55 protein-coding genes, 1 tRNA gene and 1 riboswitch (1 of these 57 running past the window's edge) are annotated in these 57,671 nt (G+C 43.4%); of the genes, 27 read left to right on the forward strand and 29 right to left on the reverse strand.

Annotation, left to right across the window (positions count from 1 at the left end; genetic code table 11):
* Nucleotides 1–595: 595 nt before the first annotated feature.
* From HGG78_RS00795 to HGG78_RS00820, 6 genes are all read right to left on the reverse strand, one after another.
* Nucleotides 596–1,849 (reverse strand): DUF3391 domain-containing protein, encoded by a 1,254-nt coding sequence (locus tag HGG78_RS00795; protein ID WP_172531825.1) that lies wholly within the window; start codon nt 1,847–1,849, stop codon nt 596–598.
* Nucleotides 1,850–2,118: 269 nt separating this feature from the next.
* Entirely contained in the window at nt 2,119–2,568 is a 450-nt protein-coding gene (locus tag HGG78_RS00800) for a PTS sugar transporter subunit IIA (protein ID WP_172531826.1), read from the reverse strand.
* Nucleotides 2,565–3,821: a PTS ascorbate transporter subunit IIC gene (locus HGG78_RS00805; protein ID WP_172531827.1), complete on the reverse strand. Its 1,257-nt coding sequence runs from the start codon at nt 3,819–3,821 to the stop codon at nt 2,565–2,567. The genes HGG78_RS00800 and HGG78_RS00805 overlap by 4 nt, the downstream gene beginning before the upstream one ends.
* Nucleotides 3,822–3,832: 11 nt before the next feature.
* The gene (locus HGG78_RS00810) at nt 3,833–4,102 is read right to left on the reverse strand and encodes a PTS sugar transporter subunit IIB (RefSeq protein ID WP_053309439.1); all 270 of its coding nucleotides are present in this window, start codon (nt 4,100–4,102) and stop codon (nt 3,833–3,835) included.
* Nucleotides 4,103–4,388: 286 nt separating this feature from the next.
* Complete coding sequence (locus HGG78_RS00815) at nt 4,389–4,868, reverse strand: hypothetical protein (RefSeq protein ID WP_241772850.1); 480 nt, start codon at nt 4,866–4,868, stop codon at nt 4,389–4,391.
* A gap of 252 nt (nt 4,869–5,120) precedes the next feature.
* Nucleotides 5,121–5,205, reverse strand: a tRNA-Leu gene (locus HGG78_RS00820).
* A 198-nt stretch (nt 5,206–5,403) separates the two neighbouring features.
* Here HGG78_RS00820 and HGG78_RS00825 point away from each other — a divergent pair.
* Entirely contained in the window at nt 5,404–5,880 is a 477-nt protein-coding gene (locus HGG78_RS00825) for an RDD family protein (RefSeq protein ID WP_053309794.1), read from the forward strand.
* Nucleotides 5,881–5,938: 58 nt separating this feature from the next.
* Here HGG78_RS00825 and lptG read toward each other — a convergent pair whose 3' ends face one another.
* Nucleotides 5,939–7,009, reverse strand: coding sequence for an LPS export ABC transporter permease LptG (gene lptG / locus HGG78_RS00830; RefSeq protein ID WP_168520946.1), 1,071 nt, complete (start codon nt 7,007–7,009; stop codon nt 5,939–5,941).
* A gap of 3 nt (nt 7,010–7,012) precedes the next feature.
* A complete protein-coding gene (gene lptF / locus HGG78_RS00835; RefSeq protein ID WP_168520944.1) occupies nt 7,013–8,113 on the reverse strand; it encodes an LPS export ABC transporter permease LptF in 1,101 nt (366 codons plus the stop codon).
* Nucleotides 8,114–8,303: 190 nt separating this feature from the next.
* Here lptF and pepA point away from each other — a divergent pair, with 190 nt between their 5' ends.
* From pepA to HGG78_RS00850, 3 genes are all read left to right on the forward strand, one after another.
* Complete coding sequence (gene pepA / locus HGG78_RS00840; RefSeq protein ID WP_053309443.1) at nt 8,304–9,812, forward strand: leucyl aminopeptidase; 1,509 nt, start codon at nt 8,304–8,306, stop codon at nt 9,810–9,812.
* Nucleotides 9,813–9,880: 68 nt separating this feature from the next.
* Nucleotides 9,881–10,330, forward strand: a complete 450-nt coding sequence (locus HGG78_RS00845) for a DNA polymerase III subunit chi (RefSeq protein WP_172531828.1) — start codon at nt 9,881–9,883, stop codon at nt 10,328–10,330.
* A 94-nt stretch (nt 10,331–10,424) separates the two neighbouring features.
* Nucleotides 10,425–13,286: a valine--tRNA ligase gene (locus HGG78_RS00850; protein ID WP_172531829.1), complete on the forward strand. Its 2,862-nt coding sequence runs from the start codon at nt 10,425–10,427 to the stop codon at nt 13,284–13,286.
* A gap of 76 nt (nt 13,287–13,362) precedes the next feature.
* On the opposite strand, the gene HGG78_RS00855 is transcribed toward HGG78_RS00850, so the two are convergent.
* Nucleotides 13,363–14,325 (reverse strand): D-2-hydroxyacid dehydrogenase, encoded by a 963-nt coding sequence (locus HGG78_RS00855; protein ID WP_172531830.1) that lies wholly within the window; start codon nt 14,323–14,325, stop codon nt 13,363–13,365.
* A 29-nt stretch (nt 14,326–14,354) separates the two neighbouring features.
* Nucleotides 14,355–15,092, reverse strand: coding sequence for a bifunctional tRNA pseudouridine(32) synthase/23S rRNA pseudouridine(746) synthase RluA (gene rluA, locus HGG78_RS00860; RefSeq protein WP_172531831.1), 738 nt, complete (start codon nt 15,090–15,092; stop codon nt 14,355–14,357).
* Between the two features lie 243 nt (nt 15,093–15,335).
* Here rluA and HGG78_RS00865 point away from each other — a divergent pair, with 243 nt between their 5' ends.
* On the forward strand, nt 15,336–16,607 hold the full coding sequence (locus HGG78_RS00865) for an NRAMP family divalent metal transporter (RefSeq protein ID WP_053309448.1): 1,272 nt from the start codon (nt 15,336–15,338) through the stop codon (nt 16,605–16,607).
* A gap of 239 nt (nt 16,608–16,846) precedes the next feature.
* Here HGG78_RS00865 and rapA read toward each other — a convergent pair whose 3' ends face one another.
* A complete protein-coding gene (gene rapA, locus HGG78_RS00870) occupies nt 16,847–19,756 on the reverse strand; it encodes an RNA polymerase-associated protein RapA (protein WP_172531832.1) in 2,910 nt (969 codons plus the stop codon).
* A gap of 432 nt (nt 19,757–20,188) precedes the next feature.
* On the opposite strand from rapA, the gene HGG78_RS00875 reads away from it, so the two are divergent.
* The 5 genes from HGG78_RS00875 to HGG78_RS00895 all read left to right on the forward strand — a co-directional run bounded on the left by HGG78_RS00875 (nt 20,189) and on the right by HGG78_RS00895 (nt 24,944).
* Nucleotides 20,189–21,565 carry a PhoH family protein gene (locus HGG78_RS00875; RefSeq protein WP_172531833.1) on the forward strand — a complete coding sequence of 459 codons (1,377 nt, stop codon included), beginning with the start codon at nt 20,189–20,191 and terminating at the stop codon, nt 21,563–21,565.
* Nucleotides 21,566–21,681: 116 nt separating this feature from the next.
* Complete coding sequence (argF, locus tag HGG78_RS00880) at nt 21,682–22,686, forward strand: ornithine carbamoyltransferase (protein ID WP_172531834.1); 1,005 nt, start codon at nt 21,682–21,684, stop codon at nt 22,684–22,686.
* A 336-nt stretch (nt 22,687–23,022) separates the two neighbouring features.
* Nucleotides 23,023–23,952 carry an aspartate carbamoyltransferase gene (pyrB, locus tag HGG78_RS00885; RefSeq protein WP_172531835.1) on the forward strand — a complete coding sequence of 310 codons (930 nt, stop codon included), beginning with the start codon at nt 23,023–23,025 and terminating at the stop codon, nt 23,950–23,952.
* A 15-nt stretch (nt 23,953–23,967) separates the two neighbouring features.
* A complete protein-coding gene (gene pyrI, locus HGG78_RS00890) occupies nt 23,968–24,432 on the forward strand; it encodes an aspartate carbamoyltransferase regulatory subunit (RefSeq protein ID WP_053309453.1) in 465 nt (154 codons plus the stop codon).
* A 122-nt stretch (nt 24,433–24,554) separates the two neighbouring features.
* Nucleotides 24,555–24,944: a RidA family protein gene (locus HGG78_RS00895; protein ID WP_172531836.1), complete on the forward strand. Its 390-nt coding sequence runs from the start codon at nt 24,555–24,557 to the stop codon at nt 24,942–24,944.
* A gap of 91 nt (nt 24,945–25,035) precedes the next feature.
* On the opposite strand, the gene HGG78_RS00900 is transcribed toward HGG78_RS00895, so the two are convergent.
* From HGG78_RS00900 to mlaF, 8 genes are all read right to left on the reverse strand, one after another.
* Nucleotides 25,036–25,776 (reverse strand): 1-acylglycerol-3-phosphate O-acyltransferase, encoded by a 741-nt coding sequence (locus HGG78_RS00900; protein ID WP_172531837.1) that lies wholly within the window; start codon nt 25,774–25,776, stop codon nt 25,036–25,038.
* Nucleotides 25,777–25,839: 63 nt separating this feature from the next.
* Nucleotides 25,840–27,105, reverse strand: a complete 1,266-nt coding sequence (gene murA / locus HGG78_RS00905; protein ID WP_172531838.1) for a UDP-N-acetylglucosamine 1-carboxyvinyltransferase — start codon at nt 27,103–27,105, stop codon at nt 25,840–25,842.
* 9 nt (nt 27,106–27,114) lie between these two features.
* Entirely contained in the window at nt 27,115–27,369 is a 255-nt protein-coding gene (ibaG, locus tag HGG78_RS00910) for a BolA family iron metabolism protein IbaG (protein ID WP_053309457.1), read from the reverse strand.
* A 13-nt stretch (nt 27,370–27,382) separates the two neighbouring features.
* The gene (locus tag HGG78_RS00915; RefSeq protein WP_168520925.1) at nt 27,383–27,691 is read right to left on the reverse strand and encodes an STAS domain-containing protein; all 309 of its coding nucleotides are present in this window, start codon (nt 27,689–27,691) and stop codon (nt 27,383–27,385) included.
* Nucleotides 27,688–28,326: an MlaC/ttg2D family ABC transporter substrate-binding protein gene (locus HGG78_RS00920; protein WP_172531839.1), complete on the reverse strand. Its 639-nt coding sequence runs from the start codon at nt 28,324–28,326 to the stop codon at nt 27,688–27,690. The genes HGG78_RS00915 and HGG78_RS00920 overlap by 4 nt, the downstream gene beginning before the upstream one ends.
* A gap of 5 nt (nt 28,327–28,331) precedes the next feature.
* The gene (gene mlaD / locus HGG78_RS00925) at nt 28,332–28,823 is read right to left on the reverse strand and encodes an outer membrane lipid asymmetry maintenance protein MlaD (protein WP_053309460.1); all 492 of its coding nucleotides are present in this window, start codon (nt 28,821–28,823) and stop codon (nt 28,332–28,334) included.
* A 2-nt stretch (nt 28,824–28,825) separates the two neighbouring features.
* Complete coding sequence (mlaE, locus tag HGG78_RS00930; protein WP_053309461.1) at nt 28,826–29,617, reverse strand: lipid asymmetry maintenance ABC transporter permease subunit MlaE; 792 nt, start codon at nt 29,615–29,617, stop codon at nt 28,826–28,828.
* Nucleotides 29,617–30,411 (reverse strand): phospholipid ABC transporter ATP-binding protein MlaF, encoded by a 795-nt coding sequence (gene mlaF, locus HGG78_RS00935; protein WP_053309462.1) that lies wholly within the window; start codon nt 30,409–30,411, stop codon nt 29,617–29,619. The genes mlaE and mlaF overlap by 1 nt, the downstream gene beginning before the upstream one ends.
* A gap of 272 nt (nt 30,412–30,683) precedes the next feature.
* Here mlaF and HGG78_RS00940 point away from each other — a divergent pair, with 272 nt between their 5' ends.
* From HGG78_RS00940 to mgtE, 12 genes are all read left to right on the forward strand, one after another.
* Nucleotides 30,684–31,649 carry a calcium/sodium antiporter gene (locus tag HGG78_RS00940; protein WP_168520921.1) on the forward strand — a complete coding sequence of 322 codons (966 nt, stop codon included), beginning with the start codon at nt 30,684–30,686 and terminating at the stop codon, nt 31,647–31,649.
* An 18-nt stretch (nt 31,650–31,667) separates the two neighbouring features.
* On the forward strand, nt 31,668–32,642 hold the full coding sequence (gene kdsD / locus HGG78_RS00945; RefSeq protein WP_171981025.1) for an arabinose-5-phosphate isomerase KdsD: 975 nt from the start codon (nt 31,668–31,670) through the stop codon (nt 32,640–32,642).
* Nucleotides 32,642–33,199, forward strand: coding sequence for a 3-deoxy-manno-octulosonate-8-phosphatase KdsC (kdsC, locus tag HGG78_RS00950; RefSeq protein ID WP_053309465.1), 558 nt, complete (start codon nt 32,642–32,644; stop codon nt 33,197–33,199). The genes kdsD and kdsC overlap by 1 nt, the downstream gene beginning before the upstream one ends.
* Entirely contained in the window at nt 33,196–33,759 is a 564-nt protein-coding gene (gene lptC / locus HGG78_RS00955; protein WP_053309466.1) for an LPS export ABC transporter periplasmic protein LptC, read from the forward strand. Before kdsC ends, lptC begins: the two co-directional genes overlap by 4 nt.
* The gene (gene lptA / locus HGG78_RS00960) at nt 33,740–34,240 is read left to right on the forward strand and encodes a lipopolysaccharide transport periplasmic protein LptA (protein WP_053309467.1); all 501 of its coding nucleotides are present in this window, start codon (nt 33,740–33,742) and stop codon (nt 34,238–34,240) included. The genes lptC and lptA overlap by 20 nt, the downstream gene beginning before the upstream one ends.
* A gap of 2 nt (nt 34,241–34,242) precedes the next feature.
* The gene (gene lptB / locus HGG78_RS00965) at nt 34,243–34,968 is read left to right on the forward strand and encodes an LPS export ABC transporter ATP-binding protein (RefSeq protein WP_172531840.1); all 726 of its coding nucleotides are present in this window, start codon (nt 34,243–34,245) and stop codon (nt 34,966–34,968) included.
* Between the two features lie 69 nt (nt 34,969–35,037).
* On the forward strand, nt 35,038–36,495 hold the full coding sequence (locus tag HGG78_RS00970; protein ID WP_053309469.1) for an RNA polymerase factor sigma-54: 1,458 nt from the start codon (nt 35,038–35,040) through the stop codon (nt 36,493–36,495).
* A 25-nt stretch (nt 36,496–36,520) separates the two neighbouring features.
* The gene (gene hpf / locus HGG78_RS00975; protein ID WP_053309470.1) at nt 36,521–36,808 is read left to right on the forward strand and encodes a ribosome hibernation promoting factor; all 288 of its coding nucleotides are present in this window, start codon (nt 36,521–36,523) and stop codon (nt 36,806–36,808) included.
* A 2-nt stretch (nt 36,809–36,810) separates the two neighbouring features.
* Complete coding sequence (ptsN, locus tag HGG78_RS00980) at nt 36,811–37,257, forward strand: PTS IIA-like nitrogen regulatory protein PtsN (RefSeq protein WP_053309471.1); 447 nt, start codon at nt 36,811–36,813, stop codon at nt 37,255–37,257.
* Between the two features lie 17 nt (nt 37,258–37,274).
* Nucleotides 37,275–38,135, forward strand: coding sequence for an RNase adapter RapZ (gene rapZ, locus HGG78_RS00985; RefSeq protein ID WP_053309472.1), 861 nt, complete (start codon nt 37,275–37,277; stop codon nt 38,133–38,135).
* Nucleotides 38,136–38,139: 4 nt separating this feature from the next.
* Entirely contained in the window at nt 38,140–38,418 is a 279-nt protein-coding gene (locus HGG78_RS00990) for an HPr family phosphocarrier protein (protein WP_053309473.1), read from the forward strand.
* Nucleotides 38,419–38,567: 149 nt separating this feature from the next.
* Nucleotides 38,568–39,923, forward strand: coding sequence for a magnesium transporter (gene mgtE / locus HGG78_RS00995; protein WP_053309474.1), 1,356 nt, complete (start codon nt 38,568–38,570; stop codon nt 39,921–39,923).
* Nucleotides 39,924–39,987: 64 nt separating this feature from the next.
* Here mgtE and pmbA read toward each other — a convergent pair whose 3' ends face one another.
* On the reverse strand, nt 39,988–41,331 hold the full coding sequence (gene pmbA / locus HGG78_RS01000) for a metalloprotease PmbA (RefSeq protein WP_172531841.1): 1,344 nt from the start codon (nt 41,329–41,331) through the stop codon (nt 39,988–39,990).
* A gap of 108 nt (nt 41,332–41,439) precedes the next feature.
* Between pmbA and yjgA the strand changes: the two genes are divergently transcribed.
* On the forward strand, nt 41,440–41,967 hold the full coding sequence (gene yjgA, locus HGG78_RS01005; protein WP_272956757.1) for a ribosome biogenesis factor YjgA: 528 nt from the start codon (nt 41,440–41,442) through the stop codon (nt 41,965–41,967).
* Nucleotides 41,968–42,038: 71 nt separating this feature from the next.
* On the opposite strand, the gene thiQ is transcribed toward yjgA, so the two are convergent.
* The 5 genes from thiQ to mpl all read right to left on the reverse strand — a co-directional run bounded on the left by thiQ (nt 42,039) and on the right by mpl (nt 47,626).
* Nucleotides 42,039–42,743: a thiamine ABC transporter ATP-binding protein gene (gene thiQ / locus HGG78_RS01010; RefSeq protein WP_172531842.1), complete on the reverse strand. Its 705-nt coding sequence runs from the start codon at nt 42,741–42,743 to the stop codon at nt 42,039–42,041.
* Complete coding sequence (thiP, locus tag HGG78_RS01015) at nt 42,743–44,332, reverse strand: thiamine/thiamine pyrophosphate ABC transporter permease ThiP (protein WP_172531843.1); 1,590 nt, start codon at nt 44,330–44,332, stop codon at nt 42,743–42,745. Before thiP ends, thiQ begins: the two co-directional genes overlap by 1 nt.
* Nucleotides 44,333–44,366: 34 nt before the next feature.
* Nucleotides 44,367–45,359 carry a thiamine ABC transporter substrate binding subunit gene (gene thiB / locus HGG78_RS01020; protein ID WP_172531844.1) on the reverse strand — a complete coding sequence of 331 codons (993 nt, stop codon included), beginning with the start codon at nt 45,357–45,359 and terminating at the stop codon, nt 44,367–44,369.
* Between the two features lie 65 nt (nt 45,360–45,424).
* A riboswitch (TPP riboswitch) is annotated at nt 45,425–45,543 on the reverse strand.
* Nucleotides 45,544–45,613: 70 nt separating this feature from the next.
* The gene (locus tag HGG78_RS01025; RefSeq protein ID WP_053309480.1) at nt 45,614–46,240 is read right to left on the reverse strand and encodes a flavin prenyltransferase UbiX; all 627 of its coding nucleotides are present in this window, start codon (nt 46,238–46,240) and stop codon (nt 45,614–45,616) included.
* Between the two features lie 27 nt (nt 46,241–46,267).
* The gene (gene mpl / locus HGG78_RS01030; RefSeq protein ID WP_172531845.1) at nt 46,268–47,626 is read right to left on the reverse strand and encodes a UDP-N-acetylmuramate:L-alanyl-gamma-D-glutamyl-meso-diaminopimelate ligase; all 1,359 of its coding nucleotides are present in this window, start codon (nt 47,624–47,626) and stop codon (nt 46,268–46,270) included.
* A 270-nt stretch (nt 47,627–47,896) separates the two neighbouring features.
* Here mpl and fbp point away from each other — a divergent pair, with 270 nt between their 5' ends.
* Both fbp and ppa read left to right on the forward strand, forming a co-directional pair.
* Nucleotides 47,897–48,907: a class 1 fructose-bisphosphatase gene (gene fbp / locus HGG78_RS01035; RefSeq protein ID WP_053309482.1), complete on the forward strand. Its 1,011-nt coding sequence runs from the start codon at nt 47,897–47,899 to the stop codon at nt 48,905–48,907.
* Nucleotides 48,908–49,432: 525 nt separating this feature from the next.
* Nucleotides 49,433–49,960 carry an inorganic diphosphatase gene (gene ppa / locus HGG78_RS01040; RefSeq protein ID WP_053309483.1) on the forward strand — a complete coding sequence of 176 codons (528 nt, stop codon included), beginning with the start codon at nt 49,433–49,435 and terminating at the stop codon, nt 49,958–49,960.
* A 63-nt stretch (nt 49,961–50,023) separates the two neighbouring features.
* On the opposite strand, the gene HGG78_RS01045 is transcribed toward ppa, so the two are convergent.
* The 4 genes from HGG78_RS01045 to tamA form a co-directional block, all read right to left on the reverse strand.
* Nucleotides 50,024–50,359, reverse strand: coding sequence for a DUF2799 domain-containing protein (locus tag HGG78_RS01045; RefSeq protein ID WP_172531846.1), 336 nt, complete (start codon nt 50,357–50,359; stop codon nt 50,024–50,026).
* A 55-nt stretch (nt 50,360–50,414) separates the two neighbouring features.
* Nucleotides 50,415–50,762: a gamma-glutamylcyclotransferase family protein gene (locus HGG78_RS01050; protein WP_053309485.1), complete on the reverse strand. Its 348-nt coding sequence runs from the start codon at nt 50,760–50,762 to the stop codon at nt 50,415–50,417.
* Between the two features lie 85 nt (nt 50,763–50,847).
* Complete coding sequence (gene tamB / locus HGG78_RS01055) at nt 50,848–54,603, reverse strand: autotransporter assembly complex protein TamB (RefSeq protein WP_172531847.1); 3,756 nt, start codon at nt 54,601–54,603, stop codon at nt 50,848–50,850.
* The gene (gene tamA / locus HGG78_RS01060) at nt 54,600–56,312 is read right to left on the reverse strand and encodes an autotransporter assembly complex protein TamA (RefSeq protein ID WP_172531848.1); all 1,713 of its coding nucleotides are present in this window, start codon (nt 56,310–56,312) and stop codon (nt 54,600–54,602) included. The genes tamB and tamA overlap by 4 nt, the downstream gene beginning before the upstream one ends.
* 165 nt (nt 56,313–56,477) lie before the next feature.
* On the opposite strand from tamA, the gene msrA reads away from it, so the two are divergent.
* Both msrA and HGG78_RS01070 read left to right on the forward strand, forming a co-directional pair.
* On the forward strand, nt 56,478–57,116 hold the full coding sequence (gene msrA / locus HGG78_RS01065) for a peptide-methionine (S)-S-oxide reductase MsrA (RefSeq protein ID WP_053309488.1): 639 nt from the start codon (nt 56,478–56,480) through the stop codon (nt 57,114–57,116).
* Nucleotides 57,117–57,230: 114 nt separating this feature from the next.
* Nucleotides 57,231–57,671: the 5' portion of a YtfJ family protein gene (locus HGG78_RS01070; protein ID WP_172531849.1), read on the forward strand. The gene runs 111 nt beyond the window's last position; 441 of the gene's 552 nt are visible here — the first part of the coding sequence; its start codon is at nt 57,231–57,233; the stop codon falls past the right edge of the window.

The raw sequence follows: 57,671 nt of genomic DNA on the forward strand, positions 1-57,671 counted from the left end.
GCGTTCAATCTGAGCCATGATCAAACTCTTCAATTAAAGTTTTGTTGGTCCTAAGACCGGCTCAATGAATACTGACTTCAAAACTGTTTTTACTCGAAAGTAAAAAGTAATTTTAAAGCTATTGTTGTTCCAACAGAACAACAATGAATTGACTGTGCCAAAATCAAGTAAACTTGATTCTGATTGGTCACTCAGTTCATTGATAAATCTTTTTCGATTATCATCAACGAGTGCCCACACAGATTGATAGGTTTATATTGTTAAAGAGCGTTCTTCGTTTGGTTGCCGTGGCTTCCTTGGAAGAGGCGGCCATTCTAGCGAGATAATTTTTTGTGTCAAACACTTTTTTAAATTATTTCGTCTTACCGATTTGGCCTACTGATTGACTGGCTAGTGGGGCTTGAACCCTTACTGGCTGTGCCGTGTCAGTGAGGCGGCATTATAGGGAGATAAAATATGATGGCAACTTATTTCTTTATAAAATTGCCTACCCAGCACTCAAGCGAACAAAAAGCCAACAAACCACTTGTTTTTGCTCAATTAACCACCAGAAAGCACTCATCCAACACTAGTTAAGCCAGCTTCAAATTCGAAATTAGTCATCACTGTCAAAGAAATATGAAATCCGAGAACGAGGATTTAAATATTCTCGTATTTTGTCAGGCAGTTTATGAGGCAAAATCGCATTAACGATTTTCAAATCTCTATCCGCCAAGTCGATGATTGGAGCTTGGGTTCTAGGTACCGAAGGATCATAAATCAAGACATTGGGGTATAGTAATTGCCGGGCATTCACGGAAATAACCAATCCAACCATATTATTAGATAATTGCACTACAGTTCCTGGTGGGAAAACCCCCATAAACTTGACCAAAATATTGAGATTTTCGTTGCTATAAAGGTGCTTGCAATGCTTGTACATATAAGAAAGAGCAATGTATGGAATTTTTTGTTCTGCAACGATGTTGGGGTGACATAGATTATCAAAAGCATTAGCTACCGTAATAACTTGTGACAACTCATCAATATCTGCTTCTTTTAAACCGAGTGGATAACCGCTGCCATCGTTTAACTCATGATGTTGCTCTATCACCTTTTTTGCACTGTCAGGAAAACTCTCAATATGGCTCGCTATCTCTAAGCCATATTTAGTGTGCAACTTAAGATAGTTTAACTCTGGTTCCGTCAGCTTTGTTTTCTTTCTTACTATGGCAGTTGGAACTTTAATTTTCCCCATATCGTGGAACAGAGCAGCGAATGCCAGTTCCTTGATTTTTTGAGCATCGTAACCTTTAGCCTTACCAATCATCATGGCAATGACGGAAACATTCAACGAATGGAAGTAGATATCTTCAAACTCACTCTTACCATTCATTAGGTGTAAAGTGACACTATCTTCACTTAAAAGTTTATCGACAATATCATCAACCAAAAGAGATGCTTCATCTACTGCATCTTCTGGGCGATTACGAATTTTATTCATCACAGCTCGCATGCGAGCTAATGAACGTTCAAATTCTTTCTCGCAATTTAAAACGCGACGTCGATAAGCATTGAGCTTTTCAATTCGTTTTTGCTTCTCTTCCCATAGTTTCTTAGCTTCACTATCAACATGAGAAGGTTCTTCGACTACCTCTTCTAGTTGGCTATTAACCGGTAATGGCTGTGTATCGCTTTGAGCTGGATTAATATATACGTGCTGAATACCCAAATGTTTAATCAACTGAATTTGTTCTTGAGACTTAATTTTAAAGCTATTAAAGAGGAAGGGATGTTCATTCCATTTAACTGGCAGCCTAATATGTAAGCCAGGCTGAAGTCTATCTACAGTAATTTTTATGCTTGCCACAATCTACACAACACCTTAAGTCAAATGGTTACGACATTTAAAAACGGTATTTACACGTTAATCAAGTACATGTTAAGTCTCAACTTATCATTTGAGTATATAAATGTGACTGCTAAACGCAACAACATAAAAAGAGAAGCACAATAATGTGCGCGCTTTCGAAATGTAAGCACTAAATCTGTTTGGAGAGATGCCCGGATAAGAATCAAAAAAGCCCTAACCAGTACGAAAGGGCTCTACCACTAGAAAAAGGGGGAAGTAGTAAATAATTAATACTTTTTCAGGATCTCGATAATCTCAACTTCATTCTCTGCAGCGATAATCGCATCGATATCATCATCATTTTGGAACAATTCAGACAGAGCCATGATTGTTTGAATATGGCTATTCGAGTCCATAGCAGCTAAGGTGACGGAAAAATATACATTACCGTTATCTTCTGACTCTAGGTCAACGCCATTTTTGAATACCGTCACCTGAAGAGAGGCTTCCTTCACACCATCTTCAGGTCGAGCGTGCGGCATTGCAATTTTGGGAGCTAAGACATAGTACGCACCGATCTCTTTATGCTTTTGTTTAATCGCATCTAAATAACTTAATTCAATTTTGCCCTGTTCTAGTAATTTTGAGCATGTGATATCTAATGCCTTGTCGACACTTAAGTTTTTTTCCGTCGAGATAACAATACCATTGTCACCAATTAAATTAAGGAGAGTCATGACACAATCCACCCTAAAATAAGGCCAACAACACCAAAGTCAAAATCAGCAAATGTTGTAGCTTCAAGACCAATACCGCCCAATACAGGAAGAAGTAACATCGGAAGAAATGAGATGCATAAACCTTGAGTAAATGAGCCTAAAATTGCACCACGTAGACCACCAGTTGCATTACCATATACACCAGCAGCACCACCAACGAAGAAATGAGGAACGACACCTGCGACGATGATTGTCCAACCAAATGCACCTTGAATCCCCATAGCGATTAGGCCTGCAGCAAACGAGCATAGAAAACCGATTAATACTGCATTAGGAGCCACTGGAAATACCATCGGGCAGTCTAAAGCTGGTTTTGCACCAGGTACAAGCCTATCTGAGATACCTTTAAATGCAGGAACAATCTCTGCAATGAGCATTTTCACACCTTGCAAAACAATATACACACCGCCAGCGAAGGTTAGTGACTGCATAAAGGTAAATATCACCCAGTTTTGACCATTCGATATTGTCTCTACAAATTCTCCACCAGCGAAAACAGATGCTAACGTAAAGAAAATTGCCATTGTCGTTGCTACCGCTACAGGAGTATCGCGTAAGAACATTAGACTTTTAGGTACGTTGATATCCTCCGTTGACTTGGACGTATCACCAAACTTGCTACCAACAAAGCCAGACACTACATATGATAATGTAGAAAAATGACCTATCGCCAATTGATCGGTACCCATCACCTTTTCTGTGTACTTTTGACCAATCGCAGGCATTACAACCATTAGAGTACCCACCAAAATAGAGCCTATCGCGACTAATGCAGTCCCTTCCATGCCGGATGTAGATAGAATTACAGCAACTAACATCGACATAAACATGGTATGGTGGCCTGTTAAGAATATATACTTAAGAGGAGTAAATCGAGCTAACAATATATTAACAACAAATGCAAAAAACATAATTAGCGCCATTTCATAACCGAACGCTTCTTGTGCCACTGCAACTATGGCTTCGTTATTTGGAATTACACCACTTACACCAAATGCCTCAGTAAATACAATCGAAAAGTTATTTAGAGCTCCTATTAATGCACCAGCACCAAAACCTAAAATTAGGAAACCCATTACGGTTTTAATCGTACCTTTTAAAATGGTTGAAATATCGGACTTTTGCGCCACCAAACCAATAAAAGCAATTAAACCAACCATGATTGCCGGCTCTTTTAATAAGCCAAGCATAAACTCGAAGAAATTAGCCATAACTTATTTCCTTAGATGAATTTTTTTAATTGCTCTTCAATAGAAGCTTTATCAAAAATATTTGCTAGACTAACAATGTTTGTTTTACCTGCATCTGTAAGCTGATTGGCAACATCTGTTGCTGCAACCCAGATATCAGCACGACTAGATGCTGCCGAAGATAAATCTTCGTGATCAACCTCTGCCTCCAAACCAATTTTTTTAGCAACTTCTTTGACTGCCATTTCCATCATTAATGATGTACCAAGACCATTTCCGCATACGACCATAATCTTTTTCATATTATTATCTCTGTAGGGTTAAACTTAGGAATCACTATCATTCCCGCTTATTAGATGACATGAATCATATCCAAATAACCCCAAAACATTAATAGATCACCATCACAAAACCAAAATGATCCTGTGAAGCAAATCACACATTAAGTTAAATCATGAGTGTTTTATCAGCAAAAAAATTTCTGCTGCTAACCGAAAATCCATTGTAAATATTAGAGAGGAAATGAATAGATATAAAATGATATGACTAGATTATGAGTTACTCTCAACTCGATATATAAAGATATCTCTACTTACCATAGTCAGTAAGGATTTTCTTCAGAAGGCTATTAACATCTTTTGTCTTCTTATTTCTTTTTGTTAATGCACTTAATGATGTAGGAAGAACTGGATTTTCTTGCACATTATAAGTATGTTCGAGTTTATCTCTTAATTTTTGCACTGCCGGTAACAGCATGCGAATTTCTTCACCGTATTCATTTTCTAATACGACAATATTTTCGGATTCAACTTGAGTTATTGTTAGTAAGCCATGTTTAACAGATTCAACCTTTTCACCAACCATTAAAGATTGAGGTGGAACAGAACGATCAGTTAATTGCCCACTACGAAGTTTGGCGGCGGTTATAGAACGAATATTACCAGTATTCTCAAAAGCAACGATAACAGTATGAGTATTATAATACTCAACTACAGTTACATAACCGTGCTTCTTAGTTTCAAATCTAGCGCCTATTTGCATATCAAGAGGCGCAGCCATTTTTTTCATTAACATTCAGTATCCACGATACTTCTCTCGACATTTAACATGCTTAAGTATACACGCTAGTTTCTTTAATATAAATAAATTGCGCTACGCATGAACGTAGCAGATACTACTATTTGACTTGTATGAATAAGAACGAAAATTCATAACGCTCAATGCTAGAATTCAATGTAATTGTAAGTAGAAAAAAGAGAGATTTGAATTGCTCGTATACAACAAAGCCCCGACTTTCGTCGAGGCTTTATCGTTTAAATATGGTACCGGTGGGCGGACTTGAACCGCCACGCCCGAAGGCAACGGATTTTGAATCCGTCGTGTATACCAATTTCACCACACCGGCATCTTGGGGCTTTGCCCTTTGATGGTTGGCATTATACGTAAGAAACGCAGAGGTGCAATAGCAAAATATTGAAATACAAATCGTTTGCCGATATTTTAGCCACAAATATTAAAGCTGTGCGTTTGTTCTCTTTTCAGCGCAACTTTGAGTCTATATGCTTGCTGCAATTTTGGAAAACTCGAAAGACCTATGAACGTTATGAGTAGTAAATCCTCCCTCCCCCCTGCAGGTTTAATGCGCCGCTTTGGTGCACTTTTTTATGATGCACTAATTATCATTGCACTTGAGATGATGGCAGCAGGCATTGTAATCGCGATATTAGAAGCCCTCGTGGCTTTCGGTGCAATGAGTTACGGCCCATATGATGATGTCAGCGATTTGCTGACCCATCATCCTATATGGAGCTATGTTTACACTTTCTATTTAGCCGCTGTTTGGGTTTATTTCTTTGTCTTTTTCTGGACAAGAGCCGGGCAAACTTTAGGTATGAGAGCTTGGAGATTGTTGATCGTCAATGACGATGACACGCAAATTAGTGCCACTCAAGCCTTAATACGCTTATTTACCTCTGGCTTTGGATTATCAAACTTAACAGTACCGTTTGATCACGAAAAACGAGGGTTTCAGGATATATGGGCTAAAACGAAAGTTGTGGTACTTCCTAAAGTTAATTGAAGCACACCAAGTAAGCAGATAAAAAAAGGAAGAGCACATGCTCTTCCTTTTTCTTTATCTATAACTTTCTTCTCAACAACATTACGGCTATCACAAGAAATACCACACTTGGGGCAATTGCTCCCAATGCGGGGGGAAGCCCGTATACGATGCTAAGTGGTCCAAAAAATTCACTGGATATATAAAACGTAAACCCAGCAATCACCCCTGACAGTATTCTTGCCCCCATAGTGACACTACGTAATGGACCGAAAATAAATGAAAGTGCCATCAGCATCATCACTGCAATAGAAAACGGTTGAGTGATCTTACGCCACAACGCCAAATCATAACGAGATGAGTCCTGCTCAGAAGCTTTTAGATAAGAGACATAATCATATAACCCACTTAAAGAGAGCTCTTCAGGTTTAACGGTTACAACCGCTAACTTATCGGGAGCAAGCGATGTCGTCCATTGATACTCTGGCAATTGCTGCTTAGAAATGACAATTTCATCGCGCATATCGGTAATTTGAACATCTTTCATTATCCATTGATTATCTTTGTCATAATCGGCTTCTTTGGCAAAAAAGATGTTCTGTAATTTCTTATTGTTATCAAAGCGCCACATGTTCAATCCATAGAGCTTATCGTTATCTATTTTGCCAATAAAAATAAAATCGTTCGCATCACGAGCCCAAACACCACTTCGTACCGAAACGATACTGCCACCTGAAATCGCAAAAGAGCGAGAGTCTCGAGCTAACTTCTGAGCTTGAGGTGCCCCCCATTGCCCAAGAACAGTAATTATGATCATCAACGGAACGGCTGTTTTCAAAACAGAGAAGCCGATATCAAGTTTTGACACTCCTGCCGCCTGCATCACGACCAATTCGGAGCTTGCCGCCAGCATCCCTAAGCCGATCAAGGCTCCAAGTAAGGCCGCCATCGGGAAAAACATCTCAATGTCACGGGGGACACTCAAAATAACAAAGAACAGCGCTTGCAACAGGTCAAACCCGCCTTTACCTACGTGTCTCAAATTATCAACAAATTTGATAATGCCCGATAAACCAACAAAAACAATCAGCACTAAAGAGGTGGTTACAATGATAGTGCGGCCAATATATAAATCTAAAATCTTAAACACGACTTATACCACCCTCTTCTGTCTGAGCTTATCTTTAAAGCGCCTCACTGGCACACTGTCCAGTGTATTCACCAAAATTGCAGCAATAAGTAATGCGGCATTAATTGGCCACATACCAATAACGCTAGAAAGTGAACCATCTTCAATCGCTGATTTTGTGGCACTGAGCGTCAGGAAGTAGGCAAGATAAATTAAAATCGCAGGTCCCATTTTTGCAAAACGACCTTGACGAGGATTTACGGCAGAAAGTGGCACAACCAACATCGTTAACAGCGGAATACAAACAACAAGCGAAATTCGCCATTGTAGTTCCGCTTGCGCTTTCGTATTTGAGCTCGAGACTAACTTTAACGTAGGCAAAGCTTCCCAATCACGACCTTTAGGTTTTACTTCACGTTGCCCGATAAGCCCTTCGTATTCATCAAATTCCGTAATCATATAGTCAATACGAGTCGGCACCCCTTCATAGCGAGTTCCCTCATACATGGTAATCATTTGACGGCCATCACTCAGTTCTTTGACGTCGCCTGAATTCGAAAACATCACACTTGGTAAAATAGAATCACGTGGAGCCAGTTGAGCAACAAACACGTTGTACAGCTTCTTATTTTCAACACTATCGATAAATACAACAGAAGAGCCGTCAGGGGTACGTTGGAACTGACCTTGTTGTAATAAATCAACGCTGTTTTCCGCTGCTAGTTGTTCTATCAATTGAGCGTACTTATCTTGGCTCCATGGTGCCAACCAAAACGCATTAAATGCAGCAGTACCCGCGGTAATAACAGCAAGATATAATGCACCCTGAATCAAGAACTTATTGCCAATCCCGGTGGCATTCATCACGGTAATTTCGCTTTCCGCGTATAAACGACCAAAAGTCAGTAATATGCCGATATAAAGGCTTAAAGGCAGCATTAATAGCCCCATCGCAGGCATTTTTAACGCCACAATAGAGAAAATCATCCGGGCAGGAATTTCACCAGCAGAAGCATCAGCCAAAACTTCTATAAATTTTTGGCTCAGAAACACTAAAAAAAGCACAAAAAAGATCGCAAATTGGCTCTTGAGTGTCTCGCGGATCAAATATCTAACAATAATCACGCTGAAATTACCTATACAAAACTTGTTTTTTTGATTGAATCACTATAATTTCCCGTTGAACCTTTTATTTTTAAAATTTTCACTAACTGTTAGCCCGTTCAATTAATAGTAGATCCAAACATGGATTCAACAACTAAGAGCGCATTATCTAACATTTAGTTCTATTTGTCTTCAGGATGTAGGAGTACGCATGGAGTTCAGTGTAAAAAGTGGCAGTCCAGAGAAACAACGTAGCGCATGTATCGTTGTGGGAGTGTTCGAACCACGCCGCCTTTCTCCAGTAGCAGAGCAGCTTGATAAAATCAGCGATGGCTATATTAGTTCACTACTTCGTCGTGGTGATCTCGAGGGTAAACCAGGCCAGATGCTACTGCTGCATCAAGTACCAGGTGTTCTTTCTGAGCGCGTTTTACTGGTTGGTTGTGGTAAAGAACGTGAATTAGGCGAACGTCAATACAAAGAAATCATTCAAAAAACTATTAGCACACTTAATGAAACGGGTTCAATGGAAGCTGTCTGTTTCCTCACGGAACTGCACGTCAAAGGCCGTGATACTTACTGGAAAGTACGCCAAGCCGTTGAAGCAACGAAAGATGGCCTATATACCTTTGACCAATTTAAGAGTGCAAAACCAGAAACTCGTCGTCCACTGCGTAAATTGGTTTTTAATGTACCAACTCGCCGTGAGCTTAACTTAGGCGAACGTGCCATTTCGCACGGTCTGGCTATCGCTTCTGGTGTGAAAGCATCTAAAGATCTTGGCAATATGCCACCAAATATTGCTAACCCAGCCTATCTTGCTTCTCAAGCTCGTCGCTTAGCTGACGATTACGAGACAGTATCAACCAAAATTATTGGTGAAGAAGAGATGGAAAAACTAGGTATGAGCTCATACCTAGCGGTTGGTCGTGGTTCAAAAAATGAATCGATGATGTCGGTCATTGAGTACAAAGGCAACCCAGACCCAGATGCGAAACCAATCGTATTGGTGGGTAAAGGTCTAACATTTGATTCAGGCGGCATTTCATTGAAACCAGGCGAAGGCATGGATGAAATGAAGTATGACATGTGTGGCGCGGCTTCTGTCTTTGGTGCAATGAAAGCACTCGCGAAATTAAACCTACCATTAAATGTTGTGGGTATATTGGCTGGCTGTGAAAATATGCCAGGCAGCAATGCTTACCGCCCAGGTGATATTCTTACTACTATGTCAGGCCAAACCGTTGAGGTACTCAATACTGATGCCGAAGGTCGCCTAGTGCTTTGTGATGCACTCACTTACGTTGAGCGTTTTGAACCCGATTGCGTAGTCGACGTAGCAACGCTGACTGGTGCTTGCGTCATCGCTCTAGGTCATCATATCAGTGGTGTCATTTCAAACCACAACCCGTTAGCACACGAATTGGTTAACGCTTCAGAACAAGCAAGCGATCGCGCATGGCGTCTACCAATGGCAGACGAATACCATGAACAGCTGAAAAGTCCATTTGCCGATATGGCAAATATCGGTGGCCGCCCTGGTGGTACAATTACCGCTGGTTGTTTCTTATCTAAATTTGCTAAGAAATATAATTGGGCGCACTTGGACATCGCAGGCACAGCGTGGAAGTCAGGTGCGGCTAAAGGCTCAACGGGTCGCCCGGTCTCATTGCTCGTCCAATTCTTATTGAATCGCAGTGGCCAAGAGGCTGAGGAATAAACCTCAAAATTTGAAAAGGGCCGCAAGGCCCTTTTTTGTTGATGAGTAACTGATCATTAGGCAATAAAATGCAACGAGCTACTTTTTACATTGTGAATGAAAATAGTCCTCAGGCTCAGCTTGAGGGGTTCGAACAATACGTCTTGTTCCTTACTCATCACTTTGCCAAACAAGGCGCTAAAGTGTATTTGCATTGCCATGATAAAACTCATGCTGAACAATTTGCAGAACACCTGTGGCAAGTATTACCAGAAAATTTCGTCGCGCATAATCTCGCCGGAGAAGGCCCTAAATACTCAACCAATATTGAAATTGGCTATCAAGGGGTAAAACCCAATTGGAATCGCCAACTGGTAATAAATGTGGCGGATAATCATACAACCTTTGCGAACGCCTTTACAGAGGTGGTAGACTTCGTCCCCTGCGAAGAAAAAGCAAAGCAACTGGCTCGCGAAAGGTATAAAATCTACCGACAAGCTGGCTATCAGCTGCAAACAATCGAGATCCAACATCCATAAGTTAAACCTTATAGTTAAGGCGATCTTAAACAAGATTCTTCACTTATAAAGTTTGACTAAGATTAATCATTCACAGTACCCATTTAAGAGCACTATGGAAAAGACATATAACCCAACAGCAATCGAACAAGCTCTGTATCAGACTTGGGAAGAGAACGGCTACTTTAAGCCTCACGGTGACACATCAAAAGAAGCGTACAGCATCATGATCCCGCCACCGAACGTCACTGGTAGCCTTCATATGGGTCACGCATTCCAAGACACCATTATGGATACTTTGATCCGCTGTGAGCGTATGAAAGGCAAAAATACCTTATGGCAAGTGGGTACAGACCACGCCGGTATTGCTACTCAAATGGTGGTTGAACGTAAAATTGCCGCAGAAGAAGGCAAAACCAAGCATGACTACGGTCGTGAGGCGTTCATCGACAAAATCTGGGAATGGAAAGGCGAATCTGGCGGTACTATCACCAAACAGCTACGTCGTCTAGGTGCATCTGTAGACTGGGATCGCGAGCGCTTCACAATGGATGAAGGTCTTTCAAATGCGGTTCAAGAAGTCTTCGTTCGTCTTTACGAAGATGATTTAATTTACCGTGGTAAGCGTCTTGTTAACTGGGATCCAAAATTGCACACTGCGATTTCTGATCTCGAAGTTGAAAACAAAGATAAAAAAGGCCACATGTGGCACTTCCGCTACCCATTAGCGGATGGCGTAAAAACAGCCGATGGTAAAGATTACATTGTCGTTGCAACCACACGTCCTGAAACCATGCTTGGTGATACTGGCGTAGCGGTAAACCCAGAAGATCCTCGTTATCAAGCACTGATTGGTAAAGAGATCATCCTGCCTATCGTTGATCGTCGCATCAAAATTGTCGGTGACGAACATGCTGATATGGAAAAGGGCACGGGTTGTGTGAAGATCACTCCAGCTCACGACTTTAACGACTATGAAGTTGGTAAACGCCACCAACTACCAATGATCAATATCCTAACTTTTGATGCCAACATCCGTGACGCAGCAGAAGTTTTCACCACCAATGGTGAAGCAAGCGATGCATACAGCAGCGAGCTCCCAGCCAAGTACCAGGGTATGGAGCGTTTTGCTGCGCGTAAAGCTATCGTTGCTGAATTTGAAGAGCTTGGTCTGCTTGATGAAATTAAAGATCACGACCTAACGGTTCCTTATGGCGACCGTGGTGGTGTGGTTATCGAACCAATGCTAACCGACCAATGGTATGTGCGCACAGCACCACTAGCGGAAGTCGCAACCAAAGCTGTTGAAGATGGTGAAATCCAATTCGTACCAAAACAGTACGAAAACATGTACTTCTCTTGGATGCGTGATGTTCAAGACTGGTGTATCTCTCGTCAACTTTGGTGGGGTCACCGCATTCCTGCATGGTACGACAACAATGGTAATGTGTATGTTGGCCGTACTGAAGAAGAAGTTCGCGCTAAACACAACCTTGCCCCAGTGATTGTACTAAACCAAGACAATGACGTACTCGATACGTGGTTCTCGTCAGCACTTTGGACATTTGGTACCCAAGGTTGGCCAGAAAATACTGACGCATTAAAAACATTCCACCCATCAGACGTCCTTGTTACTGGTTTCGACATCATCTTCTTCTGGGTTGCTCGCATGATCATGATGACCATGCACTTCTGTAAAGATGAGAACGGCAAACCACAAGTTCCATTCAAAACTGTTTACGTCACCGGCCTTATCCGTGATGAAAACGGTGACAAAATGTCGAAATCAAAAGGTAATGTGCTTGATCCTATCGATATGATCGATGGTATTGACCTTGAATCTTTGGTTGAAAAACGTTGTGGCAACATGATGCAGCCTCAGCTCGCCGCTAAGATCGAGAAAAACACACGTAAGACCTTTGAAGACGGCATCGAAGCTTATGGTACTGATGCACTACGCTTTACCTTGGCTGCCATGGCTTCAACTGGCCGTGATATCAACTGGGACATGAAACGCCTAGAAGGTTATCGCAACTTCTGTAACAAGTTATGGAATGCAAGCCGTTACGTGTTGATGAATACCGAAGAGCAAGACTGTGGCTTTGCTGCAGGTAGCGAACTTGAGTACTCACTAGCAGACAAATGGATTGAATCGCAATTTGAACTGGCAGCAAAAGAGTTCAATAACCATATCAACAACTTCCGTTTGGATATGGCAGCGAATACAATTTACGAATTCATCTGGAACCAATTCTGTGACTGGTACTTAGAACTGACTAAACCAGTACTGTGGAAAGGCACCGAAGCGCAGCAACGTGCTACACGTCGTACCCTTATTACGGTTTTAGAGAAAACGTTGCGTTTAGCTCATCCGGTGATTCCGTACATTACAGAGACTATCTGGCAAAGCGTGAAACCAATGGTTGATGGTGTGGAAGGCGATACTATTATGCTGCAAGCATTGCCTCAGTATGATGAAGCTAACTTCAACCAAGAAGCACTTGATGATATCGAGTGGGTGAAAGCGTTTATTACCAGTATTCGTAACCTGCGTGCGGAATACGACATCAACCCAGGTAAGCCTCTAAACGTGATGCTAAAAGCAGCAAGCGAGCAAGAAGCGGCACGCTTACAAGCTAACAAAGCGGTTCTATTGTCACTGGCTAAGCTAGAAGCATTGCGTGTTCTAGAAAACGGTGAAGAAACGCCAGCTTGTGCAACCGCGCTAGTCGGTAAATCTGAACTGATGATCCCGATGGCTGGCTTGATTGACAAAGATGCTGAGCTTGATCGTCTTGCAAAAGAGATCGCCAAAACTCAAGGTGAGATCAAACGCATCGAAGGCAAACTTGGCAACCAAGGCTTTGTCGCTAAAGCACCAGAAGCTGTCGTTGCAGCTGAGCGTGGTAAGCTTGACGGCTATAAAGAGACACTGATTAAACTGGAAGAGCAAAAAGCAACCATTGCAGCCCTATAAATAGCAGGCTCACTAACCACTAAAACGCAAAAGGTCGGTATAAAAATACCGACCTTTTTTATGGCGCTAATACCAATCACACCACTCGATTCAGTTTCTCTCCACGCTCAAACGCAGCAATGTTATCCATTAAGATATTAGCCAACTGTTGAATAGCTGAATCACTGCCCCACGCAACGTGCGGTGTTAATAATAGATTCGGTAGTTCCAAATTAGCTAGTAGTGGATTGCTTTTATTTGCGGGCTCACGACTGAATACATCCACCCCTGCTCCAGCGATCTGCCCTGTTTTAAGCGCCATAACCAACGCGCTTTCGTCCACTAAGCCACCACGGCCAGCGTTAATCAACAATGCGTTAGGTTTCATCATCGCCAGCTCTTGTTCACCAATCAGGTTAAGGGTTTGATCGGTCAGTGGGCAATGCAAGCTCACAACATCCGCCTCAGCCAGCATTTGCTCGAAGGGCATAAAACCTTGTCGGCATAATTCAGCACCTTTTCGTTCAGCAAATATCACCTGCATACCAATCGCTCGTGCCAACGTCGCTGTCGCCTGTCCAAGCGCACCACTGCCGACCACACCAAGTGTTGAACCTGCGACATCCCCTATCGGGTGAGTAAAAAAGCAAAATTGTTTATTACGCTGCCATTCTCCATTGGCAATATCTTGATGGTAGGCAAACAGGTTGCGTCTTAACGCATAAATCATTGCAATAACATGCTCTGGCACTGAACGGGTCGCATAACCCTGAACATTAGCCAGCGCTATTCCCGCTTCACGGCAATATTCAACATCAACGTTATTCACCCCAGTTGCAGAGACTGCAATGAGGCGCAATTTAGGGCACTGACAAAGTAAGGATTTATCGAGTATCACTTTATTGGTGATCACGATATCGGCTTGTGACAAGCGTTCTAGCACTTGCTCGGTAGAGGTAAAGTCGAACTCAAGCCATTGGTGGGCAAAAGGCAGCGTTGGCAAGTGAATCTGCGCAGGAATTGTCGCTCTATCGAGAAACACAACAGTGGGTAATGACATATCAGCTCCTTGTCGCTACCCACAGCAAATTATGGTCGAGGCAGCGTTTTATAATCAGGTAATTTTCGCTCAGGATCAAAGTGTTGCAAAATTTGCTCTTGTGCATCGGGATAAAAATCACAGCCGACAAAAATGTTGCGTAGCCAATAACTCTTAGGATGATAAAAACTCAGCTCCGCGGCATGCAATTCTAAACGATCAGAAAATGCTTTTGCCTCTTCTGTTGCATAAAATTCATCACCCACGATTGGATGACCTAATGCTTGCATATGAACACGCAATTGATGTGAACGTCCAGTAACAGGAAGAAGGCGTACAATTGTCGTCTTTTCTTCCCTTTTCGCTACTTGATATAAGGTTTTCGATGGTTTTCCATCCTCAAAGCATACTTTCTGTTTAGGACGATTTGGCCAATCGCAAATCAAAGGTAATTCGATCACACCTTCATCAAGTTCGACATTTCCCCACACTCGTGCGTAATAGATCTTATGCGTTAAGCGATACTGAAATTGTTTTTTTAATGCGCCTTCGGCGTACTTATTTTTTGCCAGTAACATCAGACCTGATGTCGACATATCTAAACGATGCACGACTTGTATATCCGGATATTGTTCAGCCAAGCGACTCCACATACTGTCGTGATGTTCTGGCAATCGACCGGGAACCGAAAGTAGCCCAGAAGGCTTATTCACCGCTAGGATATGATCATCTTCATAGACGATATCGATCCAAGGATCGGTCGGTGGTGTGTATTCAAGCATCGCCATAAGAGGTCTCCAAAAAAAATCGGCGCATTATATAACGAAACTGACTCAAGATGCTTGTATCAATCCCCCTCGCTAAAAATCGGTCAAGGTAGAAATGAGCCATAGGGTGTAATTATAAATTGACAGATTAAATCAGTGTGATATTGAATGTGTATCTTGACATTAAACGCAAGACAAAAGTCGAAAATAATAAATCATAATCGACAGATCAATGAAAAACACAACATTACTCAAGGAACAAGAATGGAAAACGCCGTCCCTTATCAAGCAGTTAAAAGTTTGACCTTACCGCAATTGCTCCGCTCTCTCGGCCCCGGAATTATGATGGCAGCGGCCGCTGTTGGCGGTTCACACCTTGTCGCTTCAACCAAAGCTGGCGCAATTTACGGTTGGCAATTAGCCATTATGATCCTGCTTGTTAATCTCTTGAAATATCCTTTTTTCCGAGCAGGTATCCAGTACACAATGGGCACAGGTCAAAGCCTAGTACAAGGATATGCAAAACTAGGGCGCGCTTATCTGTGGGTATTTATGGTACTCAGCGTTGTCTCAGCCATCATCAACACCGCTGCTTTATTGCTGTTTAGTGCCAGTTTACTTGCCTACTTTGTACCGTTTGAGCTGAGTACTGTCATTTTATCTACCGTGGTGCTAGTCACTTGTTTGGTCATTCTCTTTGCTGGCCATTTCCGGGCGCTTGATTCACTGTCAAAAGTTATCATGGCAGTATTGACCATTGCCACCTTACTTGCTGTTGTTATTGCAGCCGTTAACCCAGCGCAAGTTGTGGTCGAAACAACCTCACCTTCTCCTTGGACCTTAGCGGCGATTGGCTTTTTGGTGGTCACTATGGGTTGGATGCCTGCGCCAATTGAAATTTCAAGTATCACGTCAGTTTGGCTCAAACGTCAGTGTCGTGAGCAACAAGTCACGCCGCAATCAGCGCTATTTGATTTCAATGTCGGCTACATCGGTACCGCTATTTTGGCCATTGTTTTTTTAGCATTAGGGGCTTTGGTTCTACACGGTACTGGTGTAGAACTCTCACAGTCAGGCGTCGGTTTCTCTCATCAATTAGTCGGGCTCTATGCCTCAACGATCGGAGAGTGGGCGCGCTATCTGATTGCCGTGATCGCTTTCTTCTGTATTTTTGGCAGTACGATTACGGTAATTGATGGTTATTCGCGTGTGATTGCTGAAGCTCAGCGTTTACTGCAAAACCAGCAAACGGAGAGCCCACGTCACTATCAAGTGTGGGTTATCATTGTCTCTGCATTGGCGTTGGGAATTATTGCATTTTGGGCATCAGCATTAATGCCAATGCTAAATTTTGCGATGATCATGGCCTTCATGACCACACCGATATTTGCGCTATTGAACTACATTCTAGTCACTAAAACACCACTACCCGCCGCGCTCGCCGTTGGTAAAAAGCTCAAATGGTTATCGATTGTAGGTTTGATCTATCTATTTGGTTTTCTGGCCGTCTTTATTTGGTGGAAATGGTTAATGTAACCGGCGAGATAAAATAATACCAATCACAGTAAATAAGTGATCAGAAATAGCGCAGGAAAAAGGCTTGAGAACAAGGCAGGATTTTTCGATGAGTAGTTATTCTACAATCAAAAATTCTAACGCAGTTATCGAGCATTTTAACCAGCTAGGATGAACAGTTATTTACTACGATTGGTATAAACCCCAAGAAAAAACAAAGGCCTTATAAATAAGGCCTTTGTTATATCGAACAAACTCAATCAATTGTGCGCGACCACTATCAAACGTAAGGAATCAAGCTGGAACTGAGCTTTGCTAATATAGCCTGTCAATTCTTTGATTTGCTCTTCAATCGCTTCGATTTCTTCATCACGAATATTCGGGTTCACCGCTTTCAATGCTAACAAACGCTCAAGTTCTGCGTTCAAATTGGCCTGCATCTCTTGCTGAGCTTGCTCACGGATAGTTTCAACACGAGCAACTACTTGGCTTTCACTGGCGGCAATTAAGTTATGGACATCGTTTTGAACTGAAGTCACCAACTTGCTCGCTAAATGACGATTAACTGGACTTAGCTGACGGTTAAAGCTTTCAAATTCAACCTGAGCAGAGAGATCATTACCGCGAGCATCCATCATCAAACGGATTGGCGTTTGTGGAAGGAATTGACTAATACCACTGCGTTTTGGTGCTTGTGCGTCCACAACGTAAACCAATTCCAGCAAAATAGTACCAACTGGTAGCGCCTTGTTTTTCAGAAGCGAAACCGCCGAAGTCCCCACCCCCTCACTCATTAGAAGATCAATTCCTCCTTGAATCATTGGGTGCTCCCAACTGATGAAGTTCATGTCTTCACGAGAAAGTGCAGTATCACGATCAAAAGTAATCGTAGCGCCTTCATACGGCAAACCTGGGTAGCTTGGTACCATCATATGTTCCGATGGCGTCACGACCAGTGCATTTTCACCGCGATCATCTTGGTTTAAACCAATCGCATCAAATAAACTCAATGCAAAGGTCACTAAATTAGTATCACCATCAGTTGAGGCGATATCAACAACGATCTTTTGTGCTTTTTCACCACCGTTGGAATGCATCTCTAGTAAACGGTCACGGCCTTGTTCGAGTTGTGTTTTTAAGGTTTTATTTAACTTAGCTGACTCATCAATGATCTCATCCAATTGTTCAGTATTACCTGATGCAAGCATTTCAATTAGAGTCGTTGCGTATTTATCGTAAACAGCACGCCCGGTCGGACAAGTTTCAGCAAAGGCATTTAAACCCTCATCAAACCAGCGAGCTAAAATTGCTTGTGAAGTCCCTTTTAGGTAAGGCACATGTATATCGATATCGCGCTGTTGACCAATACGATCTAAACGACCAATACGCTGTTCAAGCAGATCAGGGTTAAATGGTAAATCAAACATCACCAATTGGTTAGCAAACTGGAAGTTACGACCTTCAGAGCCAATTTCACTACAGATCAAAACCTGCGCTCCGCCCTCTTCTTGAGCAAAATAGGCTGCGGCTTTATCACGCTCTAGAATCGACATCCCTTCGTGGAAGACAGTGGCACGAATACCTTCACGCTCACGCAATGCTTGCTCCAATTGCAAAGCCGTACTAGCACGTGAGGCAATAACTAAGATTTTTTCGCTGCGTTTTTCTTTAACTTTTTCGATCAGCCAATTCACGCGTGAATCAAACTGCCACCAGCTTGCATCGTCACCTTCAAACTCTTGGAAGATCTCTTCTGGATAGAGCATTTTCATCGCACGAGCTTCCGCGCTGAGTTTGCCGCCGATCATGCCAGCAACACGCATTGATGTCGTATATTGCGTTGGAATTTCCATTGGCATCAAGTGTACATTACGCACCGGAAAACCTTTAATGGCAGCGCGTGTATTTCTAAATAGCACACGACCCGTACCATGACGATCCATCAAGTTATCGATTAGCTCTTGGCGGGCTGCCGCTTTGCTATCTTCGTCTGAATTGCTTTCAATAATGCGGAACAGTGGTTCAACATCCTGCTCTGAAAGTAGCTCTGTAATTTGGTTTTTTGCCTCATTTTGCAGCTTTTCGCCAGAAAACAGTGCGGTCACAGAATCGGCGACTGGAGCATATTGCTCTTCTTCTTTGACAAAAGCCTCGTAGTCATAGAAACGATCAGGATCAAGCAAGCGTAGGCGTGCAAAGTGGCTTTCACGGCCAAGCTGCTCTGGCGTTGCAGTCAACAGCAATACGGCTGGCGTATTTTGTGCAAGCCCTTCCACGATTTGGTAAGCACGACTTGGCTTATCTTGGCTCCACTCTAGGTGATGAGCTTCATCGACCACCAGTAGATCCCACTCCGCATCCATCGCTTGCTCAAAGCGTTGACGACTCTTGCGTAGAAAATCAAGCGAACACAACACATATTGTTGAGTATCAAATGGGTTGTGCGCTTCAGCGAAGGCTTCAACACAACGCTCTTCATCAAAAATGGAGAAATGAAGGTTAAAACGGCGCATCATCTCCACTAACCATTGATGCTGTAATGTTTCAGGTACCACAATCAAAATGCGTTCAGCGCGACCAGACAATACCTGTTGGTGGATGATCATACCCGCTTCAATCGTTTTACCTAAGCCCACTTCATCGGCCAATAAAACACGAGGGGCGTGACGACGACCCACTTCGTGCGCAATGTACAGCTGATGCGGAATCAAACCAGCGCGCATCCCACACAAACCACGCATTGGGCTCTTGTGCTGCTGGTATTGGTTCGTCAAAGCGCGGTAGCGCAATACAAAGTTATCCATGCGGTCTATTTGGCCTGCGAACAACTTGTCTTGTGGTTTATTGAAACGAATTTGATGGCTTAAGAAAATTTCGCGCAGCGCAACACCGCTTTCGCCCGTGTCTTCACGCGTACCAAGGTAAGTCAGCAAGCCTTGATCTTCGACCACTTGCTCAACCTTGAGTGACCAACCTTCCTGGCTTTCAACCACATCACCAGAATTAAACGTCACTCGGGTTACCGGGGCATCACTGCGTGCGTACACGCGGTTTTCCTCTGATGCTGCAAACATCAAAGTGACGGTTCTTGCGTCTAATGCAACAACTGTACCTAAACCAAGATCACTTTCTGTATCGCTTATCCAGCGTTGCCCCAAAGCAAAAGTCATGTATCGACTACCTCATTTATTTAGAATGAATTATATCGGTCTGTCACCAAGTGGAGATAACTCCTAATTATGATTGTTGTTGGAGTATGGTGCAGAAAAAGGTCGCTAATCTTACTTGATGGCGTGATACAGGTCACGTGTTAAGCGAACGAATGCTCAGTTTTTTTTCTGCAACTTTTGGCTGACATCAAACTGTAAGAAATCAATGGCATTTGTAGTTAACAAGGTTGCTATACTCATTATGAAAACGCATGCTTTATGAATCAAAATCATGACTTTGGCATAAAACATGCTGCATCAAACAGACAATGAGTATCAACACGAGTTTGCAGCAGTATCGAGCGATCGAACCACAACCATGCACACATTGCTCGTCACATCTCTGCAAGCATCTTTATGTTAAGCACGCTGCACTGCAGCAAGGAGACGCTTATGGGCGATACCGACCGGAAACTGTTTGTACTGGATACCAATATCCTGCTTCATGAACCTCTAGCCATATACTCCTTTCAAGAACATGACGTCGTCATTCCAATGACTGTCCTAGAAGAACTTGACCGCATCAAAGACAGCAAGCGCGATGTAGCACGTGATGCAAGAGTTGCCATTCGCGCCCTAGAGCACTTATTTCACGATGCAACACCGGATGAAATCACCGAAGGTATTCCTTTCTCAAAAGAAGCGACTTCAACTGGCACCATTTCTATTTTGGCCGATTTTGAGCTGCAAGAAACCGTTAAAGCCTTTGCTGATAAAGCGGGTGATAATCGCATTCTCAATGCTGTACTTTACCTACAAGCCAAACGAGCACCGCGCTCTGTCGTGCTACTCACTAAAGACATCAACATGCGCTTACGCGCGAAAGGTGCAGGTGTGCGCTATGTTGAAGACTATCGTACCGATCAATTAATTGACGACGTACAGTATCTCACTAAAGGCTTTCAAATTCGTGAAGGTAATTTCTGGGATAGCGTCAATGAAGTAGAAAGCAAAACCTTAGGCGGAAAAACTTTCCACACATTAGATAAAGCCCCTTTTGACCCGACGTTTATCAATCAATATGTGATTGATGAAGAGAGTGAATTTGCGGCCCGCGTACACCAAATTGATGGTGACAAAATCACCCTGCTCGATATCAGCCGAGAACGAATGCTGCACCGCAAAGCTTGGGATATTACTCCGAAAAATATTTATCAAGGGATGGCATTAGATGCCCTACTCGACCCAAGCATTGACTTAGTTATCCTCACCGGGGCGGCCGGTAGTGGTAAAACGCTACTCGCCATGGCAGCCGCACTTGAGCAAACCATAGAGAAAAAAATGTTCGATAAGATCATTGTCACCCGTAACACACCTGATATTGGCGAATCGATTGGTTTCTTACCCGGCACAGAGGAAGAGAAAATGATGCCGTGGCTCGCCGCGGTCACCGATACCCTCGAAGCTCTGCACAAAAACGATCACTGTACGGAAGGCTCGCTCAAGTACATCTGCGATAAAGCCAACATCCAGTTTAAATCGATCAACTTTATGCGTGGTCGCTCAATTCAAAATGCCTTCGTTCTGCTCGATGAGTGCCAAAACTTAACCGCGTCGCAAATCAAAACCATCATCACACGCTGTGGTGAAGGCACCAAAATTGTCTGCTCTGGCAACCTAGCGCAGATCGATTCCCACTACTTAACCCCAGTTACTTCGGGTTTAACTTATATGGTTGAACGATTCAAAAACTTTGAAGGAAGCGCCAATATCCACTTAAATGGCGTAGTTCGCAGCCGTTTAGCTGAGTTCGCCGAAGAGAATTTATAATCACATTTGGCGAGATATTATTAATATTTCGCTATTTATTTAAAATAATTATTCACAAATTCAGCATTTATATGTTTTACTAAAGCCATTCTTCACTCACATCTTAGGACTGAGATATGGCTTTTAATTTACGTAACCGCAACTTTCTCAAACTGCTCGACTTTACGCCGAAAGAGATTCAATTCTTACTCGACTTATCAGCCGAACTGAAAAAAGCCAAATATGCAGGCACCGAACAGAAAAAGCTGCTCGGCAAAAATATCGCACTCATTTTTGAAAAAGCTTCGACTCGGACCCGATGTGCCTTTGAAGTGGCTGCTTTTGATCAAGGTGCACAAGTCTCTTATATCGGCCCTTCGGGATCTCAAATTGGCCAGAAAGAGTCAATGAAAGATACCGCTCGCGTACTAGGTAGAATGTACGATGGCATTGAATACCGTGGCTTTGGACAAGAAATAGTCGAAGAGTTAGGTACACATGCAGGTGTTCCCGTTTGGAATGGCTTGACTAATGAATTCCACCCAACTCAAATTTTGGCTGATTTCCTGACCATGCTTGAGCACGGTCGTGGTAAACAATTGCATCAAATGTCATTTGCTTACTTGGGTGATGCGCGTAACAACATGGGCAATTCCTTAATGGTAGGTGCAGCTAAAATGGGCATAGACATTCGCTTAGTGGCTCCAAAACAGTTTTGGCCCGAGGAAGCGTTAGTGGCAACTTGCCAAACCATTGCCAAACAGACTGGTGCTAAAATAACCCTCACTGAAAATGTCGAAGAAGGTGTGAAAGGGTGTGATTACCTTTACACCGATGTTTGGGTTTCGATGGGCGAAGCTGCTGATGCATGGGATCAACGTGTCGCTCTGATGACGCCTTATCAAGTAAACATGGATGTGATCAAACAAACTGGCAATCCACACGTCAAATTTATGCATTGTCTACCGGCTTTTCATAATGATGAAACCGCAATTGGTAAAGAAGTGTCTGAAAAATACGGAATGAAGGGCTTAGAAGTTACCGAAGAGGTCTTTGAGTCAGAATACTCGATCGTATTTGATGAAGCAGAAAACCGCATGCACACCATCAAAGCGGTAATGGTTGCCACGCTCGGCGCTTAAAAAACTAGGCAACAATGGAGCGAAGCCTGATTAACTTACATGAGTAAGTGATTTGGGTGAGTGAAAACAGCTAACGCAGCGACAGTGCTAATGATGAAGAGGATTGTGAGGTAATCGCTTGCGCTCACACAACGAAAGCGTATAATTCCCTACGATTTATCTGAGGGGTAGCTATGAAGCTGAACGTTGTTATTCACATCTACAACGCAATTCGATTCAACATGAGTAAGTTCTTTTGCTTACTGGGCTTACTATTTTCACCCTCTTTTGATTTTTAAAGCCTCCCTTATTGGGGGGCTTTTTTGTGGCTGTTAGAAAATTATAGGGAATAAGATCATGGCGAATTCGCTTTATCAAAAGCACATTATCTCGATTCCAGAACTGTCTCGTAATGAGCTGGAACTGATTGTCAAAACCGCTGGCCAACTGAAAGCAGAACCCAACCCGGAACTTATTAAAAATAAAGTGGTGGCGAGCTGTTTCTTTGAACCGTCGACACGTACTCGCCTCTCTTTTGAAACGGCAATTCAGCGCATTGGTGGCAGTGTGATTGGCTTTGACAATGGCGGCAACACTTCATTGGCTAAGAAAGGTGAAACGCTGGCTGACTCGGTGCAGGTAATTTCATCTTACGTGGATGCGTTTGTGATGCGCCATCCACAAGAAGGTGCAGCTCGTTTAGCTTCTGAGTTTTCTCATGGTGTGCCGGTTATCAATGCTGGTGACGGTGCTAACCAACACCCAACACAAACACTGCTTGATTTGTTCACCATTGCCGAAACTCAAGGCCGTTTGGATAACCTCAACGTTGCTTTCGTTGGTGACCTAAAATATGGCCGTACAGTGCATTCTCTGACTCAAGCCTTAGCCAAGTTTAATAATATTCGCTTTTTCTTTGTCGCTCCTGAAGCGCTAGCTATGCCGGATTATATTTGTGAAGAGCTTGATGAAGCTGGCATCCAGTACAGCTTGCATACTGATATTGAGAGTGTGATCCCTGAGTTAGATATCCTGTATATGACTCGTGTTCAAAAAGAACGCTTTGATGAATCAGAATATGCGCATATTAAGTCGGCATATATCTTGACCGCTTCAATGTTAAAAAATGCTCGTCATAACATGAAGGTGTTGCACCCTCTACCTCGTGTTGATGAAATCACCACCGATGTCGATAAAACCCAACACGCTTACTTCTTCCAACAAGCAGAGAATGGTGTTTACGCCCGCGAAGCTTTGCTTGCTCTTGTGCTTAATGACACCCTGTGATCGAGGAGACCTATCATGACTAAAGAAACTCAGTTACAGGTTGAAGCCATTAAAAATGGTACCGTGATTGACCATATTCCTGCTCAAATTGGCATCAAGGTTCTAAAATTATTTGATATGCATAATTCAAATCAGCGCGTCACTATTGGTTTGAACTTGCCATCTTCTGCACTTGGTGCCAAAGATTTGCTGAAGATTGAAAATATCTTCATCAATGAAGAACAAGCCAGCAAGCTGGCGTTGTATGCTCCACATGCAACCGTCAATCAAATAGAAAACTACCAAGTCGTAAAAAAATTAGCACTTGAACTGCCAGAGCAAATTAATGATGTATTCTCTTGCCCAAATACCAACTGCATTACACACGATGAACCAGTAGAAAGCAGTTTTAAGATTTTTGAGAAAAATAACGATATTCGTTTGAAATGTAAGTACTGTGAAAAAGTGTTCTCACGTGAAATCGTGACTGAACGTGAATAGTAAGCTGGCTTGATTAGCCGCTATCAGTGCCCCATCGTTGTGGGGCATTTTGCACTTTACCTACCGTTTTTTTAGAGGCAAACTGAGGCCTCAAATTCCTATAAAACAGATGGAACATCATAATGACTAAAGTACTTCATACTGAATCAGCACCGGCTGCTATTGGCCCATACGTGCAAGGCGTTGACCTTGGTAATATGGTTCTTACTTCAGGTCAAATTCCTGTTAATCCAGTAACTGGTGAAGTATCCGCAGATATCGCAGTACAAGCGCGTCAATCTTTAGATAACGTGAAAGCGGTTGTTGAAGCTTCTGGCCTAACCGTTGCTGATATCGTGAAAATGACGGTGTTTGTAAAAGACCTTAATGATTTTGGTACCGTCAACGAAATGTATGGCAAGTTCTTCGACGAGCACAATGTTGCTAACTACCCAGCGCGTTCATGTGTTGAAGTGGCTCGTCTTCCAAAAGATGTTGGTATTGAGATTGAAGCTATTGCGGTTCGTAAATAACCTCAGTGACTAAAATTGCTCTCTGAATCATAGAAAAAAGGGCTGAAGAATTAAATTCTTCAGCCCTTTTCATGTTTGTGACGCTTAACAATTAATGAGATGTCGCTTTTTGGCCATTCAGCATTGCAACTTCTTCATCTAACTCGGCCAACTTGGCGATCATTTGCTCTCGGCATATGGTCGACAGTTCACGCGTATTTTCTTTGCTATAACCTTCAACACTAATTGGTGGCAGCATTTCAACAATGACGTGGCCGTTGTTCCAACGGTTCAGTTTAATGTCGTTGGTTGAACTGCATACGATAGGTATGATAGACACGCCCGCGCCAATAGCCGCATGGAAAGCACCGGTTTTAAACGGCAATAAACCTCGTCCACGAGAACGTGTTCCTTCAGGGAACATCCACACTGATACGTCACTTTTCTTGATACTATCAACCACTTGATCGATAGTGCCTTTCGCTTTACTGCGGTTTGCACGATCAATTAGTATGTTTCCGGTGATCCAATAAAGCTGACCAAACAGTGGCATCCACACTAAACTTTTTTTACCAACCGTTACCACTTTCGGTGTCACCGCAGATGATACCGTAAACAAGTCCCAGTTATTTTGGTGGTTAGCAATGTAAATATGCTGACCACGGTTATACGCATTTTCTGGAATACGTAAGTCTAATTTAATGCCCATCACACGGGACATTCGGCCAAATAGACGACCAAAAGTAAATACGTGTTTTGGGTTACGAGGGCTCAGTAGGCAGTAGCCACACCCAAATACAAACATTACGACAGCAAAAATCGCAACGGCAAATAAACGCAAGAGTGCAATCATTCTTGTGCTCCAAAGAAATCGATAAAAAAAGCCGAAACCTTTGTTTCGGCTATAGAAACTGAATCAGTTCGGCTCTCGTATACGTTCAATATTCGCGCCAAGAGCAGAAAGCTTATCTTCAATCTTTTCGTAACCACGATCAATGTGGTAAATACGATCGACCGTCGTTTCGCCTTTGGCAATACAACCGGCAATCACAAGACTTGCAGAAGCTCGTAAGTCCGTTGCCATCACTTGTGCACCACTGAGTGATTCAACATCACCACAAATAACGGTGTTGCCTTCAACTTCAGCTTTGGCGCCCATGCGCATCAGTTCAGGAACGTGCATAAAACGGTTTTCAAAGATCGTTTCGGTGATCTTACCGCCGCCTTTGGCCATCATGTTGAGCAAAGTAAACTGTGCTTGCATGTCGGTTGGGAAACCTGGGTGCGGCGCAGTGCGAATAGAAACCGCCTTCAACTCTCGCCCCGTCATATCAAGACTGATCCAGTCTTCTCCCGTTTCAACCTTGGCTCCGGCTTCTTCTAACTTCGCCAGAACCGCTTCAAGTAAGTGAGCATTGGTATTACGACATATTACTTTACCGCGAGAAACAGCCGCTGCAACAAGAAACGTTCCCGTTTCAATGCGGTCTGCAACCACTGAATGCTGGCCACCACCTAGGCGCTCAACACCTTCAATGGTAATGGTATCAGTACCTGCACCAGAGACTTTCGCCCCCAACCTGTTCAAAAACAGAGCGGTATCGACGATTTCCGGCTCACGAGCCGCATTATCTAAAATCGTTTTGCCTTCAGCTAACGTTGCAGCACACATGATAGTGATAGTCGCACCTACGCTAACTTTATCCATGACAATATGAGCACCTTGCAAACGACCATCAACACTGGCTTTTACATAACCGTCTTCCAGTGTAATAGTGGCACCCAACTGTTCTAAACCGTGGATATGTAAATCAACAGGGCGAGCACCAATAGCGCAACCACCAGGCAATGATACTTGGCCATAACCAAAACGAGCCACTAATGGACCTAGTGCCCAGATTGACGCGCGCATGGTTTTCACCAAGTCGTATGGTGCGCAATATTCATTGATTTCACTTGGGTCAACATGCACTGAACCATTACGCTCTACTTTTGCGCCCAAACGCTTAAGCAGTTCCATGGTAGTATCAATATCACGCAGGTGAGGGACGTTCGCCACATCAACGGGCTCAGAGGCCAGGATAGACGCAAATAAAATAGGTAGTGCAGCGTTTTTTGCACCTGAAATGGTCACTTCACCTTGTAATGGCTGGTCTGACCCAATAACTCGAAACTTTTCCATCAATAAACCTTACAGCGACATCAACTTTTTATCACGAGCCCACTCATCTGGTGTGAACGCTTTAATAGAAACTGCGTGAATGTCATTTCTTTGAATGTACTCCATCAGTGGAGCATAAATAAGTTGTTGTTTCTTAACTCGGCTCATGCCATCAAAACAAGCATCAACAGCGATCACTTCGTAGTGACTACCTTCACCTTTGACATGAATTTCTTGAAGGTTAAGAGCCTCATCTAACAACTGTTGTACTTTTGCGCTATCCACAATGTTCCCCTGCTTAATTCTTTATGTGTTGAGCTATCAGACTTTCGACGTTACTCAATTGGAATAGTGTGCGCAGTTGCTCTGGCACGAAACTGAACATTATATGACAGTTTCGTTTTTTTGCATGCTCTATTAGGTGGATTAACATCACCATTCCGGCAGAGTCTATACGTTCAACCTGCTTTAACTCAACATCAAACGTCGATCCAGTTGGTGTCCACTGTTTGATAAATATCCATAAATCAGGCACATGCTCTCTATCTAAAGCACCAGATAGTGCGACAGATTGAGAACTCAACGGCTGCCATTGGCTATGATTCATTGTTGTTTACTCTCGAAACGAATCGGTTGTTCTGCAAGTTGTTGTAATTCCTTTGCAACAGATAAAATGCCTTCTTGGCGAATTTTCCCACTCCATTCCGACTGTTTGCTCGATAATAAGCTGATCCCTTCCGCCGACATATCAAAAGCTAACCAATCACCATTCTTTTCTTTACGTAAAGTAAATTCGAGTTTGATGTTAGGACGCGGTGTATCAATGATATCCACTTTGACATTCGTAATTCGCTTATCATTGGCAATGGGTTGCTCTGGTTCAAACTCAATGGTTTGATCACTATACTGCGTCAACACTTGAGCGTAAGAGCTCACCAAATAAGAACGGAACGCGGTAATAAATACAGCAACATCATCACGCTTTGCCCCTTTGAGGTTCGGACCTAATAATTTGAGCGCTGCATATTGCTCATTGATATAGGGCATAAACTCTTGTTCAACAATCTCTTTTAGATAATCTGGATTATTGTGAATAGCTCCTTGTTCCGCTTTTAAGCGCGCAAAAGCAGTTTCAGATACCTGTTTCATCATCGTATATGGTTGCGTTTTATCAATACTAGCCGCTTGAATACACATAGAGCTCATCAGAGTGAATAACAAAATTAAAGTTCGCTTTAGCATTTATATTACTCCTTGCTCTTGTTGTCAGAGCTACCACCAACGCTATACAGCACTTGACCTATTAAATCTTCCAACACTAAGGCTGATTTTGTATCTTCAATCAAATCACCCTCTTTTAGCATTTGTTCGTCTTCAAACACAAAGCCGGGAACCAGCCCAATGTATTGCTCACCAATCAAGCCTGAGGTGAGAATTTTGACGCTCGATGTTTCAGAGAACTGATCGTACTGGCTATTGATCGCCATAGTCACAACTGGTAATAAACTCTCTTTATCTAGAGATATGTTTGAGACTCGCCCCACAACAACACCACCAACTTTGACGGGTGAGCGGACTTTCAAACTACCGATATTGTCAAATTCAGCTTTTAAAGAATAAGTATCGTTTGAGCCCAATCCTTTTACGTCAGCAACCTGAAAAATCATTACCAGAATTGCGCAAATTCCTGCCAGTACAAAGCTGCCGACCCAAAGTTCTATTTTTCGTGTTTGCTGCATGATTAATTCCCAAACATCAATGCGGTAAGTACAAAGTCTAGCCCTAATACAGCTAAAGACGAATGTACCACGGTTCGTGTTGTGGCACGGCTGATCCCTTCAGAAGTCGGAATCGCGTCGTAACCATTAAATAATGCAATCCAAGTGACAGTAATCGCAAACACTGCGCACTTGATCATGCTGTTACCAATATCTTGTCCTAGCTCCACCGATGACTGCATCGCCGACCAAAAACTGCCGTGATCAATGCCTTTCCAATCAACGCCAACAATCTGACCGCCCCATATGCCAACAGCCATAAAAATCATCGCCAGTAAAGGCATCGAGATCAACCCTGCCCATAGGCGTGGTGCAATCACTCGTTTTAGTGGGTCAACAGCCATCATTTCTAAGCTAGAGAGCTGCTCTGTTGCTTTCATTAAGCCAATTTCAGCGGTCAACGCTGAACCCGCCCGTCCAGCAAACAAAAGCGCTGTCACGACAGGCCCCAATTCACGCAGTAACGAAAGCGCAACCATTTGGCCTAAACTGCCTTCCGCACCATAGTCGACTAAAATGACATACCCTTGCAGGCTGAGTACCATACCGATGAACAACCCCGAAACCACAATGATTGCAAGTGATTGAACGCCAACACTGTAGAGCTGTTTCATTAATAGAGGGAAATTTTGAATTGGCCTAGGGCGACCAGAAAGTGCGCCAAATAACATCAAGCTCGCTTTACCAAACGCCTGGCAAAACTGAAGCGTACTACGTCCAAGCCCTTCAACCCACTGAACAAAACTTGTCATCATTAAAATAAGTCCTTTTCTAGGCTCTGAGCCGGAAAGCGAAATGGAACAGGACCATCCGCCTCACCTTGTAGAAATTGTTGTACGCGTGGATCACTATTTTCTAGCAGTTGTTGCGGAGTTCCTTTGGCGATCACTTTTCCATCAGCTAATAGATACACCCAATCAGCGATACTCATCACCTCAGGTACATCATGCGATACGACGACAGAGGTAACTCCCAAGGCTTGATTAAGATTACGGATAAGCTCAACAAGCACTCCCATGGTAATAGGATCCTGACCGACAAAAGGCTCATCGTACATGATCAGTTCAGGGTCAAGCGCAATCGCTCGGGCTAATGCCGCCCTTCTTGCCATCCCACCAGACAATTCACTTGGCATTAAGAATGCCGCGCCGCGCAGACCAACGGCCTCAAGTTTGAGCAACACTAACGTTTTAATCAGTGGCTCATCTAATTGTGTGTGTTCACGTAATGGAAATGCGACATTATCAAAAACATTTAAATCGGTGAACAGCGCCCCAGACTGAAATAGCATGCTCATTTTTTTACGAGCTTGATAAAGCTTCTTACGGCTCAGCGTTGGTATATTTTCACCATCAAACCAAATTTCACCTTGTTCAGGGAATAGCTGCCCACCGATTAAACGCAATAAAGTGGTTTTACCAATACCGGATGGCCCCATAATGGCGGTAATTTTTCCTTGTGGAACATTGAGGCTCACATCATCAAAAATTACCCTCCCCGAACGAGAGAAGGTCAAATGATTTATCGTGACAAGGTCGGTCATTGACATAATTCGTGTTTCACTATTTTATTCGCCTCAAAAATGATGGGCAATCATAAGCATAAGACAGCAGAATTAAAAGCACTGTTCAATTACATCCTAAAGGAAAGGTTAACCTTTCGCCAAAATAATCTTTTACATAATTTAATGATGGATACACAAGTAAACACCTCATTGAACGTAATTAATTAGATCTTCGACTTCCCTTTTAGTAGCCAACACGTCAAAATTAGCGGTTAATTGTCTCGTTTTTTCATTCATTTCATTAGTTAGGTATCATCATGATCGAAGCCATTGTGTTTCTCAGTGTAGGTTTGGTTTTCTTAGTTTGGAGCGCAGACAAGTTGGTATTTGGTGCAGCAGCCTTGGCGCGCAACGTGGGAATATCACCTTTAGTTATCGGTATGACGATTCTTGCGATGGGCTCTTCTGCACCTGAAATGATGGTATCAGCCACTGCGGCATTAGAAGGCAAAACAGATACCGCCGTCGGCAATGTACTAGGCTCCAACATTGCCAATATTGCTCTTATTCTTGGTATTACCGCATTAATTAAACCGCTGTCAGTAAGTTCGCCCGTTATTCGTCGTGAACTACCACTGATGATTGGAGTCACATTACTGTCTGGCGCTCTGCTTTGGGATAATCATTTAGGCTTTTACGAAGGCGCACTACTGTTCGTTCTTTTTGCTGCGTTTATTCTTGCGATGCTGCGCATTAGCCGTAACGAACAAAAAAATGGCGACACGTTATTAGATGATCAAGAGTCAGAGATTCCACAAGGTGTCAGTAATTTAAAAGCGGCAATGTGGGTCGTCGTTGGCCTTATTATTCTCCCGATTGCCGCAAGCGTCCTGGTCGATAACGCGGTGATCATTGCGAAATACTTCGGTATGAGTGATCTAGTTATTGGTTTAACGATCATTGCTGTCGGAACGAGCTTACCTGAGCTCGCCGCTTCGCTAGCTAGTGTGCTGAAGGGCGAAGATGATATGGCGGTAGGCAACATTATTGGCTCCAACGTTTTCAATATTCTAGCGGTGATGGGCATACCAGGTCTTATTAATCCTTCCATGCTCAGTGAATATGCTATGGGGCGTGATTTTTGGGTCATGCTTGGCGTATCCTTGCTACTTGTTATTATGGCTTTAGGTAAATCTCGTAGTATCAACCGCTTAGAAGGTGGCGTTTTGCTACTGACCTTTATCGGGTACCAAGCTTACCTACTTATGAATATGACCGCTTAACCAATTCTGGAGTTTAGGATGTCGAATCAGTTTGATTATCGCAGTGTTGCCAAGCAAGTACTTGCCACTGAAGTTGCCGCCTTACAACAGTTAGAGCAGTACTTTAATGATGAATTCTGCCATGCCTGTGAGATGATTTTGGACAACAGTCACGGTAAAGTTGTCGTCATGGGTATGGGGAAATCAGGTCACATCGGTAAGAAAATAGCCGCTACGCTCGCCAGTACGGGCACATCTGCTTTTTTTGTGCACCCAGGAGAAGCTTCACACGGTGACCTTGGCATGATCGAGCGTGGCGATATCGTTATCGCGATTTCCAACTCTGGAGAATCTTCAGAAATTTTATCGCTCATCCCGGTCTTAAAGCGCCTCAATATTCGTATTATCAGCATGACAGGTAACCCACAGTCAAACATGGCAAAACTGGCTGACCTGCACCTACAAATTACCGTACCAGAAGAAGCATGCCCGCTCGGCTTAGCACCGACCTCGAGTACTACCGCGACACTTGTAATGGGTGATGCACTCGCCGTTGCACTATTACAGGCACGCGGTTTTACCGCTGAAGATTTTGCGCTGTCTCACCCGGGCGGAGCATTGGGACGTAAACTATTACTAAAACTGTCCGATATCATGCATACAGGTGCAGCCCTTCCCATCGTTCAGCCACAGGCATTGATTCGAGATGCACTGCTAGAGATCAGCCAAAAGGGCTTAGGTATGACCGCAATTGTCGATGCAAAGATGCAGCTTATCGGGATTTTTACCGATGGCGATTTGCGCCGTATTTTGGATAAACGCATTGACATTCATAGCGCGACTATCAGTGAAGTCATGACGCAAAAACCGACAGTTGCCGAACCCAATATGCTTGCAGTTGAAGGATTAAACTTGATGCAAGATAAGCGAATTAATGGTTTGATGCTGTGTGAAAACGGTAAACTGGTGGGGGCATTAAACATGCATGATTTACTAAAAGCAGGAGTCATGTAATGACAACGATGGTTAATACTCCCTATGGTACGGTATCTCAAGACATCTTGAATATCGCCAAGCAAATCAAACTGCTGATTTGTGATGTGGATGGCGTATTCTCTGATGGTTTAGTGTATATGGGTAATCAAGGTGAAGAACTAAAAACCTTCCATACTCGTGATGGCTACGGTGTGAAATCGTTGATGAATGCGGGGATCGAAATCGCAATAATCACTGGTCGGCAGTCGCAGATTGTCGAAAACCGCATGACTGCTTTAGGCATCAAACTGATCTATCAGGGCCAAGATGATAAAGTAAAAGCCTATCAAGATATTTGTCAGAAGTTGAATATATCACCAGAATATACTGGCTATATTGGTGATGATCTGATTGATTGGCCTGTAATGGAAAAAGTCGCACTTAAGGTTTGTGTGGCTGATGGACACCCATTACTGCTCCAAAAAGCAAACTACATCACTACAATTAAAGGTGGTCATGGTGCGGTACGTGAAGTGTGCGATTTGATTTTGCAAGCACGTAACGAGTTAGAAGTACACAAAGGCTTAAGCATATGAGTTTGTCTCGAGTCCTCTATGTGATATTGATTTTTATCACATCTTGGTCTGCATATTATTTACTCGATAAAGAGCAAAAACCTGATATTCAAGTTGCACCCAACTTGGAACTGCCTTTGTTTAGCGGAAAAAACCTCGACAATGTCTCGTACAACGAGCAAGGTATTCGCAGCTACGTAATCCTATCTACGCATTTAGATCATTACTCAAAAAGTGGCGATACTATTTTTCAATATCCGATCTTAAAAGTGTTCCGTGAAGGCACTACTCAAGAATGGGAAATTACCGCTAAACGTGGTGTGTTAGATGAAGAGCATGTACTAACACTTTATGACGATGTGCTTGCAAAAAACCTATTACCTGATTCTGGTTTTGATACGCTCTCTACCATTAAGATGAGTATTCAACTGGATAATCGAGATTTTTGGGCTGATAACCAAGTCGACTTGGTTGGACCGCAATTTGAAACAACAGGACAGGCGATGAAAGGCAATTTTGCTGAAAACGACGCTGTTCTTTATAACCATGTACAAGGTAGATATGAAACTCTCACACCTTAGTCTTATTGCTTGTTTCGCTATTTCTGGCAACGCCTTGGCACTGGCAACAGACAGCCAACAACCAGTTTATATTGATTCTGACAGCCAACAACTCGACATGAAAAGTAATCGCGTTACTTTTCTTGGTGATGTGAAGCTTAAACAAGGCAGCATCAATATGAATGCGGACAAAGTGATTGTGATCCGTGATCCAAAAGATGGCACCATTCAAGAAATTGAAGGATACGGTGATCTCGCTACATTTTCACAGTTAACCGATGACGGTAAAACCTTGTACGGTGAAGCGAAAGAGCTGTATTACAAAATGGTTGATGACCAACTAACCATGATAGATCAAGCAATGCTTTCACAAGATGATAGCATCATCCGTGGCACCAAGATTCGTTACAAAATTTCATCACAAAAACTGATGGCTGACGGTAACTCTAACGAAAGAGTTTCGACGGTACTTCAACCACAAGCGACGAAAACTCAAGAATAATTATGGCCATACTCAAAGCAGAACATTTAGCGAAAAGCTATAAAAAACGCAAAGTGGTTTCCGATGTAAGTTTACAAGTGGAATCAGGGCAAATCGTGGGGCTGCTTGGTCCTAACGGTGCAGGGAAAACGACATCGTTCTACATGATCGTCGGCCTTGTCGCGCGCGATGAAGGCAAAATTAGCATTGATGATCAAGACATTAGTATTCTACCAATGCATAGCCGTTCACGCTTAGGGATAGGCTACTTACCACAAGAGGCCTCTATTTTCCGCAAATTGTCGGTGGAAGATAACATCATGGCTGTATTAGAAACTCGTGAAGAAATGACCCGCGAGCAGCGTCAGGACAAACTAGAAGACTTACTTGAAGAGTTCCACATTCAACATATTCGTCACAGCGCAGGTATGGCGTTGTCCGGTGGTGAACGTCGTCGTGTTGAAATTGCGCGCGCTCTCGCTGCAAACCCACAATTTATTTTGCTTGATGAGCCTTTTGCTGGTGTTGACCCTATCTCGGTTATCGATATTAAAAAGATCATCGAACATCTGCGTGATCGTGGTTTAGGCGTTCTAATTACCGACCATAACGTTCGAGAAACATTGGATGTATGTGAAAAAGCCTATATTGTAAGCCAAGGACGTTTAATCGCAGAAGGCACGCCGCATGACGTGCTTAATAATGATGAAGTAAAACAGGTTTATCTCGGCGAACAATTCCGTCTCTGATTCAAATTCCGTCTATGATTAAGTAGAGAGTGACATCAATTCTAAAAATAACAAGGTAACCAACGCTGAATGAAACCCTCATTACAACTAAAGCTAGGCCAACAATTAGCAATGACACCTCAGTTACAACAAGCGATTCGTTTGTTGCAGCTGTCAACGTTAGATCTGCAACAAGAGATCCAAGAAGCCCTTGAATCAAACCCATTATTGGATGTTGAAGAGGCTTATGACGAAGGTGCAACGGCTGAAGCTCAACGTGGTGAGGAGACAGAAGTCAGTGCTGAACCTGTTGAAGTAGAGACTCAAGACAGCTCAGATTTGATTGAAAAATCAGAAATTAGTAATGAACTGGAAATCGACACAACTTGGGATGATGTATACAGTGCCAATACCGGTAGCACAGGGATTGCTCTTGACGACGACATGCCTGTTTATCAAGGTGAAACCACTCAAACTCTACAAGACTATCTACTTTGGCAACTCGACCTAACCCCGTTTAGTGACACCGACAGAAGCATCGCCTTAGCACTCATTGATGCTATTGATGACTATGGTTACCTTACCGTTTCTCTTGACGACATTTTAGAAAGCTTTGCCGATGAAGAGATTGAATTAGATGAAATTGAAGCGGTTCGTAAACGCATCCAACAATTCGACCCATTAGGGGTTGGTTCTATCAATCTACAAGACTGTTTGCTTTTACAACTCGCCACTTATCCAACCGACACACCTTGGTTAGAAGAAGCCAAACAGCTACTCACTCAACATATTGATTTACTTGGTAACCGTGACTATAAGCTGATCTTAAAAGAGACCAAACTAAAAGAAGATGAACTACGCGACATCTTACAACTGATTCAGCAACTCGACCCAAGACCAGGTAACAACATTTCGACTGAACATGCAGAATACGTCGTACCCGATGTCTCTGTGTATAAAGACCATGGGAAATGGGTAGTCACCATCAACCCTGACAGCGTACCAAAACTGAAAATCAATCAACAATATGCTGCTTTAGGTAAGGGAAATAGTGCTGACAGCAACTATATTCGCAGCAATTTACAAGAAGCAAAATGGCTCATCAAGAGTTTAGAGAGTAGAAATGAAACACTACTCAAAGTGGCCAAATGTATTGTTGAACATCAACGTGATTTCTTTGAGTATGGCGAAGAAGCCATGAAACCGATGGTACTCAATGACGTTGCTTTAGCGGTAGAAATGCATGAGTCCACCATTTCTCGGGTGACAACACAGAAGTACATGCATACTCCGCGCGGTATTTTCGAATTGAAATACTTCTTCTCCAGTCACGTCAGTACCGACAATGGAGGAGAGTGTTCATCAACTGCAATAAGAGCGCTCATTAAGAAATTGGTGGCAGCTGAAAATACAGTAAAACCATTAAGCGACAGTAAAATTGCAGATCTACTCGCTGACCAAGGAATTCAGGTAGCTCGAAGGACGATAGCTAAATACCGTGAATCATTGGGGATTGCTCCATCGAGTCAGCGCAAACGCCTACTATAAGGCACAAAAAAGAGAAGGAAAGTCTATGCAAATCAATATTAATGCCCATCACATTGATCTAACCGATTCAATGCAAGACTATGTTAACTCGAAGTTTCAAAAACTTGAGCGATTTTTTGATCACATAAACACCATTCAGGTCGTTTTACGTGTTGAAAAAGTAAACCAGATCGCTGAAGCTACGCTCCACATAAATCAAGGTGATATCCACGCCACGGCTGATAACGAAAGTATGTATGCCGCCATCGATAGCCTCGTGGATAAACTTGTCAGACAACTCAACAAGCATAAAGAAAAGCTAAGTAGTCATTAATCATGCAATTACGCGAAGTACTTTCATTGGACTGCACAAAAAGTGCAGTCCAATGTACCAGTAAAAAAAGAGCCTTAGAAATCATCAGCGAAATCGCTGCCGAACATTCAGGCCAAAGCTCCACCGAACTCTTTGAATGTATGCTCAGCCGAGAAAAAATGGGCAGTACAGGTATTGGTAATGGCATCGCTATTCCTCATGCTCGAATGACGGCCAGTGACAACGCTATCGCTGTACTTTTACAATGCGATACGCCTATTGAGTTTGATGCTATTGATAATCGTCCTGTCGACCTACTTTTTGCTCTACTTGTTCCTGAAGATCAATGTAAAGAGCATCTAAAAACCCTTTCGTGCATGGCAGAACGTTTGAATGACAAACAAGTTTTAAAGCAGCTACGAAGCGCTCAAAGCGACCAAGAGCTGTACGACATTATGACTAACCATTAATCATCGAGTCCAAAACTATGCGTTTAATCGTTGTCAGTGGTCAATCTGGCGCAGGTAAAAGTGTTGCATTACGAGTCCTGGAAGATCTCGGCTACTACTGTGTCGACAACCTACCAGTAAACTTGTTAGACCCCTTTATTCAAGCCGTCCAAGATAGCAAACAAAATGTGGCAGTGAGTATTGATATCCGCAACCTTCCACAAGAACCGACTCTAGTCAGCGATGTGTTAGAGAAGCTTAAACAAAATAATGATGTCAGTGTTCTATTTCTCGATGCGAGTAAAGAAACCTTATTAAAACGCTACAGTGAAACACGTCGTATTCACCCGCTGTCACTCAACTCAAATAAACCATCTTTAGCTCAGGCCATTGAGCTAGAGAAAGAGTTACTTGCACCACTAAAAGAACAAGCAGATTTAGTTCTTGATAGCAGTAATCAATCTTTACACGAGTTAAGCGAAACCGTTCGCATGCGCATTGAAGGGCGTGAGCGAAAAGATTTAGTCATGGTGTTTCAATCTTTTGGCTTTAAATATGGTTTACCGAGTGATGCTGATTATGTGTTTGATGTGCGATTCTTACCAAACCCACATTGGGAACCCGCACTCAGGCCACTCACAGGTTTAGATGCCCCTATCAAGTCTTTTCTTGAAGGTCACAGTGAAGTGATGGAGCTTAAACAGCAAATCCAGAAATTCGTTGAATACTGGCTGCCTATGCTAGAAAAAAATAACCGCAGCTATTTGACCATTGCCATAGGTTGTACTGGTGGTAAACATCGTTCTGTGTATCTGACACAACAGCTTGGGGAATATTTCTCTCAATTAGGCCATCAGGTACAGATCCGCCACACTTCCTTAGAAAAACAGCAGGACTGATCGCATGCCGCTACTGAGTAAAACTGTTTTAATCCAAAATCGTTTAGGTCTCCATGCTCGTGCGGCAGTAAAGCTGGTCGAACTGTCTCAATCTTTTGATGCTGTTGTAACACTCAAAAATCAAGAAGGCAAAGAAGCCACTGCCGACAGCGTTATGGGGTTATTGATGCTAGAATCGGCTCAAGGACAACCGATAACCGTCAGCGCAGAAGGCTCACAAGCGGAGCAAGCACTGGAAGCCGTCAGTTCTTTAATTGAGCATAAATTTGATGAAGATGAATAAGTAACTCGGACTCACTATTTTGTATCCCTCACCATGATTCACCCTTTCCAAACAAAAATAAATTCAGCGCTTAATAAGAACTTATTAAATAAGGCCTAGAATTAAGTTACTATTCAACACATTGTAAGAATACCAAGTAGGGGGAAACCATGGCCGAGCAAATTGAATTTGATCAAGCTCACCTTACCCTCCAAGAAGTCAGCGAAGCGCTAGAAAATGGTCGTTTTGTCCATGTCCGTCGTCAACTCCAGGACATGGAGCCAGAAGATATTGCTCACCTGTTAGAAGCCTCACCGCGTAAAAGTCGTGAAGTGCTGTGGCAACTGACCGATCCCGAAGATTATGGTGAAATTCTCGACGAGCTAAACGAAGACGTCAAAGATGCTTTAGTATCGAAAATGGCTCCGGAAAAACTCGCTGAAGCCACCGAAGGTATGGATACCGATGACGTTGCGTACGTCTTACGTAGCTTACCTGATAACCTATCTCGTGAAGTTCTTTCACAAATGGATAGCGCCGATCGTGAACGTGTCGAAACGGCGCTCTCATATTCTGAAGATACTGCCGGTGGCTTAATGAATACCGACGTAATTACCATTCGTGGTGACGTCGATATTGATGTAGTACTGCGCTATTTGCGTATGCACACAGAATTACCAGAAAGTACTGATGCACTTTATGTTATCGATGAAGATCGCAAACTGATTGGCCACTTATCTCTTATTACCTTATTAACCTCGCAGCCAGACGTTAAGGTTAGTGAGGTGATGGACGATGCCGATGAAGCCATCTCGGTGAATACTAGTGATTCTGACGTGGCGAGCCTGTTTGAACGTCGCAACTGGGTATCAGCGCCAGTTGTTGATGAAAACCAACACCTTGTCGGTCGTATTACCATCGATGACGTGGTCGACGTCATCCGTGAGGATGCCGAACACTCGATGATGAGTATGGCCGGTATGAATGATGATGAAGATACCTTCGCTCCTGTGGTTAAGTCAGCACGTAAGCGCAGTATTTGGCTCGGAGCCAATGTATTGGCAGCACTGGCAGCCGCTTCTGTTTCTAATATGTTTGAAGCAACTCTTGAACAAATGGCCGCAATTGCTGTGTTAATGACGATTGTCCCTTCGATGGGTGGCGTTGCGGGTAATCAGACCGTTGCCTTGGTGATTCGTGGTTTAGCACTCGGTCATATCGGTGACAGTAATAAACGAGAATTGCTGTTTAAGGAAGCCGCGATCGGTTTCTTAAACGGGGTGCTTTGGGCTTCAATCATTGGTGGCATTGTCATCGTTTGGAAAGGTAATTGGCTGCTTGGCGGAATAATTTCGGCGGCGATGATGACCAACTTATTGATTGCAGGTATTGCTGGCGTGACCATTCCAATCTTACTGAAGAAGATGAAAATTGATCCTGCTCTTGCTGGTGGCATGGCATTAACGACTGTAACGGATGTGATTGGTTTATCGGTATTTCTAGGGTTAGCCACCATTTTGATGTAATCATCAAATTCATCCACAAAAAAAGCTTGGTCGAAATACCAAGCTTTTTGTTTTTTATCCGCGATTACTCACCGGCAATCTTCATCGATTCAAGCAAAATCGAACCCGTTTGGATCTGCGAGCGGCTTTCAACATCACTACCCACTGCCACGATTTGGTTGAACATATCTTTGAGATTACCTGCAATCGTGATTTCAGAAACTGGGTACTTAATTTCACCATTTTCAACCCAAAAACCAGCTGCACCACGTGAATAATCACCAGTAACGGTATTAACACCTTGACCCATTACTTCAGTAACCAATAAACCTGTACCTAGCTCTTTGAGCATCTGTTCAAAGCTCTGGCCTGTCGATTTCACAAACCAATTATGAATGCCACCAGCATGACCAGTTGGCGTCATGTTCATTTTACGAGCCGCGTAGCTACTTAGTAAATAGGTCGATAACACACCGTCAGTAATGATTTGGCGATCTTGAGTAAAGACCCCTTCACTATCAAATGGGCTTGATGCCAAGCCGCGCAGCACATGCGGTTTTTCGGCAATGTTAAACCAATCTGGCAGGATTTTTTCGCCCAGTTTATCGAGTAAGAATGAAGATTTACGGTACAAATTGCCACCACTGATCGCCATCACTAAATGCCCAACCAAACCGGTGGCAACATCAGCAGCGAACATCACTGGCACTTTGCCTGTTTTCAGCTTTTGCGCATCCAAACGACTAATGGTTTTCTCTGCAGCTTGTTGACCGACAAGTTCTGGTGCCCATAAGTCATCACGGTGACGAGCAACGGTGTAGCTGTAATCACGTTCCATCTCACCATTTTTACCTTCACCAATCACACAACAACTGATGCTGTGACGGCTTGAAGCGTAACTGGCCAATAGACCATGGCTGTTACCGTATACTTTGACACCATAATGGCTGTCGTAGCTTGCACCATCACTTTGCTTAATTTTACTGCTGTAAGCTAATGCTTTTTCTTCCGCTGCAATGGCAATTTTTGCCGCCATGTCAGGGTTTGGCTCATCAGGGTGAAACAGATCCAAATCTGGAATATTCTGCACCATTAATTCTTTGGGTGCCGGCCCAGCAAACGGGTCTTCTGATGTGAATAGCGCAATATCAAGCGCAGCGGCAACCGTTTGTTGAATTGCTTTTTCACTTAAATCAGATGTTGATGCACTGCCCTTGCGTTGACCACGATAAACGGTGATACCCAAAGCACCATCACTATTAAATTCAACGTTCTCGACTTCGCACATGCGAGTAGAGACACTTAAGCCTGTGCTTTTGGTAATCGCCACTTCGGCGGCATCAGAACTCACGGCAGCTAGCTCTAAAGCTTTGGCAACCGCAGCTTCAAGCTCAACACGTTGCTGAGCGACTTGCTGTTTTACGTCCATATTTCATCTTTATTTAGCAATCAATGTCATTAGGATAACAAGAATTTCGCTTTCTCCCCACGATTCTTGCTAAAATAGCAGACATACATAACTCAATAGATGAAGAATATGGCGCGTAAGAATCAAAAAGCTCCTTGGGAAGAAGAAGAGGAGATCATTTGGGTTAGCAAAACCGAAATGAAAAATGACATGATTGAGCTGCAAAAGCTTGGTGAAGAGTTAGTTGAGCTGAAACCATCTCAACTGAAAAAGATCCCAATGTCTGAAGATCTAATGGATGCAGTTAAAGATGCACAACGCTTCAATATGGAAGCACGTCGTCGTCAGTTGCAATTCATTGGTAAGATGATGCGTACGATCGATCCAGAGCCAATTCAAGCCGCACTGGATAAATTACGCAATAAGCACTCACAAAATACCGCTGTATTGCATAAGCTAGAACAACTGCGTGACCGTATTGTTGAGCAAGGTGATAGTGCCATCGAAGATGCTCTAGAGCTTTACCCTGAGATGGATCGTCAACGCTTACGTCAATTAACACGTCAAGCTAACAAAGAAAAAGCAAACAATAAGCCACCAAAAGCGTCGCGTGAAATCTTCCAAATACTGAAAGAGCACAACGACGAATCTTTTTAAGTTCTAGTCTGCTTTACGTTAAAAAAACCTCGCGACAATGCGAGGTTTTTTATTTCGGTCAATCACTTAGGCTATTGCCCTGCCCGCACAAAATCGCTCAGTAAGGGATGCGAATGTTGCGCAGAAAGCTCAGTAATCTCACCACAGACTAATACCTTTCCTTGCGCCATAAACGCAAAATGACTGGCTATCGCTTTTGCATCGCTGACATGGTGCGTTACCATTACGACAGTAATCTTCCGCTCAGTGGCTAGTAGCTTAACTAGCGCGAGCATCTCCTCTCTCAGTAGGGGATCCAGCGCTGAAAACGGCTCATCCAGCAACCATATAGGGTGTGATTGAACAAAACAACGTGCTAGTGCTACGCGCTGACGTTGACCACCAGAAAGCTGCTCTGGCAAACGCTCCAACAGACTCGCAATCCCCACCTGTTGCGCCGCTTGTTCTACCAAAAGCTGTTGCTCAGCAGATAACTTCAAACCGGGGTGTAAACCAAGACCAATATTTTCGCGCACAGTAAGATGCATAAATAAATTATGTTCTTGAAATAGCATCGAAAATGGCCGTAAGTAAGGCGCTTTACCTAACACCGATTGAGCGCTTACTTCAATCTCGCCACTACTCGGCTCAATAAACCCCGCCACCAAACTCAATAAAGTCGATTTACCTGCACCACTAGGCCCCATTAAGGATATTATCGCTCCTCGCGGCACTGTCAGTGAAAACTCAAACCATTCCTGTTGATACTCATATTGCACATCTTTTAGTACTAACATTAACGACCTCTTGAGTTGATGCTAAATAAGCGTTCGATAAGGGCAAAGCAACCGACACTCAACACCAATAGAGCGAGAGAAACCACTGCTGCCGCCTGCATTTGATAACTGCCTAGCAATTGGAATAGATAAAGCGGTAGAGTTCTAAATTCTTGGCTACCAAAAAGTGCAATGGCACTTAAATCCCCCATTGAGACCAAAAAGCTGATCGAAAAAGCATGAGCCAGAGGCTTTCTTAATGCTCTGAGTTCAATCACTTTAAAACGCTGCCAACCTTTCATACCAAGGCTGGCACACAGCAGTTGGTATTGCTGCGCGCTATGCAGCATTGGCTGGGCTAATGTTTTCAACACATAAGGCAATGCCATTAAGCCGTTCACCAGCAGCACCACCCAATACGCCATACTAAAAGCATCGGTGAACATTCGTAGTAACAAAAACAGCCCAGTGCTAATCACCAGCCCAGGAGTGACCAAAATAATAGTACCCACTAATTCAAGATGATCGGCACGGCGATTACGCAGCTTTAAACGCCAAACGCGGGTGGTAATTAAAATGGCCACCCCAGCGCAAACTGCTACCATACTCGCCAATGACGCCACTTGTAACGAAGCCAATAGCGCCTGCCAAAACTTTTCGTCACTCAGCACACTAAAAAGCTGGGCATTCAAACCGCTCAGCACAACCATCACCAATGGCGGAAGCACTAAAAGTAACGATAGGAGGATCCACGCAGCATCCCAATATTTCGCTTTTCGGCTATCTCGGCTCACTACATAGTCGACAGGCTTGCGGCCTGCACTTATCGCCAAAGGCTTTGCCAGCCGAGAAATAGAAAGATATAGCACACTGCATAACAGCATTTGCCATAAAGCTAATAACGCACCAGCTTGCAGATCAAAATCAAACTTAATCGCTTGGTAGATAGCCAGCTCTATAGTGGTTGATTTTGGTCCACCACCTAACGCCATTACCGTAGCAAAACTGGTAAAGCAAAGCATAAACACCAGGCCACACACATGCGGAAGCTGTTGTCTTAAACGTGGCCATTCAACCCATTTAAACTGATGCCAGTGGCTCATACCGAGATGCGCGCACAGCTTATGTTGTTCTGCTGGAATTGTTTCTAACGCTTGCAGCAACAAACGGCTGGCATAAGGAAGGTTAAAGAACAGGTGAGCCAGTAAAATCCCGTTTAAACCGTAGATGGAAAACGGCAATTTTGTATCAAACCATGCCAGCAACGAAGCTAATACGCCGCTATTGCCATAGATAGCCAACAAACCAAAGACCCCTACCAGTACCGGAAGCACTAAGGTTGTGGCAAACAGTTTGAGGATCAAATCGCGCCCCCAAAAGCGGCGGCGGTAAAAGGCATGTGCCACTGGAATCGCCAATCCCACACTGAGCAGCATTGAGAGTGAAGCTTGGTAAAAACTGAATAGGGTAACATGACGATAATAAGGGTCATGCCATACTTGCAACACATTGAGACTCGGCGCGTGTAGCAGCAGTGCAGCAAGCGCACAAATAACAAAGGTCGCGACCACGATCGCGACCCCAATGCCGATTTTAGGAATCGAATTCAAACCTTATGTGACCTTAATTTAAGCTTATATAGCCTTAAAATGTTAATGCGTTTTGCCATTCTCGTATCCACGGCTTACGCATTTCAGACACCTCTTGCGCGCTAAATGTAAGTGCTTTTTGTGGTACGTTGAGAGTTTCAAACCCTTTAGGCAACTCAACCGATGTGACTGGATACATCCAGTTTCCGGTTGGGATTACCGATTGGAATTGAGCACTTAAAATAAACTGCATGAACTCATCAGCCAATTTCTCGTTTGCAGTACCTTTCATTTTTGCAGCGACTTCCACTTGCATGTAATGACCTTCGGTAAAATCGGCTGTCGCGTATTTGTTATCATTTTCAGCAATTAAATGGTAAGCCGGAGATGTGGTATAAGACAGTACCAGATCAGACTCACCTTCTAAAAACATCGAATACGCTTCCGACCAACCTTTAGTTACCGTCACGGTTTTCTTCGCTAACTTTTGCCAAGCTTCACTTACATCATCACCGTATACGGTTTTCATCCACAGCAATAAGCCTTGTCCTGGTGTTGAAGTTCGTGGATCTTGATAAATGACTTTTAAATCATCACGTTGTTCAACCAGTTCTTTTAAGCTTTTCGGTGGGTTAGTCGTCTTCTCTTTGTTGTAAACAAAAGCAAAATAACCATAATCGTATGGCACGAACATATCATCGCTCCAACCATTCGGTAAGGTTACGTTACTGGTATCAACACTGTGTGTGGTGAGTAGCCCCGTCTGCTTGGCTTCTGCCATCAGGTTGTTATCCAAACCGAGTACGATATCAGCTTTAGTATTGTTACCTTCAAGACGTAAGCGGTTAAGAATAGATACGCCATCATCAAGCGCGACAAAGTTAATATCGCAGCCACATTGTGCTTCAAATGCTTTTTCAATCGCAGGACCTGGGCCCCAATCGGCAGCAAAAGAATCGTAGGTATATACGGTTAACTTGTTTTCAGCAGCATGCACTGAGAAAGTGGTGATGGTAGCAAGTGCAATAGCACTTAAAGTGGTTTTCACTGGTCGCTCTCCTTGGTTGAGCGGCACAGGCTTGAGGAGGATGAGAATATTCCGTTATTCCTATTCTGAAATCCTAACCCAATTCCTACGCCAGCATTATCTGGTTCAGGTTTACGGGTCCCAAGCTCGCGCTTGATCTCAGCTGCATTCACTAGACGAATGGTTCGCTCCCCGATGAGTAAGCAAGATTGTAATTGCAATTGCTCGAATAAGCTACTCTCTACATCACTAACAACCTTCTACACTTCAGCAAACTATGCACCGCGTTGATCGTATCCCCAACGCGGAACTAAACCTTGTTCAACCCCCAGATGATCCAAAATACGGGCAACCATAAAGTCGACTAAATCCTCGATGGATTGGGGTTGATGATAGAACCCCGGCGCAGCGGGCATAATCGTTACCCCCATTTGCGACAATTTGAGCATATTTTCAAGATGCAAAGTTGAGAATGGGGTTTCGCGTACCACCAGCAACAGTTGTCCACGCTCTTTCATGACCACATCGGCAGCGCGTTCGATCAAATTATCCGACATACCATGAGCAATCGCGGCCACACTGCCTGCAGAGCAAGGACACACCACCATCTGTTTTGGCGCAGCAGAACCAGAAGCTACGGGAGAAAACCAGTCTTCTTTACCGCAAACAATCAACTTATCAGCGTCACAATGGAGGTGTTCAACCAATGCCGCTTTCGCAGCTTCAGGCCCACTAGGTAACTTCAAACCATGTTCTGTCGCCAGCACAACCCGCGCCGCGGATGAGATCAGCAAATAAACTTGGTAATCTGCGGCAAGCAAACACTCAAGCAAACGCAGTCCGTAAGGAGCACCTGAAGCGCCAGTAAAAGCCAATGTGATAGTTTTCTGTTTTGTTGTCATAGCTCTATTTCACTTGTGCGACTGGTATTAGATGACTTGCTTCAAAGCAAGCAGTAACTTGTTATGAATACCTTCAAAACCACCATTACTCATCACCAATATTTGGTCACCCGGCTTAGCTTCATGAGCGATTTGCGCCACGAAAGCATCAATATCATCATTGACATACGCAGGTTGTGAACATTGGTCTGCAACATCCTGCACCGACCAAGGAATATTATTAGGCTGATAGAGATAAACGGAGTCCGCTTGTTGCAACGATGCAGCCAAGGTTTGTTTATGCACGCCCAACTTCATTGTCGCCGAACGTGGCTCTAAAACCGCGATAATTTTCTTATCGCCAACCTTGTTACGTAAACCGCCCAAGGTAAGTTCAATCGCCGTTGGGTGATGAGCAAAATCATCAAAAACGCTAATCTCATTCACTTCGCCTTTGAGCTCTAAACGACGTTTGGTATTAATGAACTTAGATAACGCTTCACAAGCAAGATCAGGGGTGACACCAACGTGACGCGCAGCGCCAATCGCCATTAAGGCATTATCGACATTGTGATCACCAACAAGATCCCATTTGACTGTGCCCACTAATTCATTGCGCAAGAAAACGTTAAATTGAGAACCATCACGGATAATTTTCTCTGCCTTCCATTCACCTTGTTCACCCGTGAACTCGGTTTCGCTCCAACAGCCACGAGCTAAAACATCCGATAATGCGCTATCTTGTTGAGGTGCAAAGATACGACCATTTCCAGGAACCGTACGCACTAAGTGATGAAATTGACGCTTGATCGCTTCAAGATCATCAAAAATATCAGCATGATCAAACTCAAGATTATTCATAACCAAGGTTCTAGGGTGGTAGTGAACAAACTTAGAACGCTTATCGAAAAAAGCACTGTCATATTCGTCGGCTTCCACTACAAAAAACATGCTATCACCTAAACGGGCAGAAATACCAAAGTTACCTAGCACCCCGCCGACCAAGAATCCCGGTTGGTAACCGCACGCTTCTAAAATCCACGCGAGCATACTAGAAGTCGTGGTTTTACCATGTGTTCCAGATACCGCCAGAACCCAGCGATCATGCAATAGGAACTCTTGTAACCATTGGGGGCCAGAGGTATAGCGCAGGTTGTTATTCAGCACATATTCAACACAAGGGTTACCACGGCTCATCGCATTGCCGATCACCACCAGATCTGGCTTTGGCTCTAATTGGACAGGATCAAATCCTTCGATAATCTCAATGCCTTGAGACTCTAATAAAGTGCTCATTGGGGGGTATACATTGGCATCACTACCCGTGACTTTATGGCCTAATTGACGAGCCAAAACCGCAGCACCTCCCATAAATGTACCGCAGATCCCAAGAATATGAATATGCATAAAACCTAGCCTCGCACATTGCGTTGTGAGTTATTGCCCCATTATCACCATCCAACCAAGAAAAGCGAGCTCGTTTGCAACTTCAAAAAAGTCGACAAACAAATTGAGATCTCAATCTGTTAGTTCATTACCATTAAAAAGATCTAACCTTTAAAATCGCATTGTTACCCGAACGTTATGAAACGGGTCACCCGTTTCGAGCAACATTCCAATAAGAGGATGGGCGACGAAACAAAATACCCCCAAAAATATCTATGTTAAGGAAATAACATGCCTGAGATTCGCACCCTTGGCGAGTTTATTGTTGAGAAACAACATGACTTCCCCCACGCAAGCGGTGATCTTTCATCCCTTTTGTCATCTATTCGTTTGGCAGCAAAAATAGTCAACCGAGAAATCAATAAAGCGGGTCTTGTCGATATTACTGGTGCCGTTGGTACCGATAATATCCAAGGTGAAGAGCAACAAAAACTGGATGTTTATGCCAACGAAAAATTTAAAGCGGCTTTAGAGGCTCGTGACCAAGTGTGTGGTGTCGCGAGTGAAGAAGAAGATGAAGCGGTTGCATTCAATAAAGAGCTCAACAAAAACGCCAAATACGTAGTGTTGATGGACCCTCTCGATGGCTCATCAAATATCGATGTTAACGTATCGGTGGGCACTATTTTCTCTATCTACCGCCGCGTTTCACCGGTCGGCACTCCACCAACACAAGAAGACTTCTTGCAACCGGGCCATAAACAGGTAGCGGCAGGCTATGTAGTATACGGCTCATCGACCATGTTGGTTTACACCACGGGTAATGGAGTCAATGGCTTTACTTATGACCCTTCACTGGGCACCTTCTATTTGTCTCATCCAAATATGATGACTTCTGAAGATGGTAAAATCTATTCCATCAATGAAGGGAATTACATTCGTTTTCCAACCGGTGTGAAGAAGTACATCAAGTACTGTCAAGAGAATGTACCTGAGGAAAATCGTCCTTATACATCACGTTACATTGGTTCGCTAGTCTCTGATTTCCACCGCAACCTATTGAAAGGCGGTGTTTATCTCTATCCTAGTACCCAAAGCCACCCTGACGGTAAGCTACGTTTATTGTATGAATGTAATCCAATGGCTTTCTTGATTGAACAAGCTGGCGGTATCGCCTCTGACGGTGTGAATCGTATTTTGGATATCAAACCAACAGAATTGCATCAGCGCGTTCCTTTTTTCTGCGGCTCAAAAAACATGGTCAGAAAAGTAGAAGAGTTTATAGAACGCTACCGCGATTAATCATCAAGACGAACAAGCGCCTAGTATCAGGCGCTTTTTTTCTACCCAAAATCATCGAGACCCAAACTATTTGGAGTTGCAGGTAGGCGAGCGTAACACTACTACAGCCTCATCGAAAAATGGCACAAAGCTCTTGTTTATGGGTTTACACTATTTCGTGTTTACCGCTACAGTTTCTATACCCAAACCACTTGAAGTTGCAGGTAGGCGGCAAGTAAGTGAATCCCCATGAGCATAGATAAACTATGTGATTGGGGTGAGGGAACGTAGCCAACACCGCTGCAACTTCAAGTAGGAAGGGTATACGTTATTTCTATTAACATTTAGCGATTCAAGTCCAGTAATACCAATCACAGTAAATAAGTGATCAGAAATAGCGCAGGAAAAAGGCTTGAGAACAAGGCAGGATTTTTCGATAAGTAGTTATTCTACAATCAAAAATTCTAACGCAGTTATCAAGCATTTTAACCAGCTAGGATGAACAGTTATTTACTACGATTGGTATAATTGAAAAGGAAATATCAAATGAGCTTAAACAACGTACCTGCGGGTAAATCATTACCTGATGATCTTTACGTAGTGATTGAGATCCCAGCCAATGCTGACCCAATCAAATATGAAGTAGATAAAGAATCTGGCGCTGTGTTTGTTGACCGCTTTATGTCAGCCCCGATGTTCTACCCATGTAACTACGGTTATGTGAACCACACATTGTCATTAGATGGTGACCCAGTCGATGTCTTGGTGCCAACTCCTTACCCGCTAATGCCTGGTTCAGTAATTCGTTGTCGCCCAGTGGGTGTGTTGAAAATGACCGATGAATCTGGAGAGGACGCAAAAGTTGTCGCGGTGCCTCATTCAAAATTATCCAAAGAGTACGATCATATTCAAGATGTAGACGACTTACCTGCTTTACTGAAAGCACAAATCACCCAATTCTTTGAACGCTACAAAGAATTAGAAGCCGGAAAATGGGTCAAAGTGGATGGCTGGGAAGATGCCGCCGCTGCTCGCGCTGAAATTCTATCGTCTTACGAGCGCGCACAACAATAATTTGTGAGTGAAGCGCTGCGTATCAGGAAGGCAAGAGCCAGCAGTGACTGGCTCTTGAAGATACTAGAATCGACCAGCGGTTGATTGGCGACCCGATATGTAGTCTTGTTGGAAAAATACATTGTCTTTATCACACACACCCAAGTACGGTTTACCGATAACCCCAAGTATATAAGCATTTTGTTGGCAATACATCGCTCTTCCTTGCTCGTATCCGTCGCTATAAGCGAGATAAAGCTCATCCGATGTAGCTAATTTTTCAACTGAGAGTTTCAATAGTCCTTTCTCTCCCTGTTCCTTACCAAATTGCAACCAATCGCTATTCACTGATGTTGTCGGAGTTGGTTGAACTGCACAACCAAATAACACAAATGTAAGTAGTAACAAAATAGGCTTCATAAAACACCTCCTTGACACAGACACCATAATAATACGGATTCACTTACCAATTAGTTCACACTCTTTGACACCAATCCCCAGAATCAATCTGCGAATTTAAGTCACCGACTTGTTGATAGATATACACCCAAGCACGGCCAAAAGGGGTATCAATCATTTCTCGTCGATATTCCACAGGAACATCTTCTAAAATATCGAGCTGCTTGAGCGTTGCTTCATCGATCATATACACTTCACCAGTAATCGATTGATGGCCTTTTATAAGACCAGGATACGCGCCTAAATCATACAATGCATATTCAGATGCTGTTATAAAGGATCCTAGCATTTGACCAGACTGCAAAAAATGATGATTGCTTTCACCTTGGCGCAACGTGCCATATACAAAGACCAAATGCTGCATTTTACTTTCCCTAGTAAGTTAAGATTTATCTAACAGGCTAAAACTCGCGGCACTTCCATACCGAAGAACTCGGAACTCAGCAGGCTTAGTCAAACTCAAACTGATATAAAATATCAACCGCACTATCTAGGCCAGAGACCGCTTCTAAGTAAAGATCCTGCATCAAGCGGTAACGCACCGTAAATTCACCAACCGAGCTGAAAATGCCCACTCCATATTTTACTTGCAAGCCGGGTAAAATATAACCACTGACCGTCACTTGTGAATCATCGCCTGTTCCTGCGGTATCTAATTGCAGATCTTGTACACCAAATGCTTGACCAATTTCGCCAACGACTCGACCGCTTTTAGCTAAACTCAAGCCAATCAAAGCAGTCGTCATTGCGTTGCCACCAGCTTCACCGTCGATGTCTTGTCCACGTAGTAAATAAGACAAAGCATTTGCTTGTGGCATAGCAGGTTCAGAGAAAATGGATACTTCTGGCTCATCAGCAGGACCTGTTACTTTAACACCAGCAATCACATCATCGGCGGTATTGTCAGGGTTACGGATCGCTTTGATAGACACATAAGGTTGGTCAGCAGGGCCGTTCATTAAGATCTTACCCTCTTCAATAACCAGATCCTGTCCAAATGAACGATATGAACCATCTTTGATATTTATCTCGCCAGTGATGAATGGACCTTTGTCTTTTTGCGCCACATTCAGACGACCGATTAAGCCACCTTGTAAACCAAAAGCGTTGAGTTTGAAATCATCACCAATCGAGATATTAATATCAGTTTCGATGTTAAACGGAATAGCGTTAAAATCATCAATGGGCTGTAAGGAGGCATCAAGAATGACTTGATCTTTCGAGACACTGACGGCACTTGACGGCAACTCTTCAACCAAAATTCGCCCCCACGGTAAATTGATATTACCCGTAATCTTCGCAAGACTTGGCTTAACGTTAATCGTCATATCGGGCACCACTTTAATTTTGACCATCGGCGGTAAGTCGACCATCAACTCCTCTGCAAATACTCGTAAATTGGCGTGCCAATCTTCTAAACGTTGCCAGTCTGCATCACCCACTAAATCAAGTTCACCATCGGGGGTTTGAATTGCTGCGTTTAGTGCAGCTTGATAACCACTGAAATCAACCGCTAAACGCCCCGAATTGACATCTACAGGAGAAATATCTCCCTTGATGAGCATCTCATCGACAACTAAGCTACCGATCACTTTAGGATGTAACATTGGCCCATTAAATGTCAGATCGGTGGTAATGTTTGATTTAACTTGGCTGTACTCACCGATAATTGGCTTAAGAAAATCAAGATTGAATGTGGAGAGTTTTAAAGTTCCATCAATTGTTTTGTCTTTCGCTATGACATTAGGAACGGTCAACTGCCCAGAAATATCGCCATTGTCCGTAACATCTAGTAGCCATTGAGCCAACAGTTTGTTTTGCTCTAAATTCGTTTCCAGCGACACACTTTCCCAGCCAAGCGTCACCGGATGTTCGAGATGCTGTGTGACATGCCCTTTAGATAAATTCAGTGTGATCAGTGCTTGAGGAGCGCTATTTTCCTCCCACTTAGCCGTGATATTGGCATCCGCTTGCCCTTGGATTTCAGTTTCAGCAGGTACAAACATGGCAATTTGCTTGAAATCGAACTGGTTAATCGAAAGCTGCGCTGCGCCATTTTGCCCAACTGTCGCCTCTTTATCCAAACAGAGAGAAGAATCATTTTGTAACCAACAGTGCGCCGCAATCGTCGCTTGCTGTTCATCTACATTAACTACGATTGGAGTAACTTGATTCAGTTCCCAAGGCCCTTGCTGAGTAGAAAACTGCACGCTATCTAGCGCACCTTTCCATATCATGGCAGGTTTATCTTCAAAAGCACCACTGATAGCTAAGCTAGTTGAGAGTAAATCTGACACCATATCTAAGCTCAGTGTATGTTGCTGCTGAGTCCCAGCAAAATTTAGATCCAGACTTTCAACACTATGTTGTTGGTATTCCAGTTGACGAACTTGTAACCGTAGTGTGCCTTGTGGCATTGGTAGCGGTATGACATCCCCATGTAAAGTCACATGCTGCAAGGTGGCTTCTTTTTGCCACGCTAAAGAATCAGCATCTAATCTCAATTTGATTTTTGGCTGTTTGAGATCGCCACCTAACTGAATATCACCGATTAATTTACCAGCAAGATCGGGAACACTTTTGGCTAAATCAGGGAAATCGACAGACAACCCCATGCGCCAATTTTTATCCAGTACACCTTTCGCCGTTATTTGGTTTGGACCGTGAGCGAGCGTTAAACCACTTGTCGATACTTGAAATTCACCGTTACCAGTAGGATCTGATGCATCGATCTGACCTTCAACATTGAGCGGATAATCGCGTAATGTCCCATCAATATCTAAAAGCGGTAACGCGACTTTCCACCCACCTTGCGAAGTTAACTCTCCACTGGTTTCCAGTTTGCCGCTGATCACCCCTTCAGCTTCTGACCACTGTAAACCGGGCTGAATATCTTGCATGGTTAATGCGGCTTGCCAATTGATTGGAGCTTGCCAATTGGCCATCGCTTGACCACGTACGCGGCCACCTAACGTTTCAACCAGCAAAGATTCAAGAGCAATCTGTTCCAACGTCCCTTTTCCTGCCACATCCAACGACACATCGGGTAGATCTTTACCTTTAAGCTGTGTCTGCAAGGTTAGGTTATACCCCTGCAATGAGCCTTGTGTTTTCAGTGTTGGAACAGAAATAAAATAGTCACCTTGCCCGATGAGTGGCCATTGGGCCTGTACATCATCCAACACGATATCAAATGGGAGTTCAGGATCTAGAGGCGATAATTGTGCATGCAGCGTCGCTTGCACCAATCCACCAAACTTAGCATCAAGGGTTAAATCATTAACGCTGCCAAAAGCGTCGAGCGCAACAGTCTGCCCATTAGCTTCAGCCTGTTTAATGGTGCTTTTTAACGATAAATTTAATGGGTACTCGCCTTGTAATCTCACATCTGCTTTTAGGTTTGCCACCAACAGTGGAAGATCCAACTCTAGCGCTTTTAATGAAACGTTATGTTGATAGGCATTCGCCACTAAACCTAAATGATTGACCACAATAGGCTCTGCTTGTTGCAGAGTGAAATTATTGATGTCAAAACGCATAAGCTCGACTTGCAGGGGGATTGTCACATCCGGTAGCACTATCGGTTGTCTCTCTGACTCAGCCGCGGTAGGCATTGCTGATTCAGCTTCATTTGGGGCTAATGATAGTTGGATATCATTCCAACTGGTTTTACCTATTTTTAAACGATTACCGAACATAGAAGCGTTGGTCGAGAAGCTCTGCCACGCTATTTTATTGCCCAATATATCCAGTTTAATATCGTTTAACACTACTCGCCCAATGGTAATAGGCACAGGAGTAGAGATGGCGGTTACCGGCTCAGATTCGGCCACTTGCGTCTCATCGCTCTCTGGCGGTAACTCTGGCATAGCAAAGTCTAGTCCTATGACCGCAAGTTCTTGCACGCACAATGCAGGCTCGAATAAGCAATTAGCATTGACGGCTAACGTCACTCTTTTGGCTTTCAAATCAAGATGTAAGTCATCATCGATAAATGCCACTTGATTAAGAGTAAAGCGTGGAAATAAGGCACCTTGCGTAGTAGCGACTTGCAGTTGAGGTACGGCTTGTTGCGCACCCCACAACAGTACATTCAATCCTGCATTAGTGAACAACAAGCCAATAATAGCAATGAGAAATACCATCAGCAGGACAGATAAAATAGTGGCTATCCACTTGGTTATCTTCAACATAGCCTTGGTCATAATTCAGGCCCCAACGTAAAGTGCAATTTAAATTCATCACCAGGCTCTGAATCCAGCCCCCAAGCGAAATCTAGACGAACAGGACCAACAGGTGATGCCCAACGAATGCCTACACCAACACCAGTTTTCCACTCAGGGGAATCATTAAAAGCATCGCCGTAATCCACAAATGCTGCTCCCCACCAATCTCCTACTACACGATATTGATATTCCAATGACGTCGTCGCAATATATTGGGCCCCAGTTAAAGCACCACTTTCATCTTTAGGTGAAATAGATTCATAGCCATAACCACGCAAATTATTGTCACCACCAGCAAAGAAACGCAGTGAAGGAGAGAGCTTATCGAACTCATCGGTAATATTAGCTCCTCCATCGATACGAAATAGACCACGATGGTTCCGACCAATACCCCGCAGCCAAGCTGTACTAGCTAAAACACGAGCCACTCGAGTTTCCGATGCAAGACTAGGGTCTGCGTATTCTAAGGTGATACTCTGCTTATCTCCCCACATGGGCATCGAACCTCCCCTCACTCGGGTACGGGTATAAGTGACACCTGGCAATACAAAATGACCAACATCGCTTTGCAAACCTTGTTCATAATTTTCAATCAAATAACGGACAAATAGTGTGCGGTGCCAACCATTATCTAGCTCCCAATGACGTTCAACAGATAAATTGGATTCTAAACTTTGAGTATCACGACTATCGACATTCTTCATTCCATACTGAATGCGATAATACTGACGCAACACATCTTCTAACGGAATTTTATAACCGGCAGTAATAGTTTGCTCAGGCGCAGAAATCGAGACACTGCTATCAAAACTATGACCTCTACTATTCACCCAAGGTTTATTCCATTTCAATGAACCTCGCACACCAACGTCGGTTGAATAACCCAGACCAGTTTCAATTTTATTGCGAGCTTGTGGAGCAAGCGACACCTTCATTGGCACCTCTCGCCCATTATCTAATTGGCTTAAGTCAGGCTCAACGAATACAGAGGAGAACCAGTCGGTATTGGAGAGGTTTTGGTTGTATGCGCCAACCTTAGACACCAAATAGGGTTTACCGGTCTCGTAAGGTTGCAGTGAGCGGACTCGCTCTTCTTTAATCTGACTGCCCGTGATAGTTGATGCACCGAAATGATAACGTATCCCACTATCGAAATGCAGGCGAATAAATGCTTGGTTCAGCTCTGGCACCACTTCCAATCGGCTAAGCGTAAAATCACCGTTAAAATAGCCTTTCTGCAACGCCAAATTGCGAATGCCTGATTTCAGAGTATCGTATTGACCATGGTTGAGTGGTGCGCCAACTTGCAAAGCATTTAGGGAAATTAACTCACGAAAATCACGATCAGATTCGGCCTCACCACTGATGACAACATCAAACTCTTGCACTGTCATTACTTCACCAGGGGTAACATTAACCACTAACTTCTGGCCATTAGCCTCAACGAGAAAGTCAAATTTAGGGTGGTAGTAGCCTATAGCACTCAACGCCTCAGAGATGCTTTTTTCTAAACGGGATTGAAAGCGTAGGCCTGTCGAATAGTCGCTTTGTGGAATTGACGATAGATAACCATCAACGTTTGTTTTTTGCTCTCCTTGCAAGCCATTAATGGCCAAATCCACTTTCGCATCAACCGAAGTAGAGAGTAGTAACATCGTCAATAGCACTGGTAATGATTTTCGTCTCATGCTTAATTAGGGCGCAGTTGAGTTAACAGATCTTGAATAGATTGAAATCATACCGCCAATAACGACTTTCGTCTGTATGAAATCAGTCAATTATCCAGTCTTAATCTTAGTGAATAACTCAATAATAAAAAATAAAGTATCAATCAGTTTATAAAAGGAAAGGTTATGTTTGACAAGCAAGCCATGGTCAACGCTGACACTGCTCTACCTGGACGTAGTACCACAATGGAAATTGATGCTGCTCATTATGTGAATAACAGCAACTTAAATGCACAGCCCACTGATGATGAACAACAAATCCTCATTGGCATGGGCTGCTTCTGGGGTGCAGAACGCCTATATTGGCAACTCGATGGCGTTGTATCGACTTCTGTTGGTTATGCAGGGGGATTTACGCCCAACCCAACCTACGAAGAGGTCTGTACCGGTAAAACAGGGCACACAGAAGTGGTACGCGTTATCTTTGATCCAAAACGCTTGCCATTAGCAACACTACTCAGTCATTTTTGGGAAAAACACGATCCAACTCAGGGGATGCGACAAGGTAATGACAGGGGCACTCAATATCGCTCTGCTATTTACACCTTTAACGACGAGCAACAACGAATCGCTGAACAGTCAAAATTAAACTATCAGCAAGCTTTATCTGAACATGATAAAGCTGCCATCACGACCGAAATTCGACCAGCGGGTCACTACTATTTTGCTGAAACATATCATCAACAATATTTAGCTAAAAACCCGAACGGCTACTGTGGATTAGGCGGAACAGGCATCTGCTTCCCACCACAATCCAATCAATAACTTGTACTAAAATGAGGCTCTCTTGGCATTTTACCTAATGCCGTGAGTGCCTATTTTCGTTGTTTCTATCATTCTGTGCTATACCTTTGTTGCTCAATCAAAGGGAATAATACAATGAAAAATAAAACACTTATCGCCATTCTATTGGCGTGCTCTCCAACACTCGCTTTAGCGCACAATATCACTTTGGGTCAATCAGTACCTAAAGTTGAGGTTGCGAAACATGGCGAAATCATCCTGCAAGGCGATAAAGCCAAATACCAAGTTTGGAGCAGTGATCAGCTCTTAGGTAAAGTTCGCGTAATTCAAGCTATTGCAGGGCGCAGCAGTGCAAAAAAAATGAACGCGCCGCTCATGGCTGCGATTACTGCAGCCGGATACCCACAGGAAAATTACCAAACGACCTCGATCATCAACCAAGATGATGCTATCTGGGGGACGAGCTCTTTTGTGAAATCGTCAGCTCAAGACAGCAAAAAAGAGTTCCCATGGTCTTCAATGGTTCTGGATGAAGCAGGAAATGTTGCTAATACTTGGGATTTACAAGCCGAATCT

Source organism: Vibrio aestuarianus (genome assembly GCF_012395185.1).
GTDB classification, from domain to species: domain Bacteria; phylum Pseudomonadota; class Gammaproteobacteria; order Enterobacterales; family Vibrionaceae; genus Vibrio; species Vibrio aestuarianus.

What these genes read in the sequence shown, in the direction of transcription:
- HGG78_RS00800 (WP_172531826.1), bottom strand. Translation starts at nt 2,568, where the DNA reads ATGACTCTCCTTAATTTAATTGGTGACAATGGTATTGTTATCTCGACG.
- HGG78_RS00805 (WP_172531827.1), bottom strand. Translation starts at nt 3,821, where the DNA reads ATGGCTAATTTCTTCGAGTTTATGCTTGGCTTATTAAAAGAGCCGGCA.
- HGG78_RS00810 (WP_053309439.1), bottom strand. Translation starts at nt 4,102, where the DNA reads ATGAAAAAGATTATGGTCGTATGCGGAAATGGTCTTGGTACATCATTA.
- HGG78_RS00815 (WP_241772850.1), bottom strand. Translation starts at nt 4,868, where the DNA reads ATGAAAAAAATGGCTGCGCCTCTTGATATGCAAATAGGCGCTAGATTT.
- HGG78_RS00825 (WP_053309794.1), top strand. Translation starts at nt 5,404, where the DNA reads ATGAGTAGTAAATCCTCCCTCCCCCCTGCAGGTTTAATGCGCCGCTTT.
- pepA (WP_053309443.1), top strand. Translation starts at nt 8,304, where the DNA reads ATGGAGTTCAGTGTAAAAAGTGGCAGTCCAGAGAAACAACGTAGCGCA.
- HGG78_RS00845 (WP_172531828.1), top strand. Translation starts at nt 9,881, where the DNA reads ATGCAACGAGCTACTTTTTACATTGTGAATGAAAATAGTCCTCAGGCT.
- HGG78_RS00850 (WP_172531829.1), top strand. Translation starts at nt 10,425, where the DNA reads ATGGAAAAGACATATAACCCAACAGCAATCGAACAAGCTCTGTATCAG.
- HGG78_RS00855 (WP_172531830.1), bottom strand. Translation starts at nt 14,325, where the DNA reads ATGTCATTACCCACTGTTGTGTTTCTCGATAGAGCGACAATTCCTGCG.
- rluA (WP_172531831.1), bottom strand. Translation starts at nt 15,092, where the DNA reads ATGGCGATGCTTGAATACACACCACCGACCGATCCTTGGATCGATATC.
- HGG78_RS00865 (WP_053309448.1), top strand. Translation starts at nt 15,336, where the DNA reads ATGGAAAACGCCGTCCCTTATCAAGCAGTTAAAAGTTTGACCTTACCG.
- rapA (WP_172531832.1), bottom strand. Translation starts at nt 19,756, where the DNA reads ATGACTTTTGCTTTGGGGCAACGCTGGATAAGCGATACAGAAAGTGAT.
- HGG78_RS00875 (WP_172531833.1), top strand. Translation starts at nt 20,189, where the DNA reads ATGGGCGATACCGACCGGAAACTGTTTGTACTGGATACCAATATCCTG.
- argF (WP_172531834.1), top strand. Translation starts at nt 21,682, where the DNA reads ATGGCTTTTAATTTACGTAACCGCAACTTTCTCAAACTGCTCGACTTT.
- pyrB (WP_172531835.1), top strand. Translation starts at nt 23,023, where the DNA reads ATGGCGAATTCGCTTTATCAAAAGCACATTATCTCGATTCCAGAACTG.
- pyrI (WP_053309453.1), top strand. Translation starts at nt 23,968, where the DNA reads ATGACTAAAGAAACTCAGTTACAGGTTGAAGCCATTAAAAATGGTACC.
- HGG78_RS00895 (WP_172531836.1), top strand. Translation starts at nt 24,555, where the DNA reads ATGACTAAAGTACTTCATACTGAATCAGCACCGGCTGCTATTGGCCCA.
- HGG78_RS00900 (WP_172531837.1), bottom strand. Translation starts at nt 25,776, where the DNA reads ATGATTGCACTCTTGCGTTTATTTGCCGTTGCGATTTTTGCTGTCGTA.
- murA (WP_172531838.1), bottom strand. Translation starts at nt 27,105, where the DNA reads ATGGAAAAGTTTCGAGTTATTGGGTCAGACCAGCCATTACAAGGTGAA.
- HGG78_RS00915 (WP_168520925.1), bottom strand. Translation starts at nt 27,691, where the DNA reads ATGAATCATAGCCAATGGCAGCCGTTGAGTTCTCAATCTGTCGCACTA.
- HGG78_RS00920 (WP_172531839.1), bottom strand. Translation starts at nt 28,326, where the DNA reads ATGCTAAAGCGAACTTTAATTTTGTTATTCACTCTGATGAGCTCTATG.
- mlaD (WP_053309460.1), bottom strand. Translation starts at nt 28,823, where the DNA reads ATGCAGCAAACACGAAAAATAGAACTTTGGGTCGGCAGCTTTGTACTG.
- mlaE (WP_053309461.1), bottom strand. Translation starts at nt 29,617, where the DNA reads ATGATGACAAGTTTTGTTCAGTGGGTTGAAGGGCTTGGACGTAGTACG.
- mlaF (WP_053309462.1), bottom strand. Translation starts at nt 30,411, where the DNA reads ATGTCAATGACCGACCTTGTCACGATAAATCATTTGACCTTCTCTCGT.
- HGG78_RS00940 (WP_168520921.1), top strand. Translation starts at nt 30,684, where the DNA reads ATGATCGAAGCCATTGTGTTTCTCAGTGTAGGTTTGGTTTTCTTAGTT.
- kdsD (WP_171981025.1), top strand. Translation starts at nt 31,668, where the DNA reads ATGTCGAATCAGTTTGATTATCGCAGTGTTGCCAAGCAAGTACTTGCC.
- kdsC (WP_053309465.1), top strand. Translation starts at nt 32,642, where the DNA reads ATGACAACGATGGTTAATACTCCCTATGGTACGGTATCTCAAGACATC.
- lptC (WP_053309466.1), top strand. Translation starts at nt 33,196, where the DNA reads ATGAGTTTGTCTCGAGTCCTCTATGTGATATTGATTTTTATCACATCT.
- lptA (WP_053309467.1), top strand. Translation starts at nt 33,740, where the DNA reads ATGAAACTCTCACACCTTAGTCTTATTGCTTGTTTCGCTATTTCTGGC.
- lptB (WP_172531840.1), top strand. Translation starts at nt 34,243, where the DNA reads ATGGCCATACTCAAAGCAGAACATTTAGCGAAAAGCTATAAAAAACGC.
- HGG78_RS00970 (WP_053309469.1), top strand. Translation starts at nt 35,038, where the DNA reads ATGAAACCCTCATTACAACTAAAGCTAGGCCAACAATTAGCAATGACA.
- hpf (WP_053309470.1), top strand. Translation starts at nt 36,521, where the DNA reads ATGCAAATCAATATTAATGCCCATCACATTGATCTAACCGATTCAATG.
- ptsN (WP_053309471.1), top strand. Translation starts at nt 36,811, where the DNA reads ATGCAATTACGCGAAGTACTTTCATTGGACTGCACAAAAAGTGCAGTC.
- rapZ (WP_053309472.1), top strand. Translation starts at nt 37,275, where the DNA reads ATGCGTTTAATCGTTGTCAGTGGTCAATCTGGCGCAGGTAAAAGTGTT.
- HGG78_RS00990 (WP_053309473.1), top strand. Translation starts at nt 38,140, where the DNA reads ATGCCGCTACTGAGTAAAACTGTTTTAATCCAAAATCGTTTAGGTCTC.
- mgtE (WP_053309474.1), top strand. Translation starts at nt 38,568, where the DNA reads ATGGCCGAGCAAATTGAATTTGATCAAGCTCACCTTACCCTCCAAGAA.
- pmbA (WP_172531841.1), bottom strand. Translation starts at nt 41,331, where the DNA reads ATGGACGTAAAACAGCAAGTCGCTCAGCAACGTGTTGAGCTTGAAGCT.
- yjgA (WP_272956757.1), top strand. Translation starts at nt 41,440, where the DNA reads ATGGCGCGTAAGAATCAAAAAGCTCCTTGGGAAGAAGAAGAGGAGATC.
- thiQ (WP_172531842.1), bottom strand. Translation starts at nt 42,743, where the DNA reads ATGTTAGTACTAAAAGATGTGCAATATGAGTATCAACAGGAATGGTTT.
- HGG78_RS01025 (WP_053309480.1), bottom strand. Translation starts at nt 46,240, where the DNA reads ATGACAACAAAACAGAAAACTATCACATTGGCTTTTACTGGCGCTTCA.
- mpl (WP_172531845.1), bottom strand. Translation starts at nt 47,626, where the DNA reads ATGCATATTCATATTCTTGGGATCTGCGGTACATTTATGGGAGGTGCT.
- fbp (WP_053309482.1), top strand. Translation starts at nt 47,897, where the DNA reads ATGCCTGAGATTCGCACCCTTGGCGAGTTTATTGTTGAGAAACAACAT.
- ppa (WP_053309483.1), top strand. Translation starts at nt 49,433, where the DNA reads ATGAGCTTAAACAACGTACCTGCGGGTAAATCATTACCTGATGATCTT.
- HGG78_RS01045 (WP_172531846.1), bottom strand. Translation starts at nt 50,359, where the DNA reads ATGAAGCCTATTTTGTTACTACTTACATTTGTGTTATTTGGTTGTGCA.
- HGG78_RS01050 (WP_053309485.1), bottom strand. Translation starts at nt 50,762, where the DNA reads ATGCAGCATTTGGTCTTTGTATATGGCACGTTGCGCCAAGGTGAAAGC.
- tamB (WP_172531847.1), bottom strand. Translation starts at nt 54,603, where the DNA reads ATGACCAAGGCTATGTTGAAGATAACCAAGTGGATAGCCACTATTTTA.
- tamA (WP_172531848.1), bottom strand. Translation starts at nt 56,312, where the DNA reads ATGAGACGAAAATCATTACCAGTGCTATTGACGATGTTACTACTCTCT.
- msrA (WP_053309488.1), top strand. Translation starts at nt 56,478, where the DNA reads ATGTTTGACAAGCAAGCCATGGTCAACGCTGACACTGCTCTACCTGGA.